Source organism: Nostoc sp., assembly GCF_036916985.1.
Classification (GTDB): Bacteria; Cyanobacteriota; Cyanobacteriia; order Cyanobacteriales; family Nostocaceae; genus Nostoc.
In genome coordinates this window covers 173,015-219,472 of the sequence record NZ_JBALFD010000044.1, presented here as the reverse complement: position 1 = coordinate 219,472, position 46,458 = coordinate 173,015, and the positions used below count along the sequence as shown (strand labels likewise).

Here is a 46,458-nt window from a genome sequence, read left to right as displayed (position 1 = left end):
GATAAGCTGTTAAATCAAGGAGAGTTAATTATTAAATGGGGAAGAAAAGTTAAGAATAAGGGCAATATTACTATTGCAAGTTAAATGTGGAATAGTTTATCAGTACAGTATTAGGGAGAAATTAACTATCACTAATAAATCTACTAAACTTCATAATTCTTAACGATGCTAGCTTCGTCGTGTAGCTGACAGAAGTCCCATAATCCAATAGGCTGATCTATAAAGTGGTTATTTTTAACCAGGTTTATCTGCACAAAAAGGTAGGCTTTGTTGCCCAGCATATTTGGATGACTCTGTTGCCTATCCTATTATCATCATTTAGTCGTTAATAACTAGCTATTAATACAGAAAATGCCCCTTAAAATCATTCAGAACTTTGATGGAAGTTTCACTCTTGAAGCACAAGCTCAAGAAACTCTATTCAATTTATTGACAGGCGTTGCTTTTTTGAACCAAATTTGTCAACAGTTGGGTTGTGAGCAACTTAGATTTACAGAATTGCTTTTCCAGCCAGTTCCTTACAGCTTAACTACCACGAAAGGAATGCCAGCAGAATTTGAAAAGTACTATGAATCTGATGAATATGCCATCATCAACGTGCCACCAAACTTCATGTTCAGTGCTAAGATTTTTAAACCCAGCCGCCTTTGTGCAATTTACCAAAAATTGAGTAATGAATAATTATTAAAGATAATTTTTTCCTAATTCGCAATTTTCAATTCTGAAGGCAAATAGCAGGTTTGATATTTGATGTATGGCTCCTGAAACGAATCTTTCTTCTTTGGCAACTCTGGAATACATTCCTTATATTGACGATCGCGGCCAATTACCCGAACAATTTCAGGGTAAAATCGGTGTATATGCTATCTTTGACCAAGAAAAAGTTCTGCAATTTGTAGGATACTCCCGTGATGTTTATCTCAGCCTTAAGCAGCATTTAGTCCGTCAGCCACAGCAATGCTATTGGGTAAAAGTTCAAACTATTGAACGTCCTAGTCGCACAGTTTTGGAAAATACTGAAAATGCTTGGATTGCTGAAAATGGCAGTGTGCCTTGGGGTAATGGGGATAATAAGGAAAAATGGACTCATCCCATTGATGTCAAAATTGTAATGACACCTGAAGAACAGGCAAGTTATCAAAATCCAGCTAATGATGAATTAGCACAAATAAAAATTCTTAAAAACGTGGCACGGAGAGTAGAAGCAGAAATTTCAACGCAATTGTTAGAAGTGCGTGGTTTGCAAATGCAGATTCGCTTCAATCCTAAATTGAAAGAAGAAGGTTTACTAGATTTGAAATGAAGGTAGTTTTGGGGAAAACTATCTTATGAATATTGCTTGTAATCTCCTATGACAATACAGCTGCTGAACGATCGCTATCAAGTTATCCGCACACTGGGCGCTGGTGGGTTTGGTGAAACCTATCTAGCTGAAGACACCTATATGCCTTCAAAGCGCCCTTGTGTGGTTAAACAACTAAGACCGATTCACAATAATCCCCAAATTTACCAGTTAGTGCAAGAGAGGTTTCAACGCGAAGCAGCTATTTTAGAAGAACTTGGTGGGGCAAATGACCAAATTCCGGGATTATATGCATACTTCTCTTCAGGTGGACAATTTTACTTAGTTCAAGAATGGGTTGAAGGCGATACCTTAACTGGAAAAGTTCAGAAGCAGGGGCTATTTAGTGAAGGCGCTGTCCAGGAATTATTCATGAATTTATTACCTGTCCTGGATTACGTTCACTCTAAGCATATCGTTCACCGCGATATTAAACCGGATAATATCATTGTGCGCCATCGAGACGGTAAACCAGTACTGATTGATTTTGGCGCTATACGTGAATCGATGGGAACAGTAGTAAATTCTCAAGGCAATCCTACTAGTTCGATTGTAATTGGTACGCCTGGCTATATGCCGAGTGAACAAGCCGCAGGTAGACCAGTATTTTCTAGTGATTTATACAGTTTAGGAATGACGGTAATTTATTTGCTGACTGGTAGACAGGCGCAACAACTAGAAACAGATTCTCAAACGGGTGAAATTGTGTGGCGACAGTATGCGAGTCATGTTAGCCCAATTATGGCAGGAGTTATTGATAAAGCGATCGCTTATCATCCGCGCGATCGCTACCCCACAGCCAGAGCAATGCTAGATACTTTGCAGAGCATAGCAAATCCAATTCCACCGACACAACCCCTCTTGACTCAACCGACTGTAGTCTCTGCACCGCCGCCTCAGACGCTACCTGTCAAGCCGCAGCCTACCCCTCAAAGTAATCAACCAAATGGTATTCTCATCGGTGCTTTGGTTGCAGGTGGACTAATCGGTGCATCTGTGATTCTTAATCAAGTGTTACCAAAATCTTCTCAACCCATAGCAGACAAAGCGGTATTACCTACAGAAACACCCTCAACTATCACCAGCCCAGTGATAGAAACTCCCAAATTTACACCAACTCCCCCATCTGTTCCTATTCAATCTACACCTTCCTCAACTACATCAATACCGCCAGTTGATACGACGACTCTCAACAATTATTTCTGGCTTTCCCAAAAACTTGTAACTGATGCAGATTTGAATGGTAAGAACGGTTTTGAACTAGATATTATGCGAAATTCGATTTTTGCAATTCATGGTCGCCGTTTTAGCACTGCTGAATTACAAAATTACTTTGATAACCAATCTTGGTATCGTCCTATATATTCACCAGAAGAATTTTCACCTAAATTGCTGTCAAAATTAGAGCAACAGAATGTAGAGTATATCAACAAATATCAAGACCGTAACGGCTTGAGATATTTTAAGAAGTAAATTTTTCATTAGGGGAGAGTGGCAACTAATGAGAATAACCAAAGTATAGAATAAAACCCTCAAAATTAATGAAGCAAACTACTATAATCTGTGAGACAGCAGTTGGGCAATTTGCTGATTAATAGTTGCAACATCAAAACGCAGACTAGCTGTAATTCTGGCATTATTAGCTATAGTTGCAGTTATTTCCGTCTCTTGAAGACAGGTAATAATTACTTGTGCTAGTTCTTCGGGTTCTCCTGGTGTCACGAGAAAACCATTAAGTCCATGTTCTACTAATTCCATTACACCCCCAGCTTTGGCTGCAACCACAGGTTTTCCGCATAGCATTGCCTCAACAATTACTCTACCAAATGGTTCTGGAGAAGTAGAGGTATGTGCTACTAAGTTACAAGCTGCCATTAACTGGGGAATATCAGAACGAAATCCTAAAAATTTGACGCGGTTTTCTAGTCCCAGTTGGGTAACTTGTTGGTGTAAATCTTGGATATACTCTTGTTCGCCAAATAGTGCATCACCAACTAAAATTACTGTCACTTCTGGCGGACATTTAGCAAGGGCATCAATTAAAATATGCTGCCCTTTCCAAGGTGCAAGACGGCTAAAGTGTCCAACAACAAATTTTCCTTGCAATCCTAACTGTCGCTGTAATTTATTAATATCAGATTCATCAGTTTGATAAGTTTTTGGATCAAAGCCATTATAGATAACTTCAATAATATTTCGCCTTCCTCCTGCTTGCAAAAAGGCTGTTTTACTAGCTTCAGAATTAGCAATTACTAGTGATGCAAAACGGTTAGCTAAATTAATAGCAATGCGAAGATTAGTTTGACTAAAATGTTCTTTGGAAAGAATATCATGTAAATGATAGACTAGAGGACGACGACTAAAAAAACTTGCCAATGCTCCTACAACTAATGCTTTTTGGGTGTTGGCATAGATTAAATCGTATTTACGGGCTTTTTTAACTACCTTAGTAATCAAAGGTGCAAGTTGTCCGAGACTTTTGAATCCTTGTAGCAAACTGCTTCCTTTGCGAACTTGGATTGCTTGAGTTGCGAGAACTTCTACCGGAATATTATTTTGCTGTAGTAAATCTTTAAATGGCCCATCTGCAAATAAACCGACTAAAGCGCGATCGCCATAAGGTTTAGCAATATCTATTAAACATAATTCGGCACCGCCTGGTTTACCACTTTGATCTAAAAAAAGAATTTTCATTAAATTTCCTTATAATATAATACTATTCAGTAGAAACGTGAAATGTTACTGGGCTTCGCCCTTTTACACCAACACGTTTCTATAAAATTGACCGTCTTTACTTCTTTAATTTAATAGAACGTTTCGCACTTGCTGGGCAATTTGATTCCAATCAAAGTTTTTGGTAGCGTACTGGCGACAGGCTTCTCGTGATGGTGTGGGGATATTCCCCAAAAGTACTTGCTCTAATTTTTCTGCAATAGCTGAGGCTTCTATGGAAGCAGTAATTAAATCAGGTGAAAAGTCTGATAAAATTTCTGGCATTCCCCCAACTGGAGTACATAAAACAGGAGTACCACAGGCTAGAGATTCAACTATTACTAATCCAAATCCTTCAAAAGATTGACTAGGCATTATAGTCAATTCAGCAGCTTGGTAAGCTATAGGTAATTGCTCATCAGGGAGAAAACCTAAAAATTTAACGTTGTCTTCTAGTCCTAATTCTGTAGCCTGTTGTTGTAGTGCAGTTTGGATGTGACCACGACCTGCGATCGCAAGCCAAACATCTGGTATTCTGGGCTTAATTATAGCTAGTGCTTGCAATAATTTGTCAACTCCAGTTCGATGTACTAAGCGACGTGATGTAAATATAATTCGGCGATTAGTAGGCCAGCCTAGCTTTGTACAAGCCTCTTGGGGTGATAAATTTGGTTGAAACCAATTAATATCAACTCCACCAGGAATAACATTAATTTTGCTCCAAGGTACTTGATATTTTTGATGTAATATTTTACCAAATGCTTTGCTCAAAACAATGAAGCGATCGCAGCGATTATAAGTGTTTTGTTCTATTAACCAGTGCTTGATTAAAAGACTAAGATTTTTATTAACTACCTCTTGCTGACTTTCAGAAGCCCAAGGGCCATGAAAGTTAAAAGTAACTGGTACTCCCTTTGGTAAAATATCTAAAAGAGGAAAGCTGTATAATGCAAAGTGCAAATTAATCGCATCTGGTTTGCTAGTTCTTGTTTTCTGAAACTTAGTGCGAATTGACCATAATCTTTGCCAAATAGCACTATCAGGAGAAGCCAAGTTAGTTAGCTTAATTTGTGAATTTAGTTCATCTTCTGGTAAACCAACTCCACATAATTCAATTTGGTCTTGATTTGCTGCTAATTTATGAGTTAGTTCATAAATATATCTTTCTAGTCCTCCAGGACTTTTGGGAAACCAGCCTAATCCAAGGGTGGTAATAGACGCAGATGCAGAATTAAAACTTCTTTCTTTATTACCTGCCATCGAGATGTCTCCTATAAAATATATTAAAACAATAGAGGCAATTCATGAGTAGCCCCTACAGCTTGTTGTATCTCAATTTGAACTACTAAAATTTACAAATACATACTAAGAATAAAAGTTTCTTGTAGAAAACCAATTTATAAACTATTTATATATCAACGTCAACAAGGAATAAAAAATTGTGTTTTTATTAACCAGATAACACTGACTATGATAAATATGATACTAACTAATCAAGGAAGGTTAATGCTAGACAGTGAGAAGGATGAACCACTATAAATTAATAATTTTATAAGAATTTTATAAGAATTTTGTATTATTTTTGACTGTTTTTATTTAAAAACAAGTAATCATTGATACATGAAATAATATTATTGGATCAATTGAATAATTATGTTGTTTTTATGAAGTTTATATAAATATTTTTTTTAAGTGTGTTCATTTTTTATTCATGCATTATCAGATTTTCTGTCTTTACATAACTTGAATTTTATCCAGTTAAAAATGGTTATGTTTCGTGCGGATTTTATAAAAAATGATTGTATATAAATAATTAAAAGCTTAAAAATATATGAAAAATAAATTATTATTCCAGTTAGGAAAGCTCAGTCAGCATATCCAGAAAATATCTAATACGAGATATTTACAAAGAAGTAAAACTTTCAATTTTTTACTCAGTCTGACTGTTGGAGTCATTGTTGCTACCCTGGGAATAACAACAGACTGGGCCACGACTAAAACACCCACGCTTACATACAAAACATCATGGATAAATAATATTACTGACAATAAAAATCTGCTGGTACAAAACAATACTGTAACACCCACGCCTGCATACAAAACATCGTGGATAGGTAATACTTTTGGTAGCGGTAATCTGCGAGTACAAAACAATATTGAGGCAATGTATGTTGCTCCTGATGGCACAGTTTATACTAACAGTCATTGGGATGAGGCGGGAATGGAGGCAGGAATATATAAGGATGGTAAGGTTATTGGTGCCATTGGAGATACTCACGGTTGGAGTCGTGGCGGTGGCAAAGCTGTAACAGTAAATAGTAAATATATTTACATTGCCATGACTCAAGGTTCGAGGGGTAAAACAAATGAAGATTACCCACCGGAAGGAACAACTTGGCATTGCGTTAGACGCTATGACTTGTCAGGAAAACCTGCACCGTTTCCGAATGGACGTGGCTGGGATAAAAGTATGTTGATTACCAGTACTAAAAGCGAAGTCACTGGATTAGCAACTGTGGAAAGTGAGTTGTATGTGAGTGATTTTGCTGCTAACCGAATTCGTGTCTATGATACTGATACGATGAAGGAACTCCGCAGCTTTACTATTGCTAATCCGGGAGCAATAACTATTGATCCACAAAAAAATCTGTGGATTATCCAAAGTAAAAATGGTAAGAATCCTGCCAAAATTTTACATTATTCCCAGAGTGGTAAGCAATTACCTCAACAAATTGCAGATATTGTTGAACCAACAGCGATCGCAGTTGATCGTGAAGGTAAGCTGTTAGTGGCAGAAAATGGCCCGCGTCAGCAAATGTTAATTTATGACATCAAAAGCCAGCCGGTGCAGGCAGGTAGTTTTGGCAGTAAAGGTGGTATCTATGCAGGAGTTCCTGGTGAAGTTCAAGATTTGAAACTTTATGGACTTACTGGAGTCGGTACAGATACTTCAGGTAATATCTATATAAATAGTGATGGTTTCAACAAATCAGGAACAGATTTACGGAAATTTTCGCCATCGGGTAAGTTGATATGGCGATCGCTGGGATTGATATTCGTCGATAATGCAGATGCCGATCCTAAAACTGATGGTGTAGATTTATTCACCAAACAAGAACACTATTTGATGGACTACAGTAAGCCTGCTGGTAAGCAGTGGACTTACAAAGCCTACACCTTAAATGCTTTCAAATATCCTCAAGATCCACGGCTGCATACATCCCCAGATGGCACTTTTGTTCGCCGCATTCAAGGGAAGCCGTTTTTGTTCCTTACAGATATGTATAGCAGCTTTCTGCAAATATACCGTTTTAATCCAGCCACAGATGGCCAAGTTGCCATACCAGCCGGAATGTTTGTCGGTAGCAATGGTGCAGATAAACCATTTCTTGACGGAAATTGGCCACCGCATCAACCAGAACAAGGAGAATGGATCTGGCGCGATCGCAACGGTAATGGTAAATTTGAAAAGAACGAATATGATCGCAGCAAAGATTATCCTCATCTTGGTGGCTGGTGGGTAGACAGCAAAGGAGATGTTTGGAAAGCTTTGCGAACAGAAGATGGCATTCGACACTATCCTTTACAGGGAATAGATCCTAAAGGCAACCCCATCTACAGCTATAGTTCGATGGAAAAGCAAGCTACTCCCAAAATATTTAGCGACTTACGGCGGATCGAATATTTCCCTCAAACAGATACGATGTATTTGTCAGGTTTTACAGTAGATCACCCCGCCTTCGGTGACGATACAGGAGTAGTTGGATCTGAGATTGTCCGTTTTGATAATTGGAGTCAAGGTAATCGTACTCCCAAGTGGCGAATTGTGATTCCTTACGACAGCACTGGTAAGCGGGAAGTATCTACAGCTGCAATGAGTGTAGCGGGAGACAATGTATTTGCCGTGACAGTTAAAACCGCAGAGGTATACGTATACAATGCCACAACGGGAGCGCAAGTACAAAAGTTAAAACCCGGCCCAGAAGTTGGCAGCGAGAGTGGCTGGATTGATATACCCTATGGTATCCGTGCTTTTCGGCGTTCCAATGGTGAGTATCTGGTATTTGTGGAAGAAAATTGGAAAGGAAAAGTGATTATCTATCGGCTACCGAGTTGAGTATTTACAGCAATTGCGATACAACACAGCCATAAGTTTGGTAGTCGGGGTAGCTGCGATCGTGAGAAACTTAAAAAAAGCAACAGGTGAGATATGAAAAAACTCCGCGAGTTTACGAATGTGATTAACTGTCAGCTTGTGCTGTCTACTCAAGACTTCAGAGTTTTATCTCAAGCATTGAAGAATCGATATCTAAAAGCCAATTTTCATCAATAAACTCCAAATTTTCATTGTAAATAAGAACCAATTCACCTAAATTTTGAGCGTTTTTACTTGCCCTCTGTGTGCCATCAACAGCAGAATCTATCAGGAAAAACTTGAGTTGTAGAAAGCGTTCCTTGTGGGTAACGCCAATAGAACTACTAACTAATTTTGCTTTTAGTGTACGAGGCAAAGTAATTGTTTCATAATATTTATTTTGTTCATCCCAGTAGCCGCATATTTTATAATCAGATAGTTCTAGATGTTGTTTAACAAGAGCATTAGCATCTAAAGTTTCTAATATTTCACTTAAATCTCGCCAAACTTGATGATTTTTTAATTCGAGTTTTGTCATATTTATGCGATTTTAATGTTCTGTTATCAAACCGGGGAAGTGTAATATCCCATCAATGAATTGTGCATGAAATCGGCGTTCGCCACCTTTCCCTAATACTTTAGATTTCAAATCGTAGCCGGATTCTTGGGAAGTCACTAACCCCACATTACCGCGAGGAGATACTTGCCCTTTCTCAATGGCTTTTAAATGTTTGCCATTTTGATCGTATTTTAATGCAAACTTTATTTGTTCACTTGCAAATGAAACTAGTAGACCACTGGTTGAAAAATATACAGTATTAGGTTGAATATCTTGCCAATTATTGGGTAAAGCTTCCATTTAACTTACTACTGATATAGTAGTCCAATTCTTGGGATACTTCTTTAGTCCCTTTGATTTTCCAAACAGTTGTATCTTGAGAATCCAAACTCCGAGAGCGAAACTCGTAATGTTTAGTTTACCTTGACAAAGCTACTATCCCCACCCAACTTTTAGAGAAACGTTACTCACACGGGAGAAAATACTCTTATTGGGGAAAACTAATAAATGTGAAGGGTGCTAAAGTACCCACGTTATTTTTCCTCCTTGGTTGAAAGCCAGAGGGTTCCTAAACTTCCGTGAGGTTTTATGAAAGAGATCAAAAATAAAATTACGAATAAATTAGAGCGACTGTTGGAACAATGGTTAGTACCTCGTCTAGTAGGGTGGGGAGAATACTTAGAAACCAAAATCAGGCGCTACAAGCATCAAGAACTGAAGAGTCAATTAAAATTTTGTGGCTCTGGTTTGCGATTTAAGCGAGATATTAAAATTGACCATCCGCAAAATGTATCTCTGGGAAATAAAGTCTATATCGGCCCAGATGTCTTATTAGATGGTCGTGGTGGAATCACAATTGGCGACAATACCACAATTGGATTTAACGTGATTATCCTCTCTGCAAATCACGACTATCAAAGTAATGATTTGCCTTATGAACATAATGTCTACATTCATAAACCTGTTGTCATCGGTCGCAATGTTTGGATTGGCGGAAATGTTCTAATTGTTCCAGGAGTTTCCATTGGAGATGGTGCAATTGTGGCGGCTGGTACAGTTGTAAGTGCGAATATTGAACCTTTAGCAATTGTTGGTAATCAACGGATGAGAACAATTAAATACCGTGACAAAGAACATTATGAACAACTCGCTAACAAGCAAGAGATTCAACTTCCTTCAGAGTAATTCAAGGTAATTTTTCAGGTTTGATGTTTAGAATTTCGCGGGGGTAATGGCTGGAGTAGACTTTCTGTCCCTAACTGCACCTCGATACGATGACGAATATAACTATCAGGATGAGTTTTAGCGAGACGATGACCGAAAGCAATAACACATGGCTCTACGAATGAACGATTAAAGCTGGGATTTCTTTCATACACAGCAGCACGGATTATAGGAGAAAACAGCACTTCTTTAAGGTGCTTGGGAGCAGATTGAGCTACTTTGTTGAACATGAAGACAACAAACAATTTACGTTGTTCATCTGCAAGTGCTTGTATAAACCAATTGATATCTTCTTCAGATGCACTTAAAAAACGCTGCCTAGTCTCAGACCATAAACTTTTCAGAGTTTCATCACCTAAATCAGTTCCCAGGGCTGCTAGGTAGCATAAACAATAGTCATCCCAGCTATTATTTAATCTGCCCATGTTGTTAGAGAATAAAAGTTATTGCTTTCAGCATAGCTTCACGTCAGTAAATCAACTTAAACTAGAGGCAACAATTGGATTTGCACGCTTAACTTGAGGCGTTGCAATCATCCGCATTCCGGCGGGTGCAGCTAAAGTTAAACCACGGCGCACAGGACGTACAGGACGTTTATTTACTAGCGATAATTGAAATTCTGACAAAATAGTTGCCAAGACGATTTTCATTTCATACTGAGCAAATGCCATCCCAATACAGCGGCGATTACCGCCACCAAAGGGTAAATATTCATAAGGTGAATATTGTTTTTCTAAAAAGCGTTCTGGTTTGAACTGCTTAGATTGTGGGTAAACTTCTTCCCGATGATGGGCTAAATAAATACTGGGGATTATTGCCGTTCCCTCTCGCAGTTCGTAGCCCATAACTGTAATTGGAATTTTCACAACCCGCACGAAAGCAGTCATGGCAATTGGATAAATTCGCAATGTTTCTTGGTAAACTGCTGTCAAATAGGGCAATTTAGCTACACTACTCAAATCGGGGTTAACTCCAACGGTGTTGAGTTCTTCTAGCAACTTCTCACGCACCTCTGGTAAATAATCAATCCAGTAAAAAGCCCATGTCAATGCGGAAGCGGTAGTTTCATGTCCCGCAACTAGCAGCGTCATTAACTCGTCGTGTAATTCTTCATCTGACATTCCTTGACCATCGTCATAACGAGCCGCCATCATCAAACTTAGGATATCTTGGCGATTTTGTTCAGATTCAGCCCGACGTTCTCGAAGTAAAGCATAAATCAGTTGATCAATTTTTTGCCGTTGTTGCAGAACCCAACCCCACGGACTCCACGCACCAAAATCTTTTTGCATGAACCGGAAGAAGAAGGCGCTAGACATTATCGGCGAACTAATGAAGTCTAGTAAGTCACTTAGCGATCGCCTCAGTTCTTCAAACAGCTGTCCATCATTCAAACCAAATACAACCCGCAGAATAACACGCAAGGTAATTTCTTGCATCGACTCACGGATGTTAAAAGGTTTACCAATTTGCCATTCATTACTTACCTGTCGGGTGATTTCCCGAATTTCCTCGCCGTAAGCCCGCATTCTTTCGCCATGAAAAGGTGGAGCTAATAATTGCCGTTGCCGTTGGTGGCGATCGCCATCTGATAACATAAAGGAGCGATCGCCAAGCAAAAATCTTAGCCCTATATTCCCCCTTCCCACCTCAAAATGGCTGGAATCAGCAGTAAAAATCTGCTCCAGTGCTTGGGGTTGACTAAAATACACCAGATGGTTATCTGAGTGAACACTCCTGATTGTGAAAGTGTCACCATAGATTTTGGCAAAATCATCCACATATTTGACTGGTTGGCTAATAAACTTGATCATTCTTAGCCAGCGCGGCATTTGAGGCCCATTAGGCAGATTGTAAGTAGTTGTCATCGGACTTTGTGGAGTTAATTGCTTCTGAATTTTATTGTTACGAGTTTTCATGTTACTTATAGGTTACAGAAAGCTGTATATTCATCATTGGGGACTAGGGACTGGAGACTGGGGCTGAAAAAGAAAACAAAGAGGAAATAATAACTCTTGTACAGACGCGATTAGTCGCGGCTCTCTCAACTCAGCACTCAAAACTCAAAACTCAGCACTAAAGAGGCAGCATCGGAACGCAAACAGTGCCAAAAATCATCGCTATTCTTAACGGTAAAGGAGGAGTCGGTAAAACGACTACCGCAGTCAATCTGGCTGCAAACTTTGCGAAGAAAAAAAAGGTGCTGTTGATTGACGCAGATATTCAAGGTTCTGCTAGTTGGTGGTTTGGGCGCAGTCAACAGGGAATGGGATTTGATTTATCTCAAGAAACTGATCCTACACTTTTAAGTGATTTAGGAAAGATAACAGGTTACGATTTAGTAGTGGTGGATACACCTCCCGCCCTACGCTCTGAAGCATTAGTGGCGGTAGTTGCGATCGCAAATTATCTAGTTTTGCCTACACCCCCAGCCGCAATGGATTTAGCAATCCTCGTGGAAACAGTCAAGGAAGCCGTCATCCCCGTGGGAACCCCCCATCGGGTATTGCTTACCAAAGTCGATACGCGCAGTCTTGGGGAAGCGCAAGAAGCAAAAAACACTCTCACTCGCTTAGGTATTCCTACTTGTAATACCTTTATCCGTGCTTATAAAGCTCATGAACGAGCAGCACTAGAAGGTGTAGCGATTACTCAATGGCGAGGAGGAAACGCACGGGAGGCGGAATTAGACTACCGCCGTGCAGCTGATGAATTACAGCGTGATTGGAGAAAAGAATAATGGCTAGGAAACAAAGTCTCTCTGACTTACTACAAGAAGAGGCACAAAAATTTACACCCCCAGAAGGTGAATCTGCGATCGAAGTTACAGCAGAAAAAATTGTCGAAGAACAAGCTTCAGATGATGAAGAATCGTTAGGACAACCACTTGAGCCAACTTCTACTAAGCGCACAAGTCCTACTAAGGCTGATTTAGAAGCAACTGTCAAAGAATTGACAAGTAATCTAGAAACAAGCCACAAAAAAGAAGCATCTCTAGGACAAGAAATTACTGATTTGCAATCAAAGTTATCTAAGCAAAAAACCTTTGCATCAGAGCAAACATCATTACTAGAACAGCTAACAAAAGAACTTGAAGAAACAAAAAAAACAGCACTGCAACTTGCAGAAGCAAATTCCCAGCTTATAGAAGAAATTAAGACTTTAAAACAAGCAGCCGAAGAAAAATCTCAACTCGCTGTAGCTGTCAAAGAAACTAGTGCGATCAAACCAGTAAAAGACCACTACAATCCACTTAACTACAAGAAATCACATCGGTCATCGGAAACACTAGCTCAAAATCAACCACAAAATCAACCAAATGAGTATCCTGATAGTTCTAATGAGATGTGGTTACTTGACTAGTACAAGAAGGCAAAAGTAAAAAGACAAAAGTAAAAAGAATGCTTATTTTGTGAGCTTTCTGGCTATTTTAAATAGGTGGTTTATTTACGCCGTGTTGTACTAGAGCAAATATACTTGGCGATTTCTCCTCGCAGCGACACAAACTTAAGTCCGCCCAGGCGGACTCCGCCCAAACAGGAATTCACCTGATGGTAATTACTCGCTCTACTTTGGGGCGATTCGTTTAAATAACTTAAACTCTAACTAGTGCGATCGCTCACTGTATTTACGACAGCGGCACGATAAAATTCTAAAACCATAATCGTACTAAAAGGTCTAAATGGCAGAAACACTATTCTTCAACGCCTTACGGGAAGCCATTGACGAAGAAATGGCGCGTGATTCCAGCGTATTCGTTCTCGGTGAAGATGTTGGACACTACGGCGGTTCCTATAAAGTTACCAAAGACCTGTACCAAAAATATGGCGAACTCCGCGTTCTAGACACTCCCATCGCTGAAAATAGCTTTACAGGCATGGCCGTGGGAGCAGCAATGACTGGGTTACGTCCCATCATTGAAGGCATGAATATGGGCTTTTTATTGCTCGCCTTCAACCAAATAGCCAACAACGCTGGAATGCTACGCTATACCTCTGGCGGTAACTTTAAAATTCCGATGGTAATTCGCGGCCCTGGCGGTGTTGGAAGACAGCTAGGCGCAGAACATTCCCAACGATTAGAAACTTACTTTCAAGCTGTGCCAGGGTTGAAAATTGTTGCCTGCTCCACACCAAGAAACGCCAAAGGACTACTGAAATCCGCTATCCGCAATGATAATCCAGTGTTGTTCTTTGAACACGTTCTGCTTTACAACTTAAAAGAAGATTTACCAGAAGAAGAATACTTACTACCTCTGGATAAAGCAGAAATTGTCCGTCCAGGAAAAGATGTGACAATTATTACTTACTCACGGATGCGCCATCATGTGGTGCAAGCAGTAAAAACTCTTGAAAAACAAGGATACGATCCAGAAGTTATCGATTTAATATCTCTCAAACCATTAGATTTTGATACCATTGGTGCATCAATACGTAAAACTCATAAAGTCATTGTTGTGGAAGAATCCATGCGAACTGCGGGTATTGGAGCAGAAGTTATCGCTTCCATAAACGATCGCTTATTCGATGAATTAGATGCGCCAGTACTGCGGCTTTCCTCCCAAGATATTCCCACACCCTATAACGGCAACCTGGAGCGACTGACAATTGTCCAACCAGAGCAAATAGTAGAAGCCGTGCAAAAAATGGTAGCGTTGCGAGTTTAGGGATTGGGGACTGGGGACTGGGGACTGGTAACTGGTGACTGGTGACTGGGGAGGAGTAAGAGAAGAATAACAATACCCAATACCCAATACCCAATACCCAATCCCCGATCCCCAGTACCCAATACTTGCTCATAACTCCTCAAAAGAGCGCTATTATAGCGTTTGTCAGTTGCGAGTTATGGTATGCAAAGACAGCGATCGCTATTAATTTTGATTTTAGTCCTGATAATCGCCGCGATTACGGTGATTTCAACAATTCCGATACCCCTGGGACTGGATTTGCGCGGAGGTTCACAGCTCACAATTCAGGTGAAACCATCAGCAGATGTTCCCAAAATCACCGACCGAGAATTGGAAGGTGTAAAGAAAGTTGTCGAAGGCCGGATTAATGGTCTGGGTGTTTCTGAACCAGTGATCCAAACAGTCGGTGCAGATAAAATATTGGTGCAACTACCAGGAGTAAACGATCCAGAGCAAGCTGAACGGGTGCTAGGGGGTACGGCACAGTTAGAATTTCGTACCCAAAAGGCAAATACAGAAACTCAACTACTTGCTTTTCAAGCATCTAGAGCCGAATTGAAAGCCAAGCAAGAAGAGTTGAAAAAGAGTGCAGACAAAGCAGCAATTGTCAAGAATCAAGAAGATTTAAAGAAAAATAATCAAGCGATCGCAGAATTGTTTGAAAGCACCAATCCACCCCTAATTGGCAAATACCTCAAGGATGCTTATGGTGAACCCACTCAAGGTAACAACTGGAATGTTGCCATTCGCTTCGACCAAAAGGGTGGTGAACTGTTTACCAATTTAACGAAAAATCTCGCCGGGACTGGGCGTAGCATTGGTGTTTTTTTGGACAATGAACTGATCAGCGCCCCTACCGTGGGTATAGAATTTGCCGCCACTGGTATTACTGGTGGTTCTGCCGTGATCACAGGACGATTTACCGCCCAACAAGCCAATGACTTAGGCGTACAACTACGCGGTGGCGCATTACCCGTACCAGTAGAAATTGCAGAAAGGCGGACAGTTGGAGCAACTTTGGGTAGAGATAGTATTCAAAGCAGTATTTATGCTGGGGTCGGTGGTTTGACTTTAGTATTAATATTCATGGTGGTTTACTATCGCCTACCAGGATTAATTGCGGATGTATCACTAGTGATTTATTCCCTCTTAACTTGGTCAACCTTTGCTTTATTAGGTGTCACCCTAACTTTGCCAGGAATTGCTGGTTTTATTCTCAGTATTGGGATGGCAGTTGATGCCAATGTGCTAATTTTTGAAAGGACACGAGAAGAATTGCGGGCGGGTAAATCTCTGTATCGTTCTGTGGAATCTGGTTTTTATCGGGCATTTTCTAGTATTTTAGATAGCAACGTCACTACATGGATTGCTTGTGCTGCCCTGTTTTGGCTGGGGTCTGGTTTAGTCAAAGGCTTTGCTCTTACCTTAGCTTTGGGGGTAGCTGTAAGTATGTTTACAGCAATTACCTGTAGTCGGACATTGCTGTTTTTGGCAATTTCAATTCCTTCTTTGCGGAAGACAGAACTTTTCTGTCCAAACCTGCCAGCAGCGAATAAGGCAGAGGTGACTCCATGAAACTGCATATAAACAAATCGCGATCGCTTTGGTGGAGTATTTCTGCCGCGATCATTCTTGCTGGTATCATCTCAATGGTGATTTCTTGGCAACAACCCAATATTCACGCACCCCTACGCCCCGGTTTAGATTTTATCGGTGGTACGCGGTTGCAGTTTGTTCGAGATTGTACCAAACCTGGTAACTGCGACAAACCAATTAATATCAACGCTGTCCGGGAAGTAGCAAAAGCGCAGGGACTAGGTGATAGTAGTATCCAACTTGTCTCCGAAAATGGTGCAGAAAATGGTGTACTAATTCGGTCAAAAGATTTGACTGTCGATCAGCGTACCAAGTTACAAAACGCTTTGAGCCAAGAAATCGGCGTTTTTGACCCGCAAAAAAACCAGATTGACTCCGTTGGCCCCACCTTGGGAAAAGAACTGTTTACATCCGGGGTATTAGCTCTGATAGTTTCCTTCATCGGTATTACTATCTATATGAGCTTCCGCTTTCAGTTAGATTATGCTGTGTTTGCGATCGTTGCCCTATTCCACGATATCTTGATTACAATTGGGGCTTTTTCAATTTTGGGTTTGGTGGCAGGTATCGAAGTAGATAGCCTGTTTATCGTCGCCTTACTGACCATCACAGGTTTCTCAGTCAACGACACAGTGGTGATTTACGATCGCATCCGGGAAACCATTAAAATCCATCCTGAACAGCCGATTGCCGAAATAGTAGATGATGCAGTTAACCAAACCCTCACAAGATCAATCAACACAACCTTAACCGTATTACTGACATTATCTGCAATCTTTCTATTTGGCGGAGAAACACTGAAAAACTTTTCCCTGGCTTTGATTATTGGCTTCACGATGGGGGCTTATTCGAGTATTTTCATCGCTAGTACGCTGCTTACCTGGTGGCGAGAGTACAGGGGTAAATCCCAGGTGGTAGACAGTCCTGATTCGATTGATACTTCTCCCACTTCTCAGGATAGTTAAACTTGTGTATATTTCAGAATTGGGTGAAAGCATTTTGAATGGCTCACCCACGCCTTGCAATTTTATTCCCCTATGGATCAACCGGAAGAACCATTAACTACTGTCCCAGACTTTGAGAAATCTGACCCATCGTTTGTTCAACAAGTACAAAGGCTACATCAACTGACAGTATATGGCAGGTGGCTGTTTGTGGGCTGTTTATGGCTCACCATTGCGCCTGTCTCCTTGTGGGGTTTACGTACAGAAATTGCTCTGTGGGAACAATATTTTACCTGGGTGGCAGTGAGATTTGGATTATTCTATCATCCACTGTCTACCTTTGGTCTCGCCTTTTGTCTGGGGATGACTGCTGCGGTTTTAGTTTGGCAAAGTCGGAATATTCTACTCGGACTACCACAGCAGGAAAAACAACGTTTAGAAAAACAAGTTTATCGGATACGTCAGCAGGGAGAAACTCATCCTTTATGGAAGTGGGTTTGTCGTTAAATTTTCTTTCTCGTTGCATATACATAGACACGTACAGCAATTTCTAGCAAAATGTGACTTAAATATACAAAGATAGTGCCAAAAGTGGATGCCATACATGAACGATCTTCAGATTCAATTTAGCGATCGCAAGTCTGAAATTGACCTTTACCAACTCCAAGAACTGTTAAACGTTTCCGCTTTCTGGGCAAAGGGACGCAGTATTGAGGATTTAGGAATAGCTATTGCCAACAGTGAGCCAGTGATTTCTGTTTGCCTTCGCGATCGACTCATTGGCTTTGCCAGAGCAACATCTGATGGCATATATCGCGCCACAATTTGGGATGTTGTGATTCATCCAGAGTATCAACATAGTGGGTTGGGCAGCAATTTAGTAGAAACCGTTTTGAATCATCCCCGAATGAGGTTTGTTGAGCGTGTTTACCTGATGACTACTCACCAGCAGGGTTTCTACGAAAAAATTGGTTTTCAACCCAACACTACCACTACGATGGTGCTACACAACCTAGCTAACCGTGTTTTTGTTGCTGCTACAGAAGTTCAGCTTCAGGAATCACCGAAACAGTTCCAAGCAATGAGCGCTGAGTACTGAGTATAAAAACTGTAGTAGTCGTAGGGTAGTGAAGAGGCAAGATTTCGTCTCTACGACTCAGCACTATTCGCTAGGGGGATAGATATTTGTAATCTGGTAAGTTGCTGAAGTGGTTCCTTGACAATGGTAGAAGGCAGAATTTCTAACTTTCCTCCCATAACTTCCACCAAAGTCTGATTGATTAATAGCCTCATTCCTGGAGAAAGAGCAGTGTTCTTTTCGTCAACCTGGGTCGGTATATTTTCAGATTTGAGCAAATCAATTGGCTCGCTCCAGGATATAACATGGGTTGGTACATCCAGCCAAATATTTATAAGATTATTTGTAGGTATGGTGCTACTAGAAATACAGATGCTACCTTCCTCCATCTGAGCAATAGCAGTATCTATTAAACTTATTAAGACTTGGCGGAGCCAGAGGTAATCTGTCAAAACATAAATTTCTGGATCGGCGGGTAATAATTGCAAGGGAAAATTGCGATTTGCCGCCAGCATATAAGTTAAGTCATGAACCTCCTCCAAAATTTGGGCTAAAGGTCTAGGCTGAATATCTAATTTATTGGTACCATGTTCAGCTCTAGCAACGTTGAGAATTTCATCCATCAGCTTCAGCAGTTTTAGCGTTCGCTCATGAGCTTGGGCAATAAATTCTCGCTCTTCAGCTGGATTTTCACACAAATCTGACAAAATTAACTGATGTAAGCCAATTAGACCATTAAAAGGCGATCGCAATTCATGAGTAGTCCGCGCCAAAAAACCAGCTTTAAACAGGCTCATTTCCCTTGCCATCAGGTATGCTAGCTGCGTTTGCTGTAGCTGTTGCGATATTGGTGGCGTATCCTGTTTAGCTAATGGCGCAACTGGGGATGAACTAGATGAAACATTAGGCGATGCCTGCGGCAGGCGTAGCCATCGCCCAAATAACTGACGGAAAACCATACCTAGTACTATTCCTACTCCTAGATATATCCAGTTGCTCCAATTCATATCTGGCAATTATTAACCTGCTAAAGTTTCAGATTTCTCTGTTGTTAAAACCAAGAAAACAACATTATAGCCACCTATATCTGGTTATCACTCGAAACCTCTAACTCGATCGCCCCTTGCCGCAAAATCTGCCAATTTATCCCTGTCCATTTCGCAACAGTGGAAGGTACACCTATCCCCGACATTTCACCCTGGCATTCTGTTGTTGCTAAAGTCAGAACTTGAGGAAACTGAGTCTCAATTTCTGCCATTGTTTGTAAAGGCGGCTGACCGGAAAAATTGGCGCTAGTGGTGGCAAGAGGACCTGTTTGGGCCAAAATAGATTGAGCGATCGCACTTTTCGGTACTCGAATCCCAATTGTTGTTGGATCAATGGGATTCATAACTTTTGGTAAGCGTTCACTCGCTGGCAAAACTAATGTCAGCCCTCCTGGCCAATATTTATCTGCTAGTTCTTGCCAAACTTTATACTCATTCTCACTACCTTTGACATATAGCCACAAATCTTCAGCCCTAGCAGCCATCAAAATCAAAGGTTTATCTTGACTGCGTTGCTTTGCCGCAAAAATTAATGCTGCTTTTTCTGGTATAGCTGCAAGTGCAGGAACAGTATCAGTGGGAAAACTCACCAACAAGCCAGCGCGTGCGCCAACTATTAGGTCTGTGAGGGAAACTTGCGTCACGTCGCTTCGCTCCGAATTCAAAATTCAAAATTCAAAATTCAAAATTAATGATCCCCATAAATAAATTTTCTCCCCTTGCCTCTTCGTTGAACGCTTCGCCCTAACTTCTATAAGCTAGGGCAAAGCGTTCAATTCCAGCTAAGTCCGTGTGAATTTGAATATTGCAATAATTACCTTGATTTCGCAAAAGTTCTTGCACTGTATCGGCTTGTCCAGCCATCATCTCAATTAGCCACACGCCGCCAGGTTGCAAATAACTAGGAGAGATTTCTATCAAATGGCGAATGCAATCTAAGCCATCAGCGCCACCATCCAAAGCTAGATGCGGTTCATGGTTAACTACTTCTGGTTGCAAAGTAGGTAAGGTGCTGGTGGGAATGTAAGGAGGGTTGGACACCATACCACTGAACTGACCTTTGAGGAATGCCAGTGGCTCCCACCAGGAACCTTGATAAAATTTAATCCGGTCAGCAAAACCCAAATTATCGGCGTTGGTTTGAGCGATCGCTAAAGCTTCAACACTGTAATCAACTGCATGAATTGTGGCTTTTGGCAAGACATCTGCTAATCCCAGAGCGATCGCTCCACTGCCAGTACCTAAATCTGCCCAGTTTCCTGAAGTATTGCTAGCAGATGCTTTAGCTAAATCAATTAAGCACTCTGTCTCTGGTCTGGGAATTAAAACCGCACTCGACACCACAATTTTAAAATTACGCCAAGGTGTAACTCCCGTAATATATTGCACTGGTAAGCGGTCATTTAATCGCCTTTGCCATAGTTGTTCTAATTCTTCTAGCGGCAATTGCAGCTGAATTTGTGGCGAGTTTTTAAAAGACTCCAAACGCAGCGCCAAGCGGTCTAAGCCAGCCACCTCTAAAAGTAGCCAATCTACCTCCGTTGGTGGAACATCAGTGGCGATCGCTGCTTCGAGAGCTGCATTTCGCCACTGCCAAAGTTGTAAACCAGAAACTATCAGATGTTTCTCCCCCATACCTCAACCCTGGAGCGCATAACCGTTATTTTTTCGGGGCGGGCGCAGCAGCAGGTGATTGGTTCGGAGCCAGCGATCGAATGAAGTTGATCGACTCCCGTGATGGATACAGAACAATTTTATTGATACTAGGATCGTTGCTGCTATTGAGAGCTTCTAGAACACCGTACAAATCCACCACCTGAATTTCAGTGTTGTCTCCTTCCTTGGGCACGGCTTTTTTGAATTCGTCTAACAGAGCGACTGCTTGCTCTTTCTCAAAAAAGAAAGGGATGTAGCGCTCACTGCCTTTGGCCACGGGAATAGTTAGATAGCTATTATCTTTCTTAAATTTGGGTACAAATAAGGGAATACCGTTGAATTGCTCCGCTTTTTTACCACTTTGACTTAGCATACTTGTTGCCGAGGCTACCTGCTGTTGCGTCGGTACTAAAGTATAAATTACGGAGTCGGGTTTCTTTTTGCTTTCTTGTACTATTTTGTAGTAGTCTGCCAGGGACAAGGGTCTAACCTGTAGGGTGCTTGCCAACTGGGGATTTTCTTTTTTGAGCCGATTGTCCAGGAATTTTTGAGCATCTTGCTTACTAATAAAAAATCCTACTTGTGAGATCGGCTTGGATGCGTTACTTCTCGAAAGAACTACAAATTCGCCCTTGGGATTGGTGAGTGTGAATACAGGTACTTCTTGGAGCTTTTTCACTACCTGATCTTGTGGCAATGCGATCGCCTCTAAATTGCCCATTCCTGGTAAATTGCCTATTCCTGAAAGCCCTGTGAAAAATACACTGCCAGCTATACTCAATGTTGCGCCCAAGCGAATAAATGATTTCATGACTGCTCCTCGCATCAATATTCTAATTAAATTAAACAAATGGTTGGATTTGCACAGCACCAACTAGCTTTAGTTATATAGCAATCTATTTGAGTTGTGAAAAATTCATTGTGCGCGTTGAGGTTGAGTGAGCCTCAACGGTCAAAATCCAATATTACCCAACTATTTAGGCTTGCTAGGGTACCGTTTTCACAAACTGGCTGTGCTAACGTTCTGTTTTTCTGAGTTTTGCTTCGCTATTCACCGCGAAATGCGGTAGATGCCTGTTATACGTCTTTTCAAAGAGTGAAAAGCCTCTCCATCTCTAGTACCTTGGAGATGATAAATGCCATTCTATCGGCTTTTTCTAATATTGGGTGACGCTATTACTTAATAAATCGTTCCATCTCCCATTGGTTTAATAATATATTCTCAAATTTATACAAATCTCAGTGTCAGGAATATATTACTGCTTAAGAAGTAAATTTACTTATTAGGCTTCAATAGCCAACCTCACAGAAAGACAGCCTAACTACTTTTCTCCGTAAAAACATGCAATTTAACTGCACATCTTAACAAAAAAACCTAGTTAGTCAGTCCTAGTTGCTAAATATACTAATTAAATTTATTAATTCAATCGGGATGACAGGATTTGAACCTGCGGCATCCTGCTCCCAAAGCAGGCGCGCTACCAAGCTGCGCTACATCCCGGCTATGCTTATCTACTTTTTTGGTTTTGTATTAACTTAACCATCAAAGCGATCGCGCTTTCAAAAAGGCATTAATCTAATTATATCAGATGTTACGACTTATGCTTAATATTTTTTATATTCTGCCAAGACGAACTAAATTACATCTTTAACACTGATCAAGGTTTTTCCGCCGACTTAGTTTTACAAGATATATACTTGCTAGTTCGTCGGCTAAACCTTGTCAAACCAAACCAAAATAATAGATTTGTACTACTATACCTGATTTTATTGTGCTAATCGGGTTTTATTTGGATTGAGTGCTAGTGAGGATACCAGAACATACCTTTGATGCCTTCTGGATCAGCCATAAACCCCATAGTTCGGTAGAAATCTACAACATGGGGGTCGGCGAAGAGAGTGACATTACTAATTTCCTCACTTCTAAGTTTTTTGAGAACGTATTTCATCAGCGCCTTGCCCAATCCTTGACTTTGAAAGTCTGGGTGAACTACCACATCCCAAATAGTGGCATTAAAAGCGTGATCTGAAGTAGCACGGGCAAAACCAATGAGCCGCTTTTGGTTTCCTCTCACTTGCCACATTGAGGCGACGAGAAAACTATGCTCAATAGCTTTTTTTACTTTTCTTAGAGGACGACGTGACCAACCAACTGCATCACAGAGTTCTTCTAGCTCATACAGGTCAATGTCTCGTTCCGTACTAAAGACGATCCGAGCCTCCTTTGAAGAAGCTTCGCTAATGCCACTGGGGCTAGAGTTGCCCGCAGTTCCTGCTGTATGCTCTTCAAAGAGGTTTGTCCTAGTTGTCGCTACAGATTCAGGAGTACTAAACCAAGTTTTCCAAAAACCCATGCCAACGTGGTTCGGGTAGTATAACTGAATTGGTTTCCACTCTTAAGAGTGTTGATTCACGTTTAACATAGCTATCCCCATTGACTACCCCTTACACTCAAAGTTTTTCGGTTGCTTTCGGGATTTGCAATGGTAACAGCGAATTAGAGCGTGTTTCACACCAATCATTTTCAACTTTAGCATTTTGTTGTAAAGGGTAGGGAAAATTCATAAAAAGGGAAGGATATAAGTAATTCAAAATTCAAAATTCAAAATTCAAAATGGAAAAACCTAATCCTGACAATTGCTCGTATAGAGCTTAAATGCACGTTAGCTTAGGAGTGTATTGTATACAAAGGATTGGGTATGGAAGATTGGGTATGGAAGATTAGGGATTAGGGATTAGTTATTCTCCCTTGTCTCCCAGTCCTCACTCCCAAGTTCCAAGTCCCCAGTCCCCAGTCCCCAGTCCCCAACCCCCAACACCCAGTCCCCAGGTGACGAAAGCAAGCGAGTCTTACCCTTAACAATGGCTTCTGGTTTAAAATCTTCTACACTGGAACTCCTAAAGCGCTTTAACCGAGCGTTTCCCCAGTTTTATGAGCAATTCGTCAGTAGTGAAATTCAACTGCAAAATTTGCGGCTAGCCTACCGTCTCTATAAAACTAGACGCGCTGTGATTGAACTGAAACCGGAAGGTAGCAAAAGTGCCTTGCATTTTGCTTACCGCAACCAGTCTTTTCTCCTCAGCGATATTTTTGGTGTACTAGCAGCTTATGGTTTGACTATCCACGGTCTAAGTCTATACGGTCAGATCCGTCCGCCAATGTTAGTTTTTATCAAACTATTGGTGTCTCGTGGTAGTAAAGCCTTGACCGATAAAACCGCAGAAAATGTCTGTCGTGCCATTCGTGAGGCTTTAGGAGGTCGGTTTGAGGTAGAAGAGATGCTGGCAGTAGAATTCAATCTTGATACTGGTTTAGAGCAGGTACAAACTGAGTTTTATGTCGATCCGGTCTTTCATCTCCCGGCCCTAGTGATTGAAGCCGATAATCAACCAGGATTATTCTACAAAGTGATGTACGCCATCTGGCAAGAAGACCTTTTGGTAGTCAATGCCAATTTACTGGTTTGGCGCGGACGTACACGGCTAATTCTCTACTTGTTGGGGCCGAATGAAAGCCTCATTCCTGAATATCTAGGTCACAAGATTGCTGAAGGGGTACGACAGAGGTTGCTGGGTAAATGAAAAAAGTAAGTAGTTATGAGTTATGAGTTAAAAATTAATAACTTCTCACTCCTAACTTCTAACTCTCTTCCTATTCCGTATTTAGTCGCACTCGCCCTTAAGGGTACGATATAAGTATGGCAACTATCGAAATCTTGGGCGTTCCACACGCATACGAGCTAACGGCTCCCACTTCCTGCCCCCATGCTTTAGTATTTATCCACGGTTGGCTAAATAGCCGTGGATATTGGCAACCTGTGATTTCCCGCCTATCAGATGATTTGCAGTGCCTTTCCTATGATTTGCGGGGTTTTGGTGAATCGCAATCCCAGGTAAAAACCGATTTTAGTCGAACACAAACGTCTTTGAGCCTAACGCCCGTCTCCAGTAGTGCGGTTGGCTCACCAATGGAATCTCTTTATACTCCTGCTGCTTATGCTCAGGATTTAGCAGTTCTTCTGAAACAGCTAAATATCACCAGTGCTTGGCTAATTGGTCACTCATTGGGTGGAACGATCGCTCTTTGGGGAGCAGATCAAATACCTGAGTGTGTTAAGGGTGTGATCTGTATCAACGCTGGCGGTGGTATTTACCTCAAAGAAGCCTTTGAGCAGTTTCGCTCGGCGGGTCAGAAATTTTTGCAAATCCGTCCGCGCTGGCTGTCCCAAGTGCCTTTGATTGATTTGCTGTTTACCAGAGCTAGTGTAGTTCGTCCTTTGGAGCGCTTTTGGGCACGTCAGCGGGTAATTGATTTCGTCGTGGCTGACCCAGAGGCGGCTCTGGGAACTCTGTTAGATTCCACAACGGAAGAAGAAATCAATCGTTTACCTGAGCTAGTATCCCAACTGAAACAGCCGGTTTATTTTTTGGCTGGTGCGGAAGACAAGGTTATGGAACCCAAGTATGTGCGCCATTTAGCTAGCTTTCACAGACTGTTCCAATATTGTGGTGACAATGTTCTGGAAATTCCTAATTGCGGACACCTGGCTATGTTGGAACAGCCGGATGCTGTGGCTGATCGCATCCGGGCGATAGTCAACAGTTATAGGGTATAGGGTATAGGGCATTGGTAGTTACAAATAACAAATGACCAATGACTACTCAATAGGTTGATACAACTTCATCACCTGAGTGAGCGCTAACCTAGACTCAACGCCTAGTGTGAGGGGGGATGTATGACCACGGGATAGATGGTCAGCGGCGGCACAGCCAATCATGGCGGCGTTATCGGTACAGAATTTTAGAGGGGGGAATAGGACGCGTAGGTTGTGTTTAATGGCGGCGGCTTGGAGGTTTTTTCTTAAGCCGCTATTTGCTGCTACACCGCCACCAATGGCGATTGTGTCTAGACGATAGTCTAGGGCACAGGCGATCGCTCTTTTGGTTAGCGATCGCGCTACGGTATCCTGAAAGCTAGCTACTACATCTGCTACTGGTACTTGTCCACCATCTTTTTCTAACTGCTGCACTAAACGCAATACAGCCGTTTTTAACCCACTAAAACTCGTGTCATAACGATGAAACCCCCCGCCAGGTAGAGAAACTTTTCCTTCTGGTAAAGCAAAGGCTTGAGGATTCCCCTGTTGTGCCAACTTGTCAATCACTGGGCCACCGGGATAACCTAGCTTTAGCAATCGCGCCACTTTATCAAAGGCTTCACCCGCTGCATCATCACGAGTTTGTCCCAGGGTTTCGTATTTACCACAATCTTTGACATAAATCAAGCTTGTATGTCCGCCTGAAACCAGTAAGCTAAGGAAAGGGGGATTTAAAGTTGATTCGCTCAAGTAAGTTGCGTAAATGTGACCTTCGAGGTGATGAACTCCCAAAAATGGCTTGTTGTGTACCATCGCTAGGGTTTTGGCAGCAGTTAACCCCACCAATAACGCTCCTACAAGTCCAGGGGCGCAAGTGGCGGCAATAGCGTCAATTTGTCCCCAGTCTAGTTGGGCTTGCTCTAGGGCTTGTGCGATCGCAACATTTATCGTTTCCAAGTGCTGGCGAGACGCGACTTCTGGCACTACCCCACCATACTGCTGATGGACTGGAATTTGTGAGGCTACGATACTACTGCAAACTTTACGATTGTTAACAATTGCGACGGCTGTTTCATCACAACTGGTTTCTATTGCTAAAACGGTTGTCATTTCTTGAGTGCTGAGTCCTGAATCCTGAGTCCTGAATAGTGGAGAGAAAATCTTGCTTCTTTACTACCCTACAACAACAATTCTTATACTCAGCACTCGTTACTCAGCACTCAGCACTAATTTTGGTTGAGAAGCTTTAACTTTTATTTACTTAAACTTTACTCGGTTCCCACCCAAGAGTATGATGACTTCCTAGTTATGCAAATAAACAGACTGTACAAGCCGCTTCGTTTTGTACAAAAAACTTCTTGTTTTGTAATAAAAGGAAACAACTCTATGCGACGATTGTTTGCTTTGATGTTAGCGATTAGTCTTTGGTTCAACTTTGCTCCCCCAGCGCAGGCTTTAGGAGCTAATTTGACACCGTGCAAGGACAATCCCGCTTTCCAAGAGCTAGCAGCTAATGCCCGTAATACCACCGCTGACCCCCAATCAGGGAAAAAGCGGTTTGAACGTTATTCTCAGGCGTTGTGCGGCCCTGAAGGATACCCTCACTTGATTGTTGATGGTCGTCTAGATCATGCTGGTGACTTTTTGATCCCTAGCATTCTGTTTCTATATATTACTGGTTGGATTGGTTGGGTAGGTCGTGCCTATTTACAAGCAATCAAAAAGGAATCTGACACTGAACTAAAGGAAATCCAAATCGATCTTGGTTTGGCACTACCGATAATAGCGTCAGGCTTTGCTTGGCCAGCAGCAGCAGTCCAAGAATTTCTCTCTGGAAAATTAGCAGCCAAAGATTCAGAAATCCCCATTTCCCCACGCTAAATCAGCTTAACTAATTCATTCGTTTAGGAGACTAAATTCATGGCAGACAAAGGCGACCAATCATCTTATTTGATTAAATTCATTTCCACGGCACCTGTGGCAGCTACCATCTGGCTGACGATTACAGCAGGTATTTTGATTGAATTTAACCGCTTTTTCCCCGACCTCCTTTTTCACCCACTGTCATAAGTGTCTAATGGGATTTAGGACAGTTTAATGAATGTCTTGTTTTTTGCCTAATATTGTGTAGTTGATATATTCAGCTTCATTAGGTAGAATTATCACCAAAATAGGCGGCAAAAATAGTTTTTTGAAACTCGTGATACTGTTTACAGATCGCGAGTTTCACAGGTTTTAAACAAGCTAAATTAATTTTTCTAAACTTCCTAGTTAAAAGACATCTTTAGCTACAATTATTATTAATATAAAAATGCCACCATTTTAATTTAGAGGCGAACCTAAAATATGGCACAAGCAGTAGATGCATCAAAGAATCTCCCTGGCGATCCCAGAAATCGGGAAGTTGTTTTTCCCGCATTCGGCGATCCGCAGATTGGTAACCTAGAAACCCCGGTTAATTCTTCTCCCTTGATCAAGGGATTCATCAATAATTTACCTGCCTATCGTCCAGGTCTGACTCCTGCCAGACGTGGTTTAGAAGTTGGTCAAGCTCATGGTTACTGGCTATTTGGCCCCTTTGCCAAATTAGGCCCACTACGGGACACAGATAACGCTAACTTAGCTGGGTTACTGGCAGCCATCGGTCTGGTTGTTCTTCTGACCGGCGCTCTATCTCTGTATTCCAGTAGCAACCCTGGCAAAGCACTTCCTAGTGTTACCGTACCCAAGCCTCCAGCAGATGCTTTTAATTCTAAAGAAAGCTGGAATAACTTCGCCAGTTCTTTCTTGATTGGTGGTATTGGTGGTGCAGTAGTCGCTTACTTTTTGACTAGTAATTTGGCACTAATTCAAGGTCTATTTGGTTAATTATTAGGAGTTAGGAGTTAGGAGTTAGAAGTTTAAATTCAGAATTTCTAACTCTTAACTCCTAACTTATTTAAACAAAACCGCTTCAATATCATTTAGAGCAGTCTCAAAATCGTCATTAACGATTTGAATATCAAATTCACCTGCGGCTTGAATTTCTTCTTGGGCGCGGAGTAGACGACGGGCGATCGCTTCTTCAGAGTCTTGGGCACGAGAGCGTATCCGTTTTTCTAATTCATCGAAGGAAGGCGGTAATATAAAAATGCTGAAGCCACTGGGGAAGGAAGCACGAATTTGTCTTGCTCCTTCTAGTTCAATTTCTAGCACTACCAACTTACCAGAATTAATTTGGTTAAGTACAGCTTCACGGGGAGTGCCGTAATAGTTACCAGCAAATTCTGCCCATTCTAAAAATTCACCTTCCGCAACTAGTTGTTCAAACTTACTGCGGCTGATAAAGTAATAACTTTTGCCATCGATTTCTCCTGGACGGGGAGAACGAGTCGTCACGGATACAGAATAATAGAGTTCTGGATGACGTTGTAGGAGCGATCGCATTAAAGTCCCTTTACCAACCCCACTGGGGCCAGTTAAAACAATTAATCTGCCTAAATGTAAGCACTCTTCGGTAGTAGCACTATTCTGGATCGGTAAAACTGGCATCATCCCTTCAACCTGTGAATCAATCAATAGATATTATTCATTAGTCTTGTGTTCCTGGCCAAGTCCACTAGTGACTAAAGAATTTGTAGCAAGAGTGACAGAAAACTTGTCTAATTCATACATTACGTTGATACGGTGCGAATAGAAGTAGGATTGCTAATTTACTTGTTAGTAGTCTACCAAAGCAATAGGTATCAAAAAATTTGACAAAACAAAAAAACTTTTCCCTACTCCCTAGTAGAGACGCGATTAATCGCGTCTCTCCCCACCTTCACCAAGCAATTTTGGGTTGGTCGAGTACTAGTCAATTATCTACAGTTTGATGATCGCGGGAAATTACAAAGCGATTTGCTACCGTTTCTGGCTGAATCGCTGACAGTATTACGTGGTTGGAATCAGTGATAATTACAGCTCTAGTCCGACGACCGTAAGTTGCATCAATCAGTTGATTTTTGTCCCTTGCTTCGGTAATAATCCGCTTAATTGGGGCCGACTCTGGACTGACAATGGCAACTACTTTGTTGGCAGATACGATGTTACCAAAGCCGATGTTGATTAATTGAATGTCCATAAAAAAACTGACGCTAAACGCGGTTTGAGAAGCTTGAAATAAACTTATACTCATGTTATCGCCAAAAAACAGGAGTTACAACGCTTAAATTCAAGCAAGTCTTTGTTTTTAAATAATGTCTGTTTTTTTTAGCTATTTATTAGCTATTTTTGCTGAAAATCTTCCTAAAGATATAGGTGCAATTCTACTGATACAAGCTAGCTAGATGATGTACATTTATTTTGTTTTAAATAAGTATCTGACTCAGAAATTGATGACGATCAAAATTGATTAGAACAGTCTCGCTCTAACTTTATTAGCTCAGTACAATATCAGTGCAGTTCAATGTACATGACTCAACTGACATGAAGTTAAATTTTGTCTCCCATATTAACAGTACGCATTCTGCGTACACTTCCAGCTTGACAATCGCGCAACCAAGCTTTAATTCCTTGGGCAATAGTACCGTTACTACTATCGCGTGGTGGGGATAGTGGCTGCTTTTCAGGATGGGAACTAGTTTGAGAAAACATCATCACTAGTTGCCAACCACTTTTAGTTTTAGTCAACAACAACCAGTGGAATTGTTGCAATTCTAACGCTTTCTTTCCTATATACTGGCGCTCCAAGGTTGTAAAGAAAACTTGCTCAACTCCTGATGCAGAGCTTTTAGGTGCATTTGCACTATATTCTTCAAGGTTAAGGGGCAGAGGAGTAAACTCAGGTCTTCCTGCCACTAGCATATAACTGTAAATGTCACTGCTTCTACTGAGGCGACGGGCGCGTTGACTAGCGCGATTGGTATAACTAGGTAAATCTTGTAATAGCTGTATAGTTAATGTTTCTAAATTTTGCTCAGAACACAAAGACCTCTCGCCAGCGTTGACATTTTGCCTTTGTGCGATCGCAAAAGGTTTAGAGTTGAGGTTTATTGAGAATGCTGGGTAAGCAAGGCTGTTTGATACTAAAACCCAGAAGCTACAAGCTAAAAGCCAATTATAATTTTTCTGATTGAGCGAAGAGGCAAGATTGCTCTTGCCTACACCTTGCGCTATTTCTGGCAGTTTCTCACTGACTCTTCGATTCATGCCACCGTAGTTAACTCCTCAGAAATCCTCTTCCAAGCTAACTTAGGCTCAGTAGCAGCGGTGATGGGGCGACCAATCACGAGATAATCTGCACCAGCAATGATTGCTTGGGATGGAGTGAGCGATCGCTTTTGATCGCCTTGATCTGCCCAAATTGGTCTAACTCCCGGACAAACTAGCAAAAAGTCATCTCCACAAGTTTGTCGTAGCTGTGCCACCTCTTGGGGCGAACAAACTGCCCCATCCAAACCAGATTCTTGAGCCAGCAGTGCCATTTCTAGAGCATATTCTGGTAACTCTAGAGGTATTTTTAAATCAAATGCCAATTGTCTAGCAGAAATGCTCGTTAATAGGGTGACAGCAATTAACTTTGGTGGTTGTACACCTGCTTTTGCAGCCCCTTCCTGTGCCGCCTCAGTTGCCGCTTTCAGGGCATCTCTACCAGCAGTCGCATGAATCGTCAGTAAATCCACTCCGTATCTAGCTGCACTCCGGCAAGCACCAGCAACGGTATTGGGGATATCATCAAACTTTAAATCTAAGAAAATCCGCTTTTGCCGAGACTTCAGCACTTCCAGAATTTTCGGGCCAGTGCTAGTAAACAACTCTAAACCGACTTTCCACCAAACTACTTGCGGAAGTTCATCTATAAGAGCGATCGCACTTTCTACATCTGGCACATCCAAAGCTACAATCACTCGTTGTTCTGCCTGTTCCCCATTACCCATTCCCTACTCCCCATTCCCCATTCAAACTAAACGCACAAACTTATTTTTCCCAACTTGTAAAACTTTACCTTGTAACTGGGCGGGAGAATCGAAAGTGATATCAGCATCAGTGATGCGATCGCCATCTAAACGCACTCCACCTTCTTGGATTTTCCGCTTTCCTTCCCCCGTACTTTTGCACAAGCCAGTGACATTCAGAATATACGCTAACTTAGTAGGGAACTGCTGCACGCCAGAAGAAAGAGAGAATTCTGGAACTACACCTTCCTTGCCGCCACTTTGGGCTGCAACTTTTGCCTCTTGGGCTGCAGTTTCGCCGTGGTACTGCTTGACAACTTCATAAGCTAAGAGTGTTTGGCGATCGCGCGGATTTTCTGGCAGTTGATCCAAAGGTAAATCCGTCAACAGTTCAAAATACTGTGACAGCAGATGATCGGGAACTCCTTGTAACTTTTGGTACTTTTGTCCTGGGTGTTCTGCCAATCCGATATAATTACCTAAAGACTTGGACATTTTTTGCACCCCATCTGTGCCAATCAAAATTGGCAGCAGCATTCCAAATTGAGGCTTTTGACCAAAATGACGCTGCAAATCTCTACCTACAGCGATGTTAAATTTCTGATCAGTGCCACCTAATTCCACATCTGCCTCAACTGCAACCGAATCAAAACCTTGCATTAACGGGTACAGGAACTCATGGATAAAAATCGGATTCTCTTTTTTATAGCGATCGGCAAATCCTTCTTTCGCTAACATCTGCCCCACTGTCATCGTGGAGAGTAACTCCAAAATTTTCTCTAAGTTTAGTTCAGAGAGCCATTCGGAGTTATAGCGCACCTCTAACCTTCCTGGTGTGTCAAAATCCAAGATAGGACGTACTTGGTCAAGATAAGTCTGAGCATTTTGTGCGACATCTGCTTCTGTAAGCTGACGACGTACTTCAGATTTACCAGTTGGATCGCCAATACGCGCTGTAAAATCGCCAATAATTAGAACTGCTGTATGTCCTGCATCTTGAAATCCTCGCAGTTTTCGTACTGGTATGCTATGACCAAGATGAATATCAGTACCAGTAGGGTCAATCCCTAATTTGACCCTCAAAGGTTGGTTTGTAGTTAGTAATAGCCTTTCTAGACTTTCGCTGTTAACATCAACTGATTGTGGGAAAACTTCTACTACACCACGACGCAGCCAAGAAAAATCTTGCTCTTTTCTAAGAGATTCACTACTAGTTATGCTTTCTACTCTAGAAGTTAAGTTGGTTATATCCACTGGCAATTTATCCACTTTCTCATCCGCCAAACTACTATAATTGCAAAAAACTAACCGCCTTGCTTCACCCAATCAATTACAGTTCAATTTACAAGTGAGGAAGTGAAATAGCCGTGTCATCGTCTAGTGCTTTGGGAGATAAAAAGCCACAGGATCGGGCTTCATCAGGTTTTGAGTTTTTGAAAGGAGTCGGTCAGGTAACTGGCGGTACTCTCCTTTCAATCACCATGCTGGCAAGTTCCATTGTAGCCGGAGGACTAGTTGGTTTAGCCATCAGTTTCCGTAATTTGCCAGATGTAAGACAGCTACGTAACTTCTTTCCCTCGGAAACGACTTATATTTATGACGTTAAGGGCAAACTCTTAACGAGTATCCACGGTGAAGCCAACCGTGAAGTCGTACCTCTAGATAGAATTTCCCCAAATTTAAAACGGGCCGTGTTGGCAAGTGAAGATAGCCACTTTTACGATCACCACGGTATTAACCCCGTCGGCGTGGGACGTGCTGTGGTAGTTAATGCTGTAGCAGGTGGAGTCAAAGAGGGTGGCTCTACTGTTACTATGCAATTGGTAAAAAATCTGTTTTTGTCTCGTAAGCGTGCTTTTACCCGCAAGTTAGCAGAAGCTGTGCTAGCAATCCGGTTAGAGCAAATTCTCAATAAAGACCAAATATTAGAAATGTACCTCAATCAAGTTTATTGGGGTCATAACAATTATGGTGTACAAACGGCAGCCCGCAGTTATTTTAATAAGTCATCAGAATATTTAAGCTTGGGTGAATCGGCAATGATGGCGGGTTTAATCCAAGCACCAGAAGAATTCAGCCCGTTTGTGAGCATGAAGCTGGCAAAACAGAAACAAAAAGAAGTGCTGGGACGGATGCTGGAATTGAACTGGATCAGCCAGTCAGACTATGATGATGCCCTCAAGCAAGAAATCAAACTTGGGAGAATTAAATCCTTTCAAGGTAGTGCCCTGCCTTATGTAACCAATACTGTAGCGCAGGAGTTAGCTAAGAAGTTTGGGCGTGAGACACTGCTCAAAGGCGGGATGCGGGTGCAAACTACAGTTGATGCCGACTTCCAAATCATGGCAGAAGAAACTGTTACGAAGTGGCATAAAACACTTTTAGAGCAGGGATTATCTAAGAATCAAATGGCCCTGGTGGCAGTTGATCCACGCACGCATTTTATCAAAGCATTGGTGGGCGGTATAGATCCTAAGACCAGTGAATTTAATCGTGCAACTCAAGCTCAACGGCAGCCCGGATCTTCTTTTAAACCGTTTGTATATTATACTGCTTTCGCTAGTGGTAAATATGCGCCAGATTCAACGGTGGAAGATTCTCCAGTCAGCTATCGAGATGGTAACGGTTGGTACTCTCCGAGGAATTATGATAATACTTTTAGAGGATCAATGCCAATCCGCACAGCTTTAGCCCAATCACGAAATATTCCTGTAATCAAGGTTGGTAAGGCTGTGGGGATGAATAGAGTGATCGAAACCTGTCGTACCTTGGGTATTACGAGTCCGATGGAACCTGTGACTTCCTTGCCACTTGGGGCAATTGGTGTCACCCCTCTGGAAATGGCTAGTGCTTATGCTACCTTCGCTAACTATGGTTGGCAATCTCCACCAACTGTAATTGCCCGTGTCACTGATAGTAGTGGTAATGTGTTGCTAGATAACACCCCTAAACCGCAGCTAGTTCTCGATCCTTGGGCATCAGCAGCGATTTTAGATGTGATGCAATCGGTAATCAATGAAGGTACTGGTAAAGGTGCTGCGATCGGCCGCCCAGCCGCAGGGAAGACAGGAACAACATCATCAGAAAAGGATATTTGGTTTGTAGGCACTGTGCCACAGTTAACAACTGCTGTCTGGGTAGGAAGAGACGACAACAGACAATTAGCTGACCATGCAACAGGCGGTGTTATGGTCGCTCCCATTTGGAAAGATTTTATGGAGAAAGCACTTAAGAACGTACCCGTAGAAAAATTCAAACCACCTTCGCAGTTTTCTCGCCCCAAGTCACAATAATTTTGGATTTTAGATAGCATCTTGGATTTTGGATTGACAATTAATCCAAAATCTAAAATCTAAAATTGACTAGGTTTGTTTTTCTAGCTCGGCTTTCATCCGTTCTAAAGTGAGGTGCATTTGGTCAAACATTTGTTGCGGGGTTACACCAAACTGACCTAATTGTGTTTTTAGCTGTTCTACTGTCATTTGCGCCATGAAATCTTCTGATAACTCGAAGCGCTTCATAAAGATGCGGTATCGATCCATCATGGTTTCCATTTGCTCAATAAACAGCTTTTTGCCTTCGCGGTCAAATTTGCCGTAGCCGTTGCCAAGCTTGATCAGCGCTTGATAATCCTCAAACAGCTGTTTTGCTTCTTGCTGAACTATCTCAGAATCGAAGAATCCCATATTGCTTATATTAAACTGAGTGCCCAGACTCAGCAGCTTAATAGTTTTACTTCTATTTATTATTTTACTCTAGGAGAGTAATCTAGTCACGAAGCTTCGGTTTTAGTACGGTTTGTTACCGAAATTTCAACACTTGACTTGAGAAGGTTTCCCATTACTAAATCGACTTAATAAAGCTGCAATACTCAGAGCTTTTGCCATTGATTTCGGATTGGTGTTTTCACCTGGTTGAATTTTCAGTCCGGGAGCGTATTTCAGAGCTAGTGAATCTTGCGGGTTAAGTTTTAATGCTTGCCGGATGTAAACCCTGGCCATACCGATAAATTTCTGTTTTAGATGTACCAAACCTAATAAGGCATAATAGTTGCTGTTGTTTGGCTCTAACTTGATGGCATCGCGCAGTTCTTGCACGGCTAGAGGCCAGTTGGCTAGCCTGACGTACTCAATAGCTCGCTGGTAGTGACGTTGAGCGTAGTTTGTCAAAATTGGTTGGACATTAGTTTTTTCATCTAATGTCAATTCAACTGGCTTGATTTCTACTTGAGGGATGATGCGAACAGCTTTTGGTGGTAAGAACAGGTCAGGTTTATGCAATTGTAAGTAAACTAAATTCAGTATGCTAATTTGTTGTGTAACTTGATAAAACTGATGGAGTGATTTGTATTGAGCTTCTGCGTAGGAGGCGATCGCTTCTTCGTAAAACAATTGTGCTTGAGGTGGAGACATTTCCCTAATTTCATCAGCTATGGCATTTTGGGCACACAAAGCTTGCTGTTGTAGCACTCTTGTGTCCGATCGCAGCATAGCTATGGCAATCAAGCGCTTGTGTCGATGTTTGAGTTGTTCATAAGCTGGATTGATTAAATAGCTAAGTATTGCCGTTGCTAATTGTTGGTCTGGATTGCAGCTTTTGGCATAGCGATCGGGATGTAGCAGCTTTGCTAAAGTGTGATAGCGTTTAAAAATCTGGCGATCGTCAGCACTGACAGAAATTCCTAGCACAGCGTAAGGATCGTAAAGCTGTTCAAGCCATTTTGGTGGTAGGAAAATCTGTGACATCGTAGTAATCGATCCGTTGAAAACTTAAAATTAGCATCAAAGCTCAATGCACAGTCATGTGAAACTTACTCAAATTTCTTTAAATTGGGGAATGGGGACTGGGGATTGGGAAGATTTAGTTTGGGATGAATTGTTTCTGCGCCTTTTGAACGAAAACGACTCATGATACAAGCCCCTAAATTTATTTATGAGGATCATTAATTTTGAATTTTGAATTTTGAATTCGGAGCGTTCGCCCTTGGCGTCTCGTAGAGAAGCGACGTGACTGTCTGATTGTAGAAACTATGGTGTTGGTAGATTTATTAGAAATATGTTGTAAATATGTTGACTAAGCGCAAAAGCCGAAGTGTCGCTGCTGTTTTAGCTTTTTCTGGTACGCTGACAATTTCAGGATTACATAAATTCTATCTGGGACAGCCTTTGTGGGGTGTTTTGTATGTGTTGCTTTCCTGGACGCCTATCCCCAAGGTAGCCAGTGCGATTGAGGGAGTTTGGTATTTAGCTCAAGACGAAGAAGCTTTTGATCGCAATTTTAATCTCGGTAAGTCAGCAGCAAGGAACTCACAAAAGGTGATTAGTCAGGTAGGAGCGATCGCTGATGCAATGCGGGAATTAGATGCTCTGCGCCAGGATGGACTGATTTCTGAGTATGAATTTGAGCAAAAGCGCCGCCAATTGCTAGACCAGATTTCTTGAGGTGAGTGACAATCATGAATAACTGGCTACCTTTAAACTCCAGGCTGCAAAAACTCCGCGCCAAGCTGCTCAACGATCCCTACTATCGCTTACAATCTGGGGAGGAAATTCAGATAGCTGCCAAATTGGGTATTCGCATTGATGCTAATCAAGCGACTGTAGATGATTGGTTACGCTTACCAGGGTTGTCAATTCACCAAGCGCGATCGCTTGTAGAACTTTCACGTTCTGGTGTTAAATTTTACTGTATTGAAGATATTGCTGCGGCTTTGGGTATGCCAGCGCCGCGCCTGGAGCCATTAAAGCCTCTGCTAAATTTTATTTACTATGACCACGAATCTTTAGAAAGCCCTACCCATTTAGTTAACCCGAACACCGCAACCGTTGAAAAATTAGCACAAATTCCATTTATAGATTTATCTCTGGCGCAAGCTGTAGTGAAAAATCGGCAATCAGCCGGGCTTTATCGTAACCTGGCTGATTTCCAACGACGGTTAGAGTTAACTGGTGATGCGATCGCTCAGTTGATGTATTATTTAACGTTTTAGATAAACCCAATGCGATCGAGAGGCCAAAAGCGAAATGCTGCCCGACCGATAACATTTTTTCTGGGTAAAAAGCCCCAATAGCGAGAGTCATTACTATCGTTGCGGTTATCTCCCATGACAAAAAATTCATTTTCTGGGACTTTCACTGGCCGATATGGCTGATTTGGGGGTTCAGCGATGTAGTCTTCTGCCAAGGCTTGACCGTTGAGGTAGACTTTGCCAGAATCAACACTGATTACCTTACCAGGTTCGCCAATAACCCGCTTGATGAAGGCTTGGTCTTTGGGATATCCTCGACGTTGTAGTTCTGCGGGTGGCTGAAAAACAATAATATCCCCAGTTATGGGAGGGTGAAAATGGTAGGAGATTTTTTCAACTACCAAGCGATCGCCTGTATGTAAGGTAGGCAACATCGAGTCAGAAGGTATATAGCGGGGTTCAGCGATAAAAGTCCTGATTAAGAATGCCAAACACAGTGCGATCACAATTAAAATCAGATTTTCTTGCGAACTACGCCATACTTTTAACGATGCACGTTCTTCTTTTGCATCACTTTCATGAGGAACCATACAAATTTCTAGCCACTTTCAGAAGTTAGACAAATACCTTGATTATTGTGACTCAAAAGGTATATGTAAGAGGAAAACTGGGTTTAGAGTCAAATTATACAAGTATTAAATACTACACTTATCGCATCTACTGGAGATCAGCAAAAATATTTGTCAAAAACTATGACCTGTCTAAGAAAATATAAGCTAATAATTAGGATTGCTAAATAGATGATTAAAAATCCTAATTCTAATTGATGTAATTATAAGGCAAGTTATGAAGCGAAACTGAGTTGCAAGAAAATATATTTTATTTTTATATTGTTAAGTTATATTACATAAAATCAATCAAGACTTAAATGTACTTTTAAATACAAGAATCTAGTTAAACAAAATATCATTAGTAAAAAATATTACATACAAATCTAGATTTAAATGCTTTTATAGTTATAAATGCCATACCAATTACGATTTTAAAAATTGCTTATATATATGCGATTAAATTCCGTAATTATACGGTGACAGTGCATATTAAACTGTACTATTAATTAAGATATAAATATCCTTAAATTATCGAGAAAAACATTAACAGACAGAAAGCTACTAGCAATTTCGGCTAAAGTATCAGCATCTATAAAGATAACTAAGCTGCTGATAGAATTATTTTTGCTGAATGAGTTAAAAGTATTTAGATTAACGAATAAGTGCCCCTTGGCAATGAGAAACTATATTGAATCAATTTTCGTCTGCCTATTTCATAGAAAGTACAAGGGAAATTCTGTCAGTTGAAAACTTAACTTTTTCTTAAAAAGGAAGCAATGGCAGCAGGCAGTAGAATATATCCTATCAAGAATAGAACTAATAGTTGACTAAACTCTTTTTTGAAAGATACTCCACCCCTTGTAAGTAGTTTTGTATGTTAATCGAATAACTCACTAAGTTGTAAATTATACAGCTTATGGGTGAGAAAGTCTGGCTATTTTCTCGATTCTAAATTTCCGTTAGTCCCAATTCCAATTTTCGGGATTACCAGAAAGCAATTGTATCTAAAAATGTCTAAAAAATCTGCTATGACGTACCGTCATAACCGTGGTTGATGGTTCGATCTTTGAAGGAGCTATGAGGTGGAAAATAATAAGTCGTTTCTGTGGCCAGAAGGAATATTAATTGCGTTGCTTGCCTTAGGTGGTGTTTTTAGTCTTGCTTTTATGATGCTTCTAAGACCAAATGCTTCAGAGGCTCAGAGTAGACAAAGTATAAATATCAAAGATGTAACTGCAAACGTAGGAACTCAGCAGCGCATTGAGAAATTAAAAGCGGCGATGCTTACAAGTTGGCAGCAACAAGCACAAACAAAGGGTCTAGCTTACCCTATACCATTAAGCTTTCAAGGGGCAACAATTGAGTCTGCAAAACTCACTCAAGGCGAGAAGGTGATTGCTCTCACATTTGATGATGGCCCTTGGCCTGAAACTACAGAGCAAATATTAGATATCCTGAAATCAAATAATATCAAAGGAACGTTTTTTGTCGTCGGGCAGAATTTAAAAAATTTTCCAGAGATAGGAAAGCAGATTGTCGCTCAAGGTCACGTCATTGCCAATCATACTTGGCATCACTGGTATCACTTCTTTAATCAACAAGCAGCAGCTTTTGAAATAGACCGCACAACAGACCTAATTTATCAAGTTACAGGTGCTAAAACAAATCTCTTCCGACCACCAGGTGGCAACCTGCACAATGGATTAGCTGCTTATGCTAAAGGTCAAAAGTATACTGTGGTAATGTGGTCGGCTGACTCTACAGACTATAAGTTACCAGCTGTACCAAAGTTGATAAATAACGTAATTAAAGATTCAAAACCTGGTGGAATTGTGCTGATGCATGATGGTGGCGGGAACCGTTCTAGAACTGTGCAAGCTTTACCAGAAATTATTAGCAACTTTAGAAAGCAAGGCTATCGTTTTGTCACTATTCCAGAACTTTTAGAAATTCAGGATAAAGAGCAAAAGTTACTTGCTAACAAAAAGCAATAATTATTAATTATAGTTAACTAGTCAATAGTAATTGGCTAAAAACTAAAATTATATTTATTTTTTGGTTAAAATACTTATTTCTGAATCAGTTAGTAAAGATATAGCATTTCCCGATCTAGTGAGGTACACCCGTAGGGGCACGGCAGTGCCCATTGGTGTCAACTTAAGCTGGAAATAGCTTAACTATTGGCTTCCATGCCCGCCCAGAAATAAATTTTCGGGCTAATAGGCTTAAGTCCACTGAAGTAGACTGGAGATTTCTGGCGATATTTAGTCATCTTCAGATGACTTTAGCTATGAGACGGGAATTTCAATTTCCGGCGGACAAGCGGTTTCGCGTTAAGCTGACACTAATGGGCAGTGCCCGTTGGTGTCAACTTCAGTTGAAACTCCTTTAAACCCTCGTTTCCAGCCTGCGGCTGGAAATGCTGCTCTTGGAGGCTCTGCCGCCAGCAAGAGAGGCGGAGCCTCAACAACGGGCATTCCCAGTCGGAGACTGGGAACGAGGCAATCTAAAAGCTGTTTCTACGAATCACATTAAACTCACTTAATGACTACTAGTCACTAAACTGAACTCAGTTGTTGTCTTTTCAGGATTAGCTTCTGGACTATCAGCTTCGGAAGGTGGAACCAATTGCCAGAATTTCGGCAAAAATTCTTGCCAGTTTTGCAGAATTTTCTTAGCCTTTGGTGAACCAGTTCGTTCCGCATGAGTTTGGATTAACTCTTGCAGTTGTTTGGCACCTACTTCTGTAATCACCCGCTGAATTTTGACAATTTCTGGGTTGACTAACTCACGAAATGAGTCGTCTTCATCCAAGAAATATGCCAGTCCACCAGTCATGCCAGCGGCTACGTTACGTCCTACTTTACCAAGGACGACAATCACACCACCCGTCATGTATTCACAGCAGTGATCCCCAGCGCCTTCAATTACTGCTATGCCTTTGGAGTTTCTTACAGCAAAGCGCTCTCCTGCTAAACCATTGGCAAATAACACGCCTCCAGTAGCACCATAGAGACAGGTATTGCCAACTATCACGTTTTGTGATGGGTTATAGGTGGCAGCAGTTGGAGGTTTGATGATGATTTCACCACCATGCATCCCTTTACCTACGTAGTCGTTTGCTTCTCCTTCTAGGCTCAGAATTATACCGGGGAGATTAAAAGCACCAAAGCTTTGCCCAACACTACCTGTGAAGTTGAGATTAATTTGTCCTTCAAAGCCGCTATCACCGTATTGAGAAGCGATCGCACCTGCTAATCTTGTGCCTACTGTTCTATCAGTATTGACAATCGGGTAAGTCTTAGTAACAGTAGACTGATCCCTAATGGCAGCCTGAATTTCAGCATCGGCAAGAAACTTGTCATCTAAAACCACGCCGTTGCTGTGGACTTCTTCATGCACCAACCAGCTACGATTGTCTTTGCTATTTGGTAACTGAAGTAAACAGTCGAGATTCAGCGATCGCGTTTTGGTGAGTTTTGCTTCTGGGCGCAGTTTCAACAAATCTGCACGCCCAATGATTTCTGATAAAGAACGGTAGCCAAGTCGGGCTAGCAAACTCCGCACTTCTTCGGCTATGAAGTAGAAGAAGTTGACAACTTGTTCTGGTATTCCTGTAAACCGCTTACGGAGTTCTTCTTTCTGGGTAGCAACACCCTTAGGGCAGGTATTCAGGTGGCAAACTCGCGCCATGATACAGCCTTCAGCAATCATAGCGACGGAGCCGAAACCAAATTCTTCACCGCCCATCAATGCACCTATTACCACATCCCAGCCACTCTTAAGTCCGCCATCTACGCGTAAGATCACGCGATCGCGCAGGCTATTTTCCATCAAGACGCGATGCACTTCACTTAAGCCGAGTTCCCACGGTGAGCCAGCGTGTTTAATAGAACTAAGTGGCGATGCACCTGTACCACCATCATGACCGGAAACCTGAATGATATCAGCGTTGGCCTTAGCTACACCAGCTGCGATCGTGCCAATGCCAACTTCTGATACTAGCTTCACTGACACCTTTGCTTTGGGATTAATTTGGTGCAGATCAAAAATCAGTTGCGCTAGGTCTTCAATTGAATAGATATCGTGGTGTGGTGGTGGCGATATCAGCGTTACACCTGGCTTGGAGCGCCTTAACATCGCAATGTATTGGCTCACCTTTGGCCCTGGTAGTTGTCCACCTTCCCCAGGTTTAGCACCTTGGGCAATTTTGATTTCAATTTGTTTGGCGTTAACTAGGTACTCTGGCGTAACACCAAAGCGTCCTGATGCAACTTGTTTAATGGCACTATAAGCTCGATCGCCATTCCGCAATCCTTTTAAATGAGGTAGGGTTGGCGAGTGACCAGACTCGTCTACATCATCTAAAACTGTATAGCGTACTGGATCTTCGCCGCCTTCTCCAGAATTGGATTTACCACCGATGCGGTTCATGGCGATCGCTAAGGTTTCATGGGCTTCTCTTGACAAAGCGCCTAAAGACATGCCTCCGGTGCAGAAGCGTTTGACTATTTCATATACTGATTCCACTTCTTCTAGAGGAACCGAAGGGCGATCGTCTTGGAAGTCCAGTAAATCCCGCAAGGCTGTTACTGGTCTACCTTGGAGGTGCTTTTTGTAAACTTCGTAGTGGTTGTAGTCGTTGCCATCTAGAGCTTTATGCAGCGCCTTCACCATTTCTGGGTTATTGCTATGGTATTCGCCACCAGGACGGTATTGCACAAAGCCCAGGTTTTCTAACTTATTGGTCGTCAGTTCTGGGAAAGCCTGGCTATGGAAGGAAAGCACTTCATCAGCGAGTTCACTTACACTCAAACCACCGATGCGGGAAGTCGTACCACGGAATCCCAATTCGATTAAATCTCCACCGATGCCAATAGCTTCAAAGATTTGGGCTGCTTGATAGCTGGAGAGCAGAGAAATTCCCATTTTGGAGAGAATTTTGAGTAAACCTGACTCTACTGCTTTGCGATAGTTTCCTAAAGATTCTTTTAGGGTAAGGGTGGGAATTTTTTGCACACCCATTAACTTTTGAGTTTTGGGATCAGACCACCAATCACGCACCGTATCTAAAGCCATATACGGGCAAACTGCACCAGCACCATAGCCAATCAGACAAGCAAAGTGATGGGTACTCCAGCATTGAGCAGTATTGACAATCAGGGATGTTTTCATCCGCAACCCTTCCCGAATCAGGTGGTGATGCACTGCACCCACTGCTAATAAGGGAGGAATGTAGGTATATTCTGTGTTGATACTGTCATTGACACTATCGCTTAATATTAAAATCTTTGCACCTGCTCGGACTGACTCAGCTGCTTGTGCTTGTAAAGATTGCACAGCAGCTTTCAATCCTTCTGGGCCATTGGCGATCGCAAATAGGGTTGATAACTCAGCCGTAGCAAATCCTGACAGCTTTATTGCCTCTAGTTCATCATCAGTCAACACTGGCGATTCAAGTTTCAATCTCCGGGCATATTCTGGCTTGGGTTCTAATAAGTTACCCCGTTCACCTAGTTCGACTTTCAGAGACATGACTAGCTTTTCCCGCAGGGGATCGATCGCGGGGTTAGTCACCTGAGCAAAGCGCTGTTTAAAATAGTCATAAAGCAGGTGAGGCTTTGCTGACAGCACCGCTAAAGGAATATCATCACCCATGCAGAAAGTTGGTTCCGAACCTGCGATCGCCATTGGATGAATCACCATTTCCACATCTTCTATGGTGTAGCCAAAGGCAGTTTGACGCTGAAGTAAGGTTTGCTTGTCAATTTTGTTAGTTGTACTATGCCCGTTACCATTCTCAGCAGCCAGATGTCCATTTCCATTTCCATTTGACGACTGACTACTGACAATTTCTTTGAGTTCTTGACGGTGTTGTTGCAGCCATTCTCCATAAGGGTGCTGCTTGGCGATGCGCCCCTTTATATCCCAATTCTTCAGCACTTCCTGATTTTCTAAATCCACAGCAATCATTTGCCCTGGGCCGAGTCTACCTTTCTCGACAATATCGGCTTCTGGGAAGTCCACGACACCAGCTTCCGAAGCTACAACAATGTAATCATCTTTGGTGATCAAGTAACGAGCGGGTCTTAAACCATTACGATCTAGAGTTGCACCAACTTTTTTACCATCGCTGAATACTAAAAGTGCTGGCCCGTCCCACGCTTCTTGCAGACCACTGTAATATTCATAAAAATCAACAATTTCTGGATATTCACGTAAAGAAGGCTGATTTTGGTAAGCCTCTGGAACCATAATCATTAAAGCTTCCAAGGGGGTGCGTCCAGAGCAAACCAGCAATTCTACTACGTTATCTAGGGTAGCTGAATCGCTGTTATCAATATGAACTAGTGGCTTGAGTTCCTGGATGCGATTATTCCACACTGGATGATTCAGGCTAGCTTCTCGCGCCATCATCCAGTTGATGTTACCCAATAAGGTATTGATTTCGCCGTTGTGACCTAAAAGCCGCATCGGTTGGGCTAGGGGCCACTTGGGCATCGTATTGGTACTAAAGCGGCGATGATAGACAGCAAAGGCACTTTTGTAAGCTGGATTTTTTAAATCTTCATAAAAGTTGCCCAAAACGGCAGAACGCACCATGCCTTTGTAGACAATTGTCCGGTTTGATAACGAGCAGATATAAAATTCTTCTGAAATTTTGGTTGCAATTTTACTAATTCGGCGGCGGGTAATATACAACTGCCGTTCCAATTCATCGCCGCTTTTGTCAACAGAAGCTAACAAAACTTGTTCAATTTGGGGTTGATTTTCTCTTGCTTGTACCCCTAGTAAATCAGATTGCACTGGCACTACTCGCCAACCCAATACAATCAATTTTTCTTCAGCAGCTACTTGCTCAACAGTCGCCCTAGCTTTTTGTGCTGCTTCTTGGTCTTGTGGGAGAAATATCATCCCCACAGCTATATTATCGGTGGATGGAAATTCCTTCCCTCTTTGGGCAAAGTCTTGTTGGAACAACTCCCAAGGTATTGCTGTCAATACTCCTGCACCATCACCAGAGTCTCGATCGGCGCTACAACCTCCCCGATGTTCTAAGCAGGTTAAAGCAGCTAAAGCTTTTTTGACAATTTCGTGGCTGGTATGATTCTGACGATGAGCAATAAAACCTACACCACAGGCATCTCGTTCCTCTACTAACCACTTTTGCCCCTGATAGGTATTTCTTGAGTTGATATCCGCTGTGATTTTCTGGTCTTGATTCATCGGTTGATTATTCATACCCTGTTCCTGAAGTATTGAGTTACCAATTTTGCCACTACTTACGGGAAAAATTTTCTAAATTCCGCGATGGAGAAATATATTAAGCACCGAAATTTAGGGAAAAAAAATTTTAACTTCGGTTTTACTTTCGTCGTTCACCCGTGTTAAAATAGTTGCGTATTCTTTATGTATTTATGCGGTGTTAGACAAGTTACTTCTGCCAAGACATTATTTTCGCCCTGACAGTTCCTTTTTTATATTGTGAAGCTAAGTATTTTCTCAATCCCCTCTTTCCATATACAGGCTAGTTACTCATAGAGCCTATTTCGGCTCAAAACTAAAATTGAAGGCTGTACTATGTTTTAAAGCCGAAATCATCCTGATCCAGCAATAAAATCAGCGTATTACAATATATACCCATTTGACAATTCCCAAATATTGTTGTTGTCTAGAGTTTTGCTGCTTACCACTTGCCACATATATTACTATTGACCATACCTAACTGAATAGTAGCAACGCTCAGTCAGGATTAAATATTTTAATCCAGTTTTGATAACCAAAACTACCGTGTATAGTATGGTTAGAATTAGTGCCAGTTAAAACACTTGATTGCAGTGGCTTTGGCGTCTAAGTAAATTAGTTAATGTCTATAAGAGATAACTATCCAATATGTAGATTACCATATTTATTCAAAAATAAAGTCATGTTTTCTTTATATTTGTCAATAATTAGTTAGTTTATACCTTGGGTGATAGGTTTCAAAAATACCTAGTAAATTATGGTAAAAATGCCGAATTGTTGCCAATCAGGGATTAGCGAACGCAAATTTTTTCGAGCTACTGTGTCACCAATACTTTTGACAGTACTGTGCTTAATTACTACCTATCCTATCAACGCCCAGGAGTCCCCAAAAACCACCAAATCAGTACCCAAGTTAATCTCACAGTCACCTGCACCTCCCTCAAGAGGTGTGGCATCCTCTGGCAATCAAATTTCCCTCAATGGTCGTACTTTAGCAGGAACTTGGTTGCAGCAACCTGGAAAATCTGGTCAGGTCACAACTCATCTCAGTGACGGGGCATTCAGGCAATTAATTGGAGTAAATTTCTTAAACAATAGTAATTCAGCGAAGCAACCAATACAGTGGTTTTCGTCGGTGACAA

General features: G+C 41.7%; 43 protein-coding genes and 1 tRNA gene (1 of these 44 running past the window's edge). 22 read left to right on the top strand and 22 right to left on the bottom strand.

Annotated features, from left to right (window positions below; translation table 11 throughout):
• Nucleotides 1-351: 351 nt before the first annotated feature.
• The 3 genes from V7L07_RS16705 (at nucleotide 352) to V7L07_RS16695 (ending at nucleotide 2,815) form a co-directional block, all read left to right on the top strand.
• Nucleotides 352-681, top strand: a complete 330-nt coding sequence (locus V7L07_RS16705; RefSeq protein ID WP_335059596.1) for a hypothetical protein — start codon at nucleotides 352-354, stop codon at nucleotides 679-681.
• A gap of 73 nt (nucleotides 682-754) precedes the next feature.
• Nucleotides 755-1,303 carry a GIY-YIG nuclease family protein gene (locus V7L07_RS16700; RefSeq protein ID WP_335059594.1) on the top strand — a complete coding sequence of 183 codons (549 nt, stop codon included), beginning with the start codon at nucleotides 755-757 and terminating at the stop codon, nucleotides 1,301-1,303.
• Nucleotides 1,304-1,351: 48 nt separating this feature from the next.
• Nucleotides 1,352-2,815, top strand: coding sequence for a protein kinase domain-containing protein (locus tag V7L07_RS16695; protein WP_335059592.1), 1,464 nt, complete (start codon nucleotides 1,352-1,354; stop codon nucleotides 2,813-2,815).
• A gap of 81 nt (nucleotides 2,816-2,896) precedes the next feature.
• Here V7L07_RS16695 and V7L07_RS16690 read toward each other — a convergent pair whose 3' ends face one another.
• Nucleotides 2,897-4,036 carry a glycosyltransferase family 4 protein gene (locus V7L07_RS16690; RefSeq protein WP_335059589.1) on the bottom strand — a complete coding sequence of 380 codons (1,140 nt, stop codon included), beginning with the start codon at nucleotides 4,034-4,036 and terminating at the stop codon, nucleotides 2,897-2,899.
• Nucleotides 4,037-4,141: 105 nt separating this feature from the next.
• Nucleotides 4,142-5,314: a glycosyltransferase family 4 protein gene (locus tag V7L07_RS16685; RefSeq protein ID WP_335059587.1), complete on the bottom strand. Its 1,173-nt coding sequence runs from the start codon at nucleotides 5,312-5,314 to the stop codon at nucleotides 4,142-4,144.
• 571 nt (nucleotides 5,315-5,885) lie between these two features.
• Between V7L07_RS16685 and V7L07_RS16680 the strand changes: the two genes are divergently transcribed.
• The gene (locus V7L07_RS16680) at nucleotides 5,886-8,171 is read left to right on the top strand and encodes a hypothetical protein (protein ID WP_335059585.1); all 2,286 of its coding nucleotides are present in this window, start codon (nucleotides 5,886-5,888) and stop codon (nucleotides 8,169-8,171) included.
• Nucleotides 8,172-8,328: 157 nt separating this feature from the next.
• Here the strand turns inward: V7L07_RS16680 and V7L07_RS16675 are convergent, their stop codons facing one another.
• The gene (locus V7L07_RS16675; RefSeq protein WP_335059583.1) at nucleotides 8,329-8,727 is read right to left on the bottom strand and encodes a hypothetical protein; all 399 of its coding nucleotides are present in this window, start codon (nucleotides 8,725-8,727) and stop codon (nucleotides 8,329-8,331) included.
• Nucleotides 8,728-8,739: 12 nt separating this feature from the next.
• Entirely contained in the window at nucleotides 8,740-9,048 is a 309-nt protein-coding gene (locus V7L07_RS16670) for a hypothetical protein (RefSeq protein ID WP_335059581.1), read from the bottom strand.
• Between the two features lie 288 nt (nucleotides 9,049-9,336).
• Here V7L07_RS16670 and V7L07_RS16665 point away from each other — a divergent pair, with 288 nt between their 5' ends.
• Nucleotides 9,337-9,933 (top strand): acyltransferase, encoded by a 597-nt coding sequence (locus V7L07_RS16665; protein ID WP_335059579.1) that lies wholly within the window; start codon nucleotides 9,337-9,339, stop codon nucleotides 9,931-9,933.
• A 14-nt stretch (nucleotides 9,934-9,947) separates the two neighbouring features.
• Here the strand turns inward: V7L07_RS16665 and V7L07_RS16660 are convergent, their stop codons facing one another.
• Nucleotides 9,948-10,397: a hypothetical protein gene (locus V7L07_RS16660; RefSeq protein WP_335059577.1), complete on the bottom strand. Its 450-nt coding sequence runs from the start codon at nucleotides 10,395-10,397 to the stop codon at nucleotides 9,948-9,950.
• A 51-nt stretch (nucleotides 10,398-10,448) separates the two neighbouring features.
• Nucleotides 10,449-11,840 carry a cytochrome P450 gene (locus tag V7L07_RS16655; protein WP_335059612.1) on the bottom strand — a complete coding sequence of 464 codons (1,392 nt, stop codon included), beginning with the start codon at nucleotides 11,838-11,840 and terminating at the stop codon, nucleotides 10,449-10,451.
• 236 nt (nucleotides 11,841-12,076) lie between these two features.
• On the opposite strand from V7L07_RS16655, the gene V7L07_RS16650 reads away from it, so the two are divergent.
• The 7 genes from V7L07_RS16650 to V7L07_RS16620 all read left to right on the top strand — a co-directional run bounded on the left by V7L07_RS16650 (nucleotide 12,077) and on the right by V7L07_RS16620 (nucleotide 18,298).
• Nucleotides 12,077-12,712 carry a ParA family protein gene (locus tag V7L07_RS16650; protein ID WP_179067554.1) on the top strand — a complete coding sequence of 212 codons (636 nt, stop codon included), beginning with the start codon at nucleotides 12,077-12,079 and terminating at the stop codon, nucleotides 12,710-12,712.
• Entirely contained in the window at nucleotides 12,712-13,335 is a 624-nt protein-coding gene (locus V7L07_RS16645) for a hypothetical protein (RefSeq protein ID WP_335059575.1), read from the top strand. The genes V7L07_RS16650 and V7L07_RS16645 overlap by 1 nt, the downstream gene beginning before the upstream one ends.
• Nucleotides 13,336-13,654: 319 nt before the next feature.
• Nucleotides 13,655-14,638, top strand: a complete 984-nt coding sequence (locus V7L07_RS16640) for an alpha-ketoacid dehydrogenase subunit beta (RefSeq protein ID WP_334779402.1) — start codon at nucleotides 13,655-13,657, stop codon at nucleotides 14,636-14,638.
• 183 nt (nucleotides 14,639-14,821) lie between these two features.
• Nucleotides 14,822-16,234 (top strand): protein translocase subunit SecD, encoded by a 1,413-nt coding sequence (gene secD, locus V7L07_RS16635; protein ID WP_335059610.1) that lies wholly within the window; start codon nucleotides 14,822-14,824, stop codon nucleotides 16,232-16,234.
• Nucleotides 16,231-17,220, top strand: coding sequence for a protein translocase subunit SecF (gene secF / locus V7L07_RS16630; RefSeq protein WP_335059573.1), 990 nt, complete (start codon nucleotides 16,231-16,233; stop codon nucleotides 17,218-17,220). Before secD ends, secF begins: the two co-directional genes overlap by 4 nt.
• A gap of 72 nt (nucleotides 17,221-17,292) precedes the next feature.
• The gene (locus tag V7L07_RS16625; protein WP_335059571.1) at nucleotides 17,293-17,706 is read left to right on the top strand and encodes a hypothetical protein; all 414 of its coding nucleotides are present in this window, start codon (nucleotides 17,293-17,295) and stop codon (nucleotides 17,704-17,706) included.
• Nucleotides 17,707-17,803: 97 nt separating this feature from the next.
• Complete coding sequence (locus V7L07_RS16620) at nucleotides 17,804-18,298, top strand: GNAT family N-acetyltransferase (protein WP_335059569.1); 495 nt, start codon at nucleotides 17,804-17,806, stop codon at nucleotides 18,296-18,298.
• Between the two features lie 50 nt (nucleotides 18,299-18,348).
• Here the strand turns inward: V7L07_RS16620 and V7L07_RS16615 are convergent, their stop codons facing one another.
• The 6 genes from V7L07_RS16615 to V7L07_RS16590 all read right to left on the bottom strand — a co-directional run bounded on the left by V7L07_RS16615 (nucleotide 18,349) and on the right by V7L07_RS16590 (nucleotide 23,333).
• On the bottom strand, nucleotides 18,349-19,284 hold the full coding sequence (locus tag V7L07_RS16615; RefSeq protein WP_335059567.1) for a sensor histidine kinase: 936 nt from the start codon (nucleotides 19,282-19,284) through the stop codon (nucleotides 18,349-18,351).
• Nucleotides 19,285-19,358: 74 nt separating this feature from the next.
• A complete protein-coding gene (locus V7L07_RS16610) occupies nucleotides 19,359-19,967 on the bottom strand; it encodes an L-threonylcarbamoyladenylate synthase (protein WP_335059565.1) in 609 nt (202 codons plus the stop codon).
• 100 nt (nucleotides 19,968-20,067) lie between these two features.
• Nucleotides 20,068-20,958 (bottom strand): peptide chain release factor N(5)-glutamine methyltransferase, encoded by an 891-nt coding sequence (gene prmC, locus V7L07_RS16605; protein WP_335059563.1) that lies wholly within the window; start codon nucleotides 20,956-20,958, stop codon nucleotides 20,068-20,070.
• 25 nt (nucleotides 20,959-20,983) lie between these two features.
• The gene (locus V7L07_RS16600; protein ID WP_335059561.1) at nucleotides 20,984-21,790 is read right to left on the bottom strand and encodes a Tic22 family protein; all 807 of its coding nucleotides are present in this window, start codon (nucleotides 21,788-21,790) and stop codon (nucleotides 20,984-20,986) included.
• A 616-nt stretch (nucleotides 21,791-22,406) separates the two neighbouring features.
• Nucleotides 22,407-22,480 (bottom strand) — tRNA-Pro (locus V7L07_RS16595).
• A 301-nt stretch (nucleotides 22,481-22,781) separates the two neighbouring features.
• Nucleotides 22,782-23,333, bottom strand: coding sequence for a GNAT family N-acetyltransferase (locus V7L07_RS16590; protein ID WP_335059560.1), 552 nt, complete (start codon nucleotides 23,331-23,333; stop codon nucleotides 22,782-22,784).
• Between the two features lie 508 nt (nucleotides 23,334-23,841).
• Between V7L07_RS16590 and V7L07_RS16585 the strand changes: the two genes are divergently transcribed.
• Together V7L07_RS16585 and V7L07_RS16580 are read left to right on the top strand one after the other, a co-directional pair.
• Nucleotides 23,842-24,561, top strand: coding sequence for a hypothetical protein (locus V7L07_RS16585; protein WP_086763971.1), 720 nt, complete (start codon nucleotides 23,842-23,844; stop codon nucleotides 24,559-24,561).
• Nucleotides 24,562-24,677: 116 nt separating this feature from the next.
• Entirely contained in the window at nucleotides 24,678-25,595 is a 918-nt protein-coding gene (locus tag V7L07_RS16580) for an alpha/beta fold hydrolase (RefSeq protein ID WP_335059558.1), read from the top strand.
• Between the two features lie 42 nt (nucleotides 25,596-25,637).
• Here V7L07_RS16580 and tsaD read toward each other — a convergent pair whose 3' ends face one another.
• Nucleotides 25,638-26,687, bottom strand: coding sequence for a tRNA (adenosine(37)-N6)-threonylcarbamoyltransferase complex transferase subunit TsaD (gene tsaD / locus V7L07_RS16575; RefSeq protein ID WP_335059556.1), 1,050 nt, complete (start codon nucleotides 26,685-26,687; stop codon nucleotides 25,638-25,640).
• 276 nt (nucleotides 26,688-26,963) lie between these two features.
• Between tsaD and V7L07_RS16570 the strand changes: the two genes are divergently transcribed.
• From V7L07_RS16570 to V7L07_RS16560, 3 genes are all read left to right on the top strand, one after another.
• Nucleotides 26,964-27,458 (top strand): Photosystem I reaction center subunit III, encoded by a 495-nt coding sequence (locus tag V7L07_RS16570; protein ID WP_335059554.1) that lies wholly within the window; start codon nucleotides 26,964-26,966, stop codon nucleotides 27,456-27,458.
• A 39-nt stretch (nucleotides 27,459-27,497) separates the two neighbouring features.
• Nucleotides 27,498-27,647: a photosystem I reaction center subunit IX gene (gene psaJ / locus V7L07_RS16565; RefSeq protein WP_179067568.1), complete on the top strand. Its 150-nt coding sequence runs from the start codon at nucleotides 27,498-27,500 to the stop codon at nucleotides 27,645-27,647.
• A 276-nt stretch (nucleotides 27,648-27,923) separates the two neighbouring features.
• The gene (locus tag V7L07_RS16560) at nucleotides 27,924-28,445 is read left to right on the top strand and encodes a photosystem I reaction center protein subunit XI (RefSeq protein WP_335059552.1); all 522 of its coding nucleotides are present in this window, start codon (nucleotides 27,924-27,926) and stop codon (nucleotides 28,443-28,445) included.
• A 66-nt stretch (nucleotides 28,446-28,511) separates the two neighbouring features.
• Here V7L07_RS16560 and gmk read toward each other — a convergent pair whose 3' ends face one another.
• From gmk to tyrS, 5 genes are all read right to left on the bottom strand, one after another.
• On the bottom strand, nucleotides 28,512-29,111 hold the full coding sequence (gene gmk, locus V7L07_RS16555) for a guanylate kinase (protein WP_292853755.1): 600 nt from the start codon (nucleotides 29,109-29,111) through the stop codon (nucleotides 28,512-28,514).
• Nucleotides 29,112-29,412: 301 nt separating this feature from the next.
• Nucleotides 29,413-29,679 (bottom strand): extracellular matrix/biofilm regulator RemA, encoded by a 267-nt coding sequence (gene remA, locus V7L07_RS16550; protein WP_179067570.1) that lies wholly within the window; start codon nucleotides 29,677-29,679, stop codon nucleotides 29,413-29,415.
• Nucleotides 29,680-30,029: 350 nt separating this feature from the next.
• Complete coding sequence (locus V7L07_RS16545) at nucleotides 30,030-30,746, bottom strand: hypothetical protein (RefSeq protein WP_335059551.1); 717 nt, start codon at nucleotides 30,744-30,746, stop codon at nucleotides 30,030-30,032.
• The gene (gene pyrF / locus V7L07_RS16540; protein ID WP_335059549.1) at nucleotides 30,743-31,474 is read right to left on the bottom strand and encodes an orotidine-5'-phosphate decarboxylase; all 732 of its coding nucleotides are present in this window, start codon (nucleotides 31,472-31,474) and stop codon (nucleotides 30,743-30,745) included. The genes V7L07_RS16545 and pyrF overlap by 4 nt, the downstream gene beginning before the upstream one ends.
• Before the next feature lie 21 nt (nucleotides 31,475-31,495).
• Nucleotides 31,496-32,710 carry a tyrosine--tRNA ligase gene (gene tyrS / locus V7L07_RS16535; protein WP_442936061.1) on the bottom strand — a complete coding sequence of 405 codons (1,215 nt, stop codon included), beginning with the start codon at nucleotides 32,708-32,710 and terminating at the stop codon, nucleotides 31,496-31,498.
• Between the two features lie 149 nt (nucleotides 32,711-32,859).
• Between tyrS and V7L07_RS16530 the strand changes: the two genes are divergently transcribed.
• Nucleotides 32,860-34,785: a transglycosylase domain-containing protein gene (locus tag V7L07_RS16530; protein ID WP_335059547.1), complete on the top strand. Its 1,926-nt coding sequence runs from the start codon at nucleotides 32,860-32,862 to the stop codon at nucleotides 34,783-34,785.
• 69 nt (nucleotides 34,786-34,854) lie between these two features.
• Here V7L07_RS16530 and V7L07_RS16525 read toward each other — a convergent pair whose 3' ends face one another.
• Both V7L07_RS16525 and V7L07_RS16520 read right to left on the bottom strand, forming a co-directional pair.
• A complete protein-coding gene (locus V7L07_RS16525; protein WP_179067573.1) occupies nucleotides 34,855-35,178 on the bottom strand; it encodes a DUF1825 family protein in 324 nt (107 codons plus the stop codon).
• 126 nt (nucleotides 35,179-35,304) lie between these two features.
• Nucleotides 35,305-36,237 carry a J domain-containing protein gene (locus tag V7L07_RS16520; RefSeq protein ID WP_335059545.1) on the bottom strand — a complete coding sequence of 311 codons (933 nt, stop codon included), beginning with the start codon at nucleotides 36,235-36,237 and terminating at the stop codon, nucleotides 35,305-35,307.
• A 321-nt stretch (nucleotides 36,238-36,558) separates the two neighbouring features.
• On the opposite strand from V7L07_RS16520, the gene V7L07_RS16515 reads away from it, so the two are divergent.
• Both V7L07_RS16515 and V7L07_RS16510 read left to right on the top strand, forming a co-directional pair.
• Nucleotides 36,559-36,933: an NINE protein gene (locus V7L07_RS16515; protein WP_335059543.1), complete on the top strand. Its 375-nt coding sequence runs from the start codon at nucleotides 36,559-36,561 to the stop codon at nucleotides 36,931-36,933.
• A gap of 14 nt (nucleotides 36,934-36,947) precedes the next feature.
• On the top strand, nucleotides 36,948-37,481 hold the full coding sequence (locus V7L07_RS16510; protein ID WP_335059541.1) for a ComEA family DNA-binding protein: 534 nt from the start codon (nucleotides 36,948-36,950) through the stop codon (nucleotides 37,479-37,481).
• Here V7L07_RS16510 and lepB read toward each other — a convergent pair.
• The gene (gene lepB / locus V7L07_RS16505; protein ID WP_335059539.1) at nucleotides 37,478-38,050 is read right to left on the bottom strand and encodes a signal peptidase I; all 573 of its coding nucleotides are present in this window, start codon (nucleotides 38,048-38,050) and stop codon (nucleotides 37,478-37,480) included. The two genes, V7L07_RS16510 and lepB, sit on opposite strands and share 4 nt — an antisense overlap.
• 1,103 nt (nucleotides 38,051-39,153) lie before the next feature.
• On the opposite strand from lepB, the gene V7L07_RS16500 reads away from it, so the two are divergent.
• Nucleotides 39,154-40,065 (top strand): polysaccharide deacetylase family protein, encoded by a 912-nt coding sequence (locus V7L07_RS16500; RefSeq protein WP_335059537.1) that lies wholly within the window; start codon nucleotides 39,154-39,156, stop codon nucleotides 40,063-40,065.
• 547 nt (nucleotides 40,066-40,612) lie between these two features.
• On the opposite strand, the gene gltB is transcribed toward V7L07_RS16500, so the two are convergent.
• Nucleotides 40,613-45,313, bottom strand: a complete 4,701-nt coding sequence (gltB, locus tag V7L07_RS16495; RefSeq protein WP_335059535.1) for a glutamate synthase large subunit — start codon at nucleotides 45,311-45,313, stop codon at nucleotides 40,613-40,615.
• A 769-nt stretch (nucleotides 45,314-46,082) separates the two neighbouring features.
• Here gltB and V7L07_RS16490 point away from each other — a divergent pair.
• Nucleotides 46,083-46,458 carry the 5' portion of a phosphodiester glycosidase family protein gene (locus V7L07_RS16490; RefSeq protein WP_335059606.1) on the top strand. The gene runs 1,649 nt beyond the window's last position, so the window shows 376 of its 2,025 coding nt (coding positions 1-376); the start codon lies at nucleotides 46,083-46,085; its stop codon lies off the right edge, out of view.

Bases quoted from the DNA above. Each gene is read 5' to 3' on its own strand.
- remA (WP_179067570.1), bottom strand. From the start codon at position 29,679: ATGGACATTCAATTAATCAACATCGGCTTTGGTAACATCGTATCTGCC.
- V7L07_RS16680 (WP_335059585.1), top strand. From the start codon at position 5,886: ATGAAAAATAAATTATTATTCCAGTTAGGAAAGCTCAGTCAGCATATC.
- V7L07_RS16700 (WP_335059594.1), top strand. From the start codon at position 755: ATGGCTCCTGAAACGAATCTTTCTTCTTTGGCAACTCTGGAATACATT.
- lepB (WP_335059539.1), bottom strand. From the start codon at position 38,050: ATGGTTCCTCATGAAAGTGATGCAAAAGAAGAACGTGCATCGTTAAAA.
- V7L07_RS16560 (WP_335059552.1), top strand. From the start codon at position 27,924: ATGGCACAAGCAGTAGATGCATCAAAGAATCTCCCTGGCGATCCCAGA.
- V7L07_RS16625 (WP_335059571.1), top strand. From the start codon at position 17,293: ATGGATCAACCGGAAGAACCATTAACTACTGTCCCAGACTTTGAGAAA.
- tsaD (WP_335059556.1), bottom strand. From the start codon at position 26,687: ATGACAACCGTTTTAGCAATAGAAACCAGTTGTGATGAAACAGCCGTC.
- V7L07_RS16515 (WP_335059543.1), top strand. From the start codon at position 36,559: ATGTTGACTAAGCGCAAAAGCCGAAGTGTCGCTGCTGTTTTAGCTTTT.
- V7L07_RS16580 (WP_335059558.1), top strand. From the start codon at position 24,678: ATGGCAACTATCGAAATCTTGGGCGTTCCACACGCATACGAGCTAACG.
- V7L07_RS16670 (WP_335059581.1), bottom strand. From the start codon at position 9,048: ATGGAAGCTTTACCCAATAATTGGCAAGATATTCAACCTAATACTGTA.
- V7L07_RS16520 (WP_335059545.1), bottom strand. From the start codon at position 36,237: ATGTCACAGATTTTCCTACCACCAAAATGGCTTGAACAGCTTTACGAT.
- V7L07_RS16590 (WP_335059560.1), bottom strand. From the start codon at position 23,333: ATGGGTTTTTGGAAAACTTGGTTTAGTACTCCTGAATCTGTAGCGACA.
- psaJ (WP_179067568.1), top strand. From the start codon at position 27,498: ATGGCAGACAAAGGCGACCAATCATCTTATTTGATTAAATTCATTTCC.
- V7L07_RS16570 (WP_335059554.1), top strand. From the start codon at position 26,964: ATGCGACGATTGTTTGCTTTGATGTTAGCGATTAGTCTTTGGTTCAAC.
- V7L07_RS16510 (WP_335059541.1), top strand. From the start codon at position 36,948: ATGAATAACTGGCTACCTTTAAACTCCAGGCTGCAAAAACTCCGCGCC.
- V7L07_RS16615 (WP_335059567.1), bottom strand. From the start codon at position 19,284: ATGAATTGGAGCAACTGGATATATCTAGGAGTAGGAATAGTACTAGGT.
- secD (WP_335059610.1), top strand. From the start codon at position 14,822: ATGCAAAGACAGCGATCGCTATTAATTTTGATTTTAGTCCTGATAATC.
- V7L07_RS16585 (WP_086763971.1), top strand. From the start codon at position 23,842: ATGGCTTCTGGTTTAAAATCTTCTACACTGGAACTCCTAAAGCGCTTT.
- V7L07_RS16705 (WP_335059596.1), top strand. From the start codon at position 352: ATGCCCCTTAAAATCATTCAGAACTTTGATGGAAGTTTCACTCTTGAA.
- V7L07_RS16665 (WP_335059579.1), top strand. From the start codon at position 9,337: ATGAAAGAGATCAAAAATAAAATTACGAATAAATTAGAGCGACTGTTG.
- V7L07_RS16685 (WP_335059587.1), bottom strand. From the start codon at position 5,314: ATGGCAGGTAATAAAGAAAGAAGTTTTAATTCTGCATCTGCGTCTATT.
- V7L07_RS16655 (WP_335059612.1), bottom strand. From the start codon at position 11,840: ATGACAACTACTTACAATCTGCCTAATGGGCCTCAAATGCCGCGCTGG.
- V7L07_RS16525 (WP_179067573.1), bottom strand. From the start codon at position 35,178: ATGGGATTCTTCGATTCTGAGATAGTTCAGCAAGAAGCAAAACAGCTG.
- V7L07_RS16675 (WP_335059583.1), bottom strand. From the start codon at position 8,727: ATGACAAAACTCGAATTAAAAAATCATCAAGTTTGGCGAGATTTAAGT.
- V7L07_RS16695 (WP_335059592.1), top strand. From the start codon at position 1,352: ATGACAATACAGCTGCTGAACGATCGCTATCAAGTTATCCGCACACTG.
- gltB (WP_335059535.1), bottom strand. From the start codon at position 45,313: ATGAATAATCAACCGATGAATCAAGACCAGAAAATCACAGCGGATATC.
- pyrF (WP_335059549.1), bottom strand. From the start codon at position 31,474: ATGGGTAATGGGGAACAGGCAGAACAACGAGTGATTGTAGCTTTGGAT.
- V7L07_RS16645 (WP_335059575.1), top strand. From the start codon at position 12,712: ATGGCTAGGAAACAAAGTCTCTCTGACTTACTACAAGAAGAGGCACAA.
- V7L07_RS16660 (WP_335059577.1), bottom strand. From the start codon at position 10,397: ATGGGCAGATTAAATAATAGCTGGGATGACTATTGTTTATGCTACCTA.
- secF (WP_335059573.1), top strand. From the start codon at position 16,231: ATGAAACTGCATATAAACAAATCGCGATCGCTTTGGTGGAGTATTTCT.
- V7L07_RS16545 (WP_335059551.1), bottom strand. From the start codon at position 30,746: ATGAATCGAAGAGTCAGTGAGAAACTGCCAGAAATAGCGCAAGGTGTA.
- prmC (WP_335059563.1), bottom strand. From the start codon at position 20,958: ATGGGGGAGAAACATCTGATAGTTTCTGGTTTACAACTTTGGCAGTGG.
- V7L07_RS16600 (WP_335059561.1), bottom strand. From the start codon at position 21,790: ATGAAATCATTTATTCGCTTGGGCGCAACATTGAGTATAGCTGGCAGT.
- V7L07_RS16620 (WP_335059569.1), top strand. From the start codon at position 17,804: ATGAACGATCTTCAGATTCAATTTAGCGATCGCAAGTCTGAAATTGAC.
- V7L07_RS16690 (WP_335059589.1), bottom strand. From the start codon at position 4,036: ATGAAAATTCTTTTTTTAGATCAAAGTGGTAAACCAGGCGGTGCCGAA.
- V7L07_RS16640 (WP_334779402.1), top strand. From the start codon at position 13,655: ATGGCAGAAACACTATTCTTCAACGCCTTACGGGAAGCCATTGACGAA.
- gmk (WP_292853755.1), bottom strand. From the start codon at position 29,111: ATGATGCCAGTTTTACCGATCCAGAATAGTGCTACTACCGAAGAGTGC.